This window comes from Paraburkholderia phytofirmans PsJN, from assembly GCF_000020125.1.
GTDB classification, from domain to species: Bacteria; Pseudomonadota; Gammaproteobacteria; order Burkholderiales; family Burkholderiaceae; genus Paraburkholderia; species Paraburkholderia phytofirmans.
Window position 1 is genome coordinate 1,829,507 of the sequence record NC_010681.1, and the last position, 57,671, is coordinate 1,887,177.

Sequence of the window (57,671 nt, forward strand, 5' to 3'; positions counted from 1 at the left end):
CGTCGCCAGCGCCGAGACGCGGGCTACCGCCGCGCTCGAAGCTCGGCCTTAGGTCGGGCGCGCTGGCAGGCGTTGTTCCCGGCCGCTTCAGGCGGCTGGAGGCATCCCTTTCCTGTGTCCTCTTCCTCACTAATACACTTGCGCTGCGCCGTGTCGTGCGCGCACGCCTGCCGCCTAGTGTGCCCAGCGACACCGCAAAAAAAAGCCCGTATCGCGAGGATACGGGCGTACCGGAATTACTACTGCCACGCTGTGCTAATGGCGTTAAATCAGACTGGTACGACGCGCGGTGGTTCCCCCAATTATTTGAAATGCGCTACGGAGTTTCGCGACCACAGCGCGTGGACGGACTACCACCCAACTCCGCCTAGCGCCGGCGCGTCGGATCCTGCCGCGGCGCGTCCGGCCGCGTACGTACGTTGCTGGCGATATCGCCGCGCAAATCTCCGCGCGGCGCCGGCGGGGTGAAGTCCCGGGCGCGCGTATCGCTTTGCTGCCAGGCTTCGATGGTAGCCGGACGATCCGGCCTCCAGTTCCAAGCCTGTTGGCGCTGCTGAGCAAGCGCCGGTGCGGCCATCGATGAAACGACAATGCCGCACAGAAGCAGTGACATTGGTTTCATGCTGCGCTCCCGTCAAGCCGATCGACAAGGCCTGTTTGCATACACATAAGGTATGCCCAGTCACGAAAGCACGCTGTAAGTAATAGTAAATGGATGTTTCACCAGCAACCATCGCGCTGCTTCAGACGTCTGAAGCAGCGCGCAGCCAGGCCGGGTATAGCGGGAGGGACGACTGTGTTGGGCGCGCCGAAGAGCGGTGCCCATGACAGGTGCGGCGTGTATGAAGACGCGGCGACCTGGGTTCGATACATGCCGGGCGCCCGCGGGCGCCCGGAGAAAAGCAGTTTGCGTCAGGCCATCTTGACCGGCGCGCGCCACGATTCCGGATTGGTCCAGAATGCGCCGCGCAGGCGGTCACGGCTCGGCGGTGCCGGCGGTTTCGCGGCGGTCGCGCCAATCCGGCCGCGCAGCGAAATTTCACGGCCGCTCGTGCCGAGTCGCTTAACTATTTCGGCGAGCGTACCATCTGCCTGCCACTCGTCGAAACGGCGGCGGCAAGTCGGCGGCGACGGATAGCGGCCCGGCAGTTTGGACCAGCCTTCGCCCGTCGATAGCACCCACAGTACGGCGTTGACAACCGCGCGCGCTTCCACGCGTGGCCGACCGCGCCGTTCGCTCCGTGCGGGCTCCGCACAGAACAAAGCCTCGACCAGCGCCCACTCGTTGTCTCTCAAATCGTCGAACAGCATCATGTTTCACCTCAGCGAAGCTAACTCCGGTGCGCTGCCCCGCGCCGCGCACTCTCCATGCACTCGATAGGCGAGTGCCAAGGAGGGTCGGGCTTGCCACGGTCTGCTATGCAGTCAGAATCATGGCGCCGACCCTTGTCTGCATCTAAATGCAGGAAGTGTGCCAAGTTGAGTCCAACCGCCTGAAAGCCCTGTGACAGCGGGCCAGCGCGGGCGCTAGCTAGGGGCGTATAAGAATCCAAAAAACCTATCTCGCAAATCGGGACAATCACCAATCTTGTGCAATCAGGCCCGACCGGCGTGCGTTTGCGCCTTATTGCTGCATCGCAGCGAAACTGCAAAAGGCGAACGTGGTGCTGTCCTTAGCCTTACAATGTGCATTAAATGATGCAATTGATGAGGTCGGTAAATGAATGTCACGCTGCGCCAGCTAAGGGTTTTCATCGAGGTCGCCCGTCTGCAGAGCTTCAGCCGCGCCGGCGATGAAATCGGCCTGACGCAGTCGGCGGTCAGCCGTTGCGTGCGGGAACTGGAGAGCGAGATCGGTCTCAAGCTGATCGATCGCACCACCCGGGAGGTGCAACTTACGGACGTCGGCGGAAACCTGGTGTCGAGCGTGTCGCGTCTGCTGACGGACCTTGACGACGCGCTGCGCGAGATTCGTGAAATCGGCGAACAGCGCCGCGGACGCGTGGTGGTCGCCGCCAGCCCGACGGTGGCATGCCGGCTCATGCCGCGCATAGTGGCCGCGTGCGGGCAGCAATTCCCCTATATAGCGCTCGGCTTGCGCGACGACGTGCAGAGCGACGTGGTGCGCAAGGTCAAGTCGGGCGAGGTCGACTTCGGCGTGATCATCGGCCCGTTTTCCGCCGATGACCTGCTGAGCGAATCGCTGATGACGGATTCGTTCTGCGTCGTCTCGCGCGACGATCACCCGTTAGCAGCGCAGGAGCGGGTGGCGTGGACGGACCTGGACGGCCAGCAACTGGTTATGCTCGATTACGCGTCGGGCAGCCGGCCGATCATCGACGCCGCGATGCAGGAATACGGCGTGAGCGCCACGGTGGTGCAGGAGTTGGGGCATTCCGCGACCGTTTTCGGGCTGGTCGAGGCGGGCGTCGGCGTGAGCGTGCTGCCCTGGCTGGCCTTGCCCCTGCCGGCGGGCGCCGCGCTGGTGGCCCGGCCGCTCGTGCCGCGCGCGGAGCGTACGGTCGAATTGGTGCGGCGGCGCGACCGCTCGCTGTCGCCGGCGGCGGAGGCGGTGTGGGGACTGATTCGCCAGTTGCCGGGCAGGGCGGAGGACTTGAACTAGTTTGTGGTTATCGGACGTTCGCGATGTTCCTGCGGGCGGCAAATGCGCGGGCGGCGCGGGGAGGGCGATATTCCCGTGGGTGGCAAATGGGCGGTCGCGCAGGCAGGACGATAGTTCCGTGGGCAGCACTGGTCGGGCCGCGCGATGCGTGCGACGCCCTCAGACTCGGACGGCGCGATGGAATGCTCGGGCGCGGCTCTAGAGCGTACGTTGCTTCCTGGACAAACCCGGCCAACTGCCTGCGGCACGGCGGCCAGGCCGCAACCCGTCCGCGCCTGAACGCCTCGCCACGCATTTTCATCCGCCGACTTCGCGGTCCGGAAAGAGACACCAAGCTAAACTATCGCCTCTGCTGAATTTCAATCCATACCCCTCACCCGTCTGGAAGCCTCGATGAGCGAATCGGATCTGCCTGTGCCATCCATCCCGAACGCGCGCGATGCCGTGCGCGCGCTGCGTCCTTCGCAGATCCGCGAAGTGGCCAACGCCGGTTTCGGCGTCGCCGACGTGCTGCCGTTCTGGTTCGGCGAATCCGACCGCGTCACGCCGGCCTTCATCCGCGACGCCGCTAGCGCATCGCTCGCGGCCGGCGCGACGTTCTACACGCACAATCTTGGCATCGCACCGCTGCGCGCCGCGCTGGCGGGCTATGTCAGCGAACTGCACGGCGCGACGTCGGCGGAGCACATCGCGGTCACGAGCGCGGGCGTCAATGCGCTGATGCTCGCGGCGCAACTCGTGGTGGGCGCGGGCGACCGCGTCGTCGCGGTGACGCCGCTCTGGCCGAATCTGGTCGAGATTCCGAAAATTCTCGGCGCGCATGTCGAAACGGTCGCGCTGGGCTACGGCGAGCGCGGCTGGCAACTCGACCTGGAGCAACTGCTAGCAGCGCTGACGCCCGGCACGAAAATGCTGCTGATCAATTCACCGAACAATCCGACCGGCTGGGTGATGAGCCGCGATGAGCAGCGGGCCGTGCTGGCGCATTGCCGGCGCCACGGCATCTGGATCGTGGCGGACGAAGTCTACGAGCGCCTCTACTATGCGGACGCCAAGCCCGGCGCGGCCGCCGCACCCTCGCGCACGGCGCCGTCGTTCCTCGATCTGGCCAGCCGCGACGAGCGCGTGATCTGCGTCAATTCGTTTTCGAAAGCATGGTTGATGACCGGCTGGCGGCTTGGCTGGATCGTCGCGCCGGCCTCGTTGATGGACGATCTGGGCAAGCTCGTCGAGTACAACACTTCGTGCGCGCCGGCCTTCGTGCAGCAGGCGGGCATCGCGGCCGTCGAGCAGGGCGAGCGCTTTACGCAAGAACTGGTGCGCGACCTGAAGGCGTCGCGCGACCATCTGGTGCGCGCACTCGCCGCGGTGCCCGGCGTCGATGTGAAGGTGCCGCCCGGCGCGATGTACCTGTTTTTCTCGATGCCGGGCGCCTCGCGCAGCCTGGAGCTTTGCAAGGCGATGGTGCGTGACGTCGGGCTCGGCGTGGCGCCGGGCAGCGCGTTCGGTCCGCAAGGCGAGGGCTTCGTGCGCTGGTGCTACGCCTGCGACACCGCGCGGCTGGACGCGGGCGTCGAGCGCCTGAAGCGCTTCCTTTCGCAGCCCGCAACGGCCCAATGAATGCGTGGCGGAAAAGGTGGCTGCGTAAAGCTATTGAACCACCAGGCGAGGAGCAGCTGAAGAAAGCGGGTTTTTATCGGATTAAGCCCGTTTTTTCTGTAAAGCACGTCCGCGAGACCGTGTTTGGAAAATGCGCGGGGGATTTCGTCTTTACGCACTGATTGTTTTTGCGTAATATGGCGCTCAGTCACGCGGTTCCCTTCAGGAATTTCGCTGCTCCGTCCGGCTGGGTTTGGCTCGATTGTCTGTTTCGCCTCCCCCCGGTGCGTGCTCCCATCAATATGACCGATCAGAATCGGGCGAGCGCGTCTTCAGTTCCACATCGTCTGTTTGATCCGGTTCTTTGACCACAGGGTCTGACCTAGCTGCATGAATACCCAAGAGGCGAAGATCGTCCTCGAGACTGCCTTGATCTGCGCGCAGGAGCCGTTAAAGCTCGGCGAGTTGCGCAAGCTCTTTGCCGACGGCGTGTCGGCAGACACCGTTCGGACGTTGCTCGAAGACCTCAAGCAGGACTGGTCTGGGCGCGGTGTGGAGTTGGTCGGGCTGGCGTCGGGCTGGCGGTTTCAAAGCAAGCCCGCGATGCGTTCGTATCTGGATCGTTTGCATCCTGAGAAACCGCCGAAATATTCACGCGCGGTACTCGAAACGCTCGCGATCATTGCATACCGGCAACCGGTGACGCGTGGCGATATTGAAGAGATTCGCGGCGTCACGGTGAATACGCAGGTCGTCAAGCAGCTCGAAGATCGCGGCTGGATCGAAGTAATCGGCCATCGTGACGTGCCGGGTCGCCCGGCGCTGTACGCGACCACGCGGCAGTTCCTCGACGACCTCGGGCTGACGGCGTTGGACGAATTGCCGCCGCTCGCCGATCCGTCGGCTCAGTTGAACGCGGATCTGCTCGGTCAGCACGCAATCGAGTTCGCCGACGCTGAGGTCGCACAGGTTTCGGCTGCGGAAGAAGAGCAGGCGGATTCCGCCGTGGTAGTTGAAGCAGGCGAATTTGTAAGCGCAACCGCGGATGGCGAGTCGGAGAATATTCCGCAAGCTACGAACGAAGCGCCGCAATCGGACTCCGTTGAAGCAGCCGGTCATGCCGTAGACAGCGCGCTTGAAGCAGCGGGCGAGGCGTCAGGAACAGAAATCGCTGACGAACTCGCAGAAGAGCATCAGGCGCAGCATGCTGAGCCGGTGAAATCGGCGCAGCCGGCCGACAGCGTAGTGGAAGTCGCGTCGCAAAACGCATCGGCATCATCCGAAGCGCATGCGGACGCCGCTGCCACGCCGGCCGCGCAGGAACACGCTGAAACGGCAAACCCGGCGAACGTTGTACCGCAGACCGGCGTCGCCGAGTCCGCAGAGAATCACGATCCGGTCTCCCAGGCCGATCCGGCAATACCCGCGCACGACTCGGGCGTACTCCGCAATACGGAGCACGCCGCCGAGCCGAACCCGACCAAGGCGGCGCACGGCGATCCTCTGGATCGCCGCGATGCGGCGCAGGACGCAGGCATTCTGACCGACGACGAACCCGAGTCGCGCAGCGCCTGACGTAACCGAATTTTTTTTGCCACGCCCGCAACGGGCGTGCGCGACCTGACATTTTGAGGTTGTTTTGACACATACCCACGACACCGATTCGTCCGAATCCGAGCGCGCCGTGCCGTCGGCGCGCGCTGATGAAACGCGCACCACGCAAGCGTCGGCAGGCGAGGGCGAGCGCCCGGCGCAGACCACGGAAGCAGACGGCGAAGACCGTCCGCGCCGCGGCCTGCGTCGCGGCCCGCGCAGCCTGATCGCGCGGCGCCGCGCCGGCGCGAAGACGAAGGGCGCCGAAGGCGCGCCCGCGCAAGGGGCGCCGGTCGTCACCGAGGCGCCGCCGGACGGCGAAGTCGTCGCGCAAGTGCGTATGCCGCGCAAGGATGCGGGCGCCAAGGGTCAGGGGCCGCGCCGCAATGCAGCCGGCGCGAAGCGCGAGGGCGCACCGCGTGACGGCGCGCCGCGCGAAGGTCAGCGAGAAGGTCAACGCGAGCGTCAGCCGCGCGAAGGTGGTCAGCGTCAAAACAACCGCCGCGGCGGTGAAGCGCCGGCAGCCGCGGCAGTCGCGGGCCAAGACGATCTGTTCTCGTACGTCACATCCCCCGCGTTCGACGCGGACAACAGCGCCACCGGCGGCGTGCGCGCGCCGATGCTGCGCCGTGGCAAGCCGGCCGCGCCCAAGCGCGTGCTCGCAGCCGACGACGACGCGCCGAAGCTGCACAAGGTGCTGGCCGAAGCCGGCATGGGTTCGCGCCGCGACATGGAAGAACTGATTGTCGCCGGCCGCGTGTCGGTGAACGGCGAGCCGGCTCACATCGGCCAGCGCATCATGCCGACCGACCAGGTCCGCATCAACGGCAAGCCGGTCAAGCGCAAGTTGGCCAATAAGCCGCCGCGCGTGCTGCTGTACCACAAGCCGACCGGCGAGATCGTCAGCCACGCGGATCCGGAAGGCCGTGCGTCGGTGTTCGACAATCTGCCGCCGATGAAAACCGCCAAGTGGCTCGCGGTCGGCCGTCTCGACTTCAACACAGAAGGTCTGCTGATGCTGACCACGTCGGGCGATCTGGCGAACCGTTTCATGCACCCGCGTTATAGCGTCGAGCGTGAATATGCGGTGCGCGTGGTCGGCGAACTGGCTGAAGGGATGCGTCAGAAGCTGCTGAACGGCGTCGAGCTGGAAGACGGCCCGGCGAACTTCCTGCGTATCCGCGATGGCGGCGGCGAAGGCACGAATCACTGGTATCACGTCGCGCTCGCCGAAGGGCGTAACCGCGAAGTGCGTCGTATGTTCGAAGCAGCCGGCCTGATGGTCAGCCGCCTGATCCGCACCCGTCACGGCCCGATCTCGCTGCCGAAGGGTCTCAAGCGCGGCCGCTGGGAAGAACTCGAAGACAATCAGGTGCGCGCGCTGATGGCGTCGGTCGGCCTGAAGGCGCCGACTGAAGAAAAAGGTGGTCGCCGGGAAGCGCCGGAGCGCAAGCAGCCGGACCCGATGCAGACGTCGATGGGTTTCATTGGCCGCGAACCTGTGCTGATGTCGCACAGCCGCTTCGATCAGCAGCAACCGCGTGGTCAGGGCCAAGGTCGGCGGGGTGCGGCGGGCGGTGGCTTCGGTGGCGGCGCGGGCGCCGGTTTCGGTGGCGGTTACGGCAATCGCGGCGCCGGGCGCGGCGCCGGCGGTTTCAGCGGCCCGATGGGCGGCGGCGCGGGCGGCCCGCGTGGCGGCCGTGAAGTCGATGGCAATCGCGCACCGTCGGGCAATGGCAACCGTGCGGCTGGCGGCGGCAAGCGCGCCGGCGGCAGCGGCGGCCCCAATCCGGGTAGCGGCGGTGGCAACCGCGGGCCTGGTGGCAATCGCGGCGGCGCCGGCAACCGTGCGGGCGGCGGCAATGCCAACGCCGGCGGCGCCAATCGTGGCGGCGGCGCACCTCGCGGCCGTTCGCGCGGCCGCTGAGCATCACGGCAGTCAAGCACAGCGGTCAGCCGCGGATCTTTTATTGATCTTTCGCCGGCGACCGTCAGAGTCGATCGACGAACGCCATTGGCTTGGCGCCGCTCACATTTCATGTGATGCATAAAACCGCGGCGTAAATGGAAGTGGGGGCGGATTTCATTCGCTCCGCGTGTCGGCTGCGGGTTCGGGGCGGCGGGAGCCGCCTTGCAAAAGAGCAAAGCGCCGTCATATCGTTGCAAGATTCCCATGAAATCAAGCGGAAAAGCGCGTTGGGCGGCGTTCTGCGGTTTGCGTTTGTCCTGAAAAATGGCTACAATCGCGGAGTCGCTGGGCGTGCGGCTTTTTATGTGCGGCTCAGGTGCGACCACCGGTAATAAGATGATGGGCGTTTAGCCCATTTTTTTTTGCCGCGCAGTTCTCAGTGGTTCGGCATCTCGGGTAGCACGAACGTGCGCCGGCTTAGGCGCGGCCCGCATTGGTTGTTTGCAAAACAAGCGGCAGGCTCGCTGCGCGAACATCTAAGAGGGCACTGTGCAACTGACGGAACTGATTGAAACCACGGTCGTGGGACTCGGCTACGAGCTCGTCGATCTCGAGCGCACCGGGCGCGGCATGTTGTGTATCTATATCGACCAGCCGGCCGGCATCGCGATCGAAGACTGCGAGAAAGTCACGCGTCAGCTCCAGCACGTTTTGACGGTCGAAAATATCGATTACGAGCGGCTTGAAGTATCGTCGCCGGGGCTCGACCGCCCGCTGAAAAAACTGGCGGATTTTGAACGCTTCGCAGGCAGCGAAGTGGTAATCACATTGAAAAAGCCATTGGACGGACGGAAATCGTACCGGGGCATCCTGCATGCTCCGCAAGGCGAGACGATCGGTCTGGAATTTGAAGGGAAGGAAGGCGCCGCGATGCTCGATTTCACGCTCGCGGATATCGATAAGGCACGCCTCGTTCCGAAGTTTGACTTTAGGAGCCGCAAACAATGAGTCGCGAAGTGTTGATGCTGGTGGATGCGCTGGCACGCGAGAAGAACGTCGACAAAGACGTGGTATTTGCCGCGCTCGAGGCGGCCCTCGCTTCGGCCTCCAAGAAACTCTTCGAAGAAGACGCGGATATTCGCGTCCAGATCGATCGTGAAAGCGGCGAACACGAAACGTTTCGACGCTGGAAAGTGGTGCCGGACGAAGCCGGTTTGCAGGAGCCGGATCAGGAAATCCTGCTGTTCGAAGCACGCGAACAGAAGCCCGAGATTCAGCTCGACGAGTTCATCGAGGAACCGGTGCCGTCGATCGAATTCGGCCGTATCGGCGCGCAGGCCGCCAAGCAGGTGATCCTGCAGAAGGTGCGCGACGCTGAACGCGAACAGATTCTGAACGACTTCCTCGAGCGCGGCGAGCACATCATGACCGGCTCGGTTAAGCGTCTCGACAAGGGCAATTTCATTGTCGAAACCGGCCGTGTCGAGGCGCTGCTGCGCCGCGATCAGCTGATTCCGAAGGAAAACCTGCGCGTGGGCGACCGCGTGCGTGCCTACATCGCAAAGGTCGATCGCACCGCGCGCGGTCCGCAGATCGAACTGTCGCGTACGGCTCCCGAATTCCTGATGAAGCTGTTCGAGATGGAAGTGCCGGAAATCGAACAGGGCCTGCTGGAAATCAAGGCGGCCGCGCGCGACCCGGGCGTGCGCGCGAAGATCGGCGTGGTTGCATACGACAAGCGCATCGATCCGATCGGCACGTGCGTCGGTATTCGCGGTTCGCGCGTGCAGGCGGTGCGTAACGAGCTCGGTGGCGAAAACGTCGACATCGTGCTATGGTCGGAGGATCCCGCACAGTTTGTGATCGGCGCGCTCGCGCCGGCAGCCGTCCAGTCGATCGTCGTCGATGAAGAAAAACATTCGATGGACGTCGTCGTAGACGAAAACGAACTGGCGGTCGCGATCGGCCGCAGCGGCCAGAACGTGCGTCTTGCCAGCGAACTCACCGGCTGGCAGATCAACATCATGACGCCGGACGAATCTGCGCAAAAGCAGAATCAGGAGCGCGGCGTATTGCGTGACCTGTTCATGGCGCGTCTCGATGTCGACGAAGAAGTCGCCGACATCCTGATCGACGAAGGCTTTACGAGCCTCGAAGAGATCGCTTATGTGCCGCTCAACGAAATGCTCGAAATCGAAGCATTCGACGAAGACACCGTTCACGAACTGCGTAACCGCTCGCGCGACGCGCTGTTGACGCAGGCAATCGCGAATGAAGAAAAGGTCGAAAATGTAGCACTCGACCTGAAGAGCCTGGACGGCATGGACGCCGACCTGCTCGCCAAGCTGGCCGAACATCAGATCCAGACGCGCGACGAACTCGCCGAGCTGGCTGTGGATGAACTGGTCGAGATGACCGGAATGGAAGAGGATGCCGCTAAGGCGTTGATCATGAAAGCACGTGAACACTGGTTCCAGTGAGAAATGACCATGGCGCACTAAATTGAAGCGGCCGTCAGGCCGCATGACCCGATGCTAACCGCAAGGAATCGGTCCTTGCATTAAGAGGAATGAATGGCGAGTAACAACGTAGCCCAATTTGCCGCGGAACTGAAAATGCCTGCAGGCGTGCTGCTTGAGCAGCTGCAGGCGGCGGGCGTCACAAAAGCGAGCGAAGACGACAGCTTGTCCGAAACGGACAAGGCGCGTCTGCTCGACCACTTGCGCAAGTCTCACGGCTCGACTGATGCTGACAAGCGCAAGATTACGCTGACGAAACGGCATACGTCGGAAATCAAGCAATCCGATGCGACGGGCAAAGCTCGCACCATTCAGGTCGAGGTGCGCAAGAAGCGCACTTTCGTCCGCCGCGACGAAACCTCCGCTGAAAACGGAGATGCATCGAATCATGTGGCCGAGGCCGACGTCGACGATCTGGAACTCCAGCGTCGTGAAGAGGAAGCTCGTCACGAAGCCGAGCTGCTCGAAAAGCAGGCTCAGGAGCTGAAGGCGCGTCAGGAACAACTCGAACGCGAAGAAGCGGAACGTCAGGCGCGCGAAGCGGCTGCTGAAGCCGAGCGTCGCCGCGCCGAAGAAGAAGCCGCGAAGAAGCGTGCTGCGGCCGAGGCGGCAGCTCGCGAGCAGGCACAGGCTGCCAAGCCGGCACAAGCTGCGCAACCCGCGGCTGCGAAGGCTGAACCGGTCGCTGCTAAGGCAGCAGAGCCGGCGGTCGCCAAGCAAAGCGAGCAGGACGACGAGCGCGCAGCAGCAGAGCGCGCCGCGCAACGCGAAGCCGCGAAGAAAGCAGAAGACGCAGCGCGTCAGGCTGCTGAAAAAGCGCGTGCCGAGCAGGAACAGATCGCCAAGCGCCGTGCCGCTGCTGAAGCCGAAGCGCGCGCGATTCGCGAAATGATGAACACGCCGCGCAAGGCGCAGGTCAAGGCGCCGGAACCGGCACCGAAGCCCGCTGAGCCGGCCAAGGCCGCGGAAGCCAAGGGCACGCTGCACAAGCCGGCGCGTCCGGCTGGTGAAGCACCGTCGCGTCCGGCAGCGAAGAAGCCGGCTGCTGCGGCTCCGGCTGCCACGACCACGCCTTCTGCCGGCGACAAGAAGAAGCCGGGCGGCGGCAAGGGCGGCTGGCAGGACGACGCCGCAAAGCGCCGCGGTATCAAGACGCGCGGCGATACGAGCGGCGGTGTCGATCGCGGCTGGCGCGGTGGCCCGAAGGGTCGCGGCAAGCATCAGGATCAGAACACCACGTTCCAGGCACCGACCGAACCGATCGTGCGTGAAGTGCACGTGCCGGAAACCATTACGGTCGCCGATCTGGCGCACAAGATGGCGGTGAAGGCGTCGGAAGTCATCAAGTCGATGATGAAGCTCGGCCAGATGGTCACGATCAACCAGATGCTGGACCAGGAAACGGCGATGATCATCGTCGAGGAACTGGGTCACCATGCGGTGGCGGCCAAGCTGGACGATCCGGAAGCCATGCTGGTGGAAGGCGAAATCTCCGATGCGGAATCGTTGCCGCGTCCGCCGGTCGTCACGGTCATGGGTCACGTCGACCACGGCAAGACGTCGCTGCTCGATTACATCCGCCGCGCCAAGGTTGCAGCGGGCGAAGCGGGCGGGATTACGCAGCACATCGGCGCTTACCACGTCGAAACGCCGCGCGGCGTCATCACGTTCCTCGACACGCCGGGTCACGAAGCCTTTACGGCCATGCGTGCCCGCGGTGCGAAGGCAACTGACATCGTGATTCTGGTGGTCGCAGCCGACGACGGCGTGATGCCGCAAACGAAGGAAGCGATCGCTCACGCGAAGGCCGGCGGCGTGCCGCTCGTCGTCGCGATCAACAAGATCGACAAGCCGGATGCGAATCCGGACCGCGTCAAGCAGGAACTCGTTGCTGAAGGCGTCGTGCCGGAAGAGTACGGTGGCGATTCGCCGTTCGTGTCGGTGTCGGCCAAGACCGGCGCGGGCATCGACGATCTGCTCGAAAACGTATTGCTGCAAGCCGAAGTGCTGGAACTGAAGGCACCGGTCGAAGCACCGGCCAAGGGTCTCGTCATCGAAGCGAAGCTCGACAAGGGTAAGGGTCCGGTTGCAACGATCCTGGTCCAATCGGGTACGCTGAACCGCGGCGACGTGGTGCTGGCAGGTAGCGCCTACGGTCGCGTGCGAGCCATGCTCGACGAAACCGGCAAGCCGACCAAATCGGCGGGTCCGTCGATCCCGGTCGAAATTCAGGGTCTCTCGGAAGTGCCGCAGGCTGGCGAGGAAGTCATCGTCATGCCGGACGACCGCAAGGCGCGTGAAGTCGCACTGTTCCGTCAAGGCAAGTTCCGCGACGTCAAGCTGGCCAAGCAACAGGCCGCGAAGCTCGAGAACATGCTGGAACAGATGGGCGAAGGCGAAGTGGCGTACATGCCGCTCATCGTCAAGGCCGACGTGCAAGGTTCGCAGGAAGCGTTGGTGCAGTCGCTGCTCAAGCTTTCCACCGACGAAGTGCGAGTGCAGATCGTGCACGGCGCCGTGGGCGGCATCAGCGAGTCCGACGTCAACCTGGCAACGGCTTCGAAGGCGGTCATCATCGGCTTCAACACCCGTGCGGACGCGCAGGCTCGCAAGCTGGCGGAAGCCAACGGCGTGGATATTCGCTACTACAACATCATTTACGACGCCGTAGATGAGGTGAAGGCCGCGATGTCGGGCATGCTGGCACCGGAGAAGCGCGAAATCGTCACGGGTACGGTCGAAGTGCGTCAGGTCTTCAAGGTACCGAAGATCGGCGCGGTGGCCGGCTGTATGGTCACGGACGGCTTCGTCAAGCGCTCGTCGTCGGTGCGCGTGCTGCGCAACAACGTCGTCATCTTCACCGGCGAGCTCGATTCGCTCAAGCGCTTCAAGGACGACGTGAAGGAAGTCCGTCAGGGCTTCGAGTGCGGTATGTCGATCAAGAACTTCAACGATATCGTCGAAGGCGATCAGTTCGAAGTCTTCGAGATCACCGAAGTCGCACGTACGCTGTAATTCGCGCGGCACGGCTCTAGGGGCGGAGCGGGCTTTAACGCCCGCTCCGCCCGTTGTTTTTGGGGCCACGCGGTTTGTTCGTGTCCGTCGCGCAGAGCGCCTGCGGCCGAGTTTCGTCTGGTCATCCGCGCAGTCTGAGTGCCGCAGAGATGAAAGCCCAAAAGGCGGCAGCGCGAACCACTTTTTGCATCCGTCAGAACGGATCACATCACACCATGCCTAAAAAACGTTCTTCTCCCAATCGCAATGTGCAGATCGCCGATCAGATCCAGCGCGATCTGTCCGATCTGCTGCGCGAGGTCAAGGATCCGCGCATCGGCATCGTCACGATTCAAAGCGTCGAGCTGACGCCTGACTATGCGCACGCCAAGGTCTATTTCACGACGCTCACCGGCGATCCGCAGCAGACTCTCGAAGCGCTCACGCATGCGGCCGGCCATCTGCATAATCAGCTGTTCAAGCGCCTGCATATCCATACCGTGCCGACGCTGCATTTCCATTACGACAAGACGATCGAGCGCGCTGTCGAAATGTCGCGTTTGATCGACGAAGCCAACGCCAATCGCGCGAAAGAAGACTGAGCGCGCTGTTTGTCGTGGCGCTCGCTGCCATGCCTGAGTCGCCATGCGCTCAGTGCTGTTTTCCGTATTCTTCGTAGACGTTCGTCTTTCTGACATGACCGCACCTCAACGCCCCCGCGTGCCGCGTCGCGCGCTCGACGGCGTGCTGCTGCTCGACAAGCCGCTCGGCCTGTCGAGCAACGACGCGCTGATTCGAGCGAAGCGTCTCTATCTGGCGAAAAAGGCGGGCCACACCGGCACGCTCGATCCCTTGGCCACAGGCTTGCTGCCGCTCTGTTTCGGCGAAGCCACCAAGTTTTCGCAGGACCTGCTCGAAGCCAATAAGACGTATGAGGCCACCATGCGTCTCGGTGTCCGCACGACCACCGGCGACGCCGAAGGCGAAGCGATCGACACGCGCGAAGTAACCTGTGACGAGGCCGCGATTCTGGCGGTTCTGCCGACGTTCCTCGGCGAAATCACGCAGGTTCCGCCGATGTATTCGGCGCTCAAACGTGACGGCAAGCCGCTGTACGAATACGCGCGCGCGGGCCAGACGGTGGAGCGGGAAGGGCGACAGGTGACGATCCTCGCGCTCGAAATGCTCGCCTGCGCGCTGCCGGACGTAACCTTTCGCGTGACGTGCAGCAAGGGCACGTATGTGCGCACGCTGGCCGAGGATATCGGCGAAGCGTTGGGCTGCGGCGCGCATCTGGTGGCGCTGCGGCGCACCGGTGTCGGCGCACTGACGCTGGACAATTCGGTGACGCTCGACGCGTTGTCCGACGCTGCCGAAAGCGAACGCGATGCATGGCTGCAACCGGTGGATGCGTTGCTGTCGACATTCCCGCTCGTGCGCTTGAATGAAGACGCCACGCGCCGCTTCCTGCACGGCCAGCGGTTGAAACTGTCCGAATTGACCATCACGGGCGATGCAGTGAATGCACCGCGCGTCCGGGTGTACGCGGAGCAAGGGCGTCTGCTTGGCGTCGCCAAACAAGGCGAGGGCGTGCTGGCGCCCGAGCGGCTGGTCGTCACGACGGAGAGCTGAACGCCCTGTACGCCCTATAGGTGGCGCAACGCGCGACAAACGCGCTGCAAAGAAAAAGGCGGGACCGCTCAAGAAGCGGTCCCGCCTTTTTTATATCCTATCTGCTAGATAGGGACTTGAGCCGGAAACTCAGTGCGCCGCTGCAGCCGCCGCACCCGCGTCGCCGCCGGCACGTTCTGGCTTCGTGATCCAGATCAACGCGATCAACGCGATAAAGATGCCGGCGGACACGAAGAACAGGTCGTTCACTCCGAGTTGCGCGGCCTGCTGCGTCGCCATCGTGTTGAACAGGCCGTATGCCTGTGGTTGACTGAAGCCCGCCGCGCCCATCTGCCGGATCGACTGGTCGAACACCGGGTTGTACGCGCTAGCCTGTTCGGCCAGTTGCGCGTGATGCATGATCGTGCGGTGGTCCCACGCCGTCTGGAAAATCGATGTGCCGATGCCGCCGCACATGATCCGCACGAAATTCGACAGGCCCGACGCCGCCGGAATCCGGTTGCCCGGCAGTCCCGACAGAGTAATTGACACCAGCGGGATGAAAAACCCCGCCATGCCGATCCCTTGAATCAAGGTAGGCACCAGCAGCGAAAACGTATCGACGCCGGTCGTATAACGCGAGCGCATCCAGAAACATAGCGCGAACACGAGAAACGACAGCGTAGCGATATAGCGCGGATCGGTGCGTGGCAAAACCTTGCCGGTGATCGGCGACAGCAGCACGGCGAACAGGCCGACCGGCGCCATCACCAGACCGGCTTCGGTCGCGGTGTAGCCGATATCGGTTTGCAGCCACAACGGCAGCAACACCAGATTGCCGAAGTAGAGTCCATAACCGATCGACAGCGCGACGGTGCCGCCCGTGAAATTGCGCCGGCTGAATAGCGATAGGTCCACCACCGGGTGCTCGGCCGTCAATTCCCACACGATGAAGAACGCGAGCGCGATCACCGCGACCAGCGCCAGTACGACGACGGTCGTCGACGAAAACCAGTCGAGATCCTTGCCTTTGTCGAGCATGACTTGCAGCGAGCCGACCCAGACGATCAGCAGGCCGAGACCGACACCGTCGATCGGCGCTTTTCTGATGACCGAATCGCGATTGCGGAAGATCATCCACGTCGCCGCGGCGGCAATCGCGCCGACCGGAATGTTGACGTAGAAAATCCACGGCCACGAGATGTTGTCCGAGATCCAGCCGCCGAGAATCGGGCCGGCCACCGGCGCGATCAGCGTGGTCATCGCCCACATGGATAACGCCATGGGCGCCTTGGCGCGTGGATAGCTCGCCAGCAGGAGCGTTTGCGACAGCGGAATCATCGGACCGGCCACTGCGCCTTGCAATACGCGCGAAGCGAGCAGAAAGGGCAGGGTCGGCGCGAGGCCGCACATCCACGACGAGATCACGAACAGGATGATCGACGCCATGAAGAGCCGCACCTGGCCGATGCGTTCGGTCAGCCAGCCGGTGAGCGGCACGGAGATCGCGTTCGCAACCGCGAACGAAGTGATGACCCACGTGCCCTGGTCGGACGACACGCCGAGGTCGCCCGAAATCGAGGGAATCGACACGTTGGCGATCGACGTGTCGAGCACGTTCATGAACACGGCGAGCGACACCGCGATGGTGCCGATCACCAGTTGCGCGCCCTCGAGCGGCGGATGAGGGACTTGCGCCTGAGCCTGAGCCATTAAAGAAGCCTTGTCTGAATCGTCGCGTGCCTTACATCACCTTCGCTGCGACAGGCTTCGCGCCGTCCGCCTGAGACGACTTTTGCGAGCCGCCGTTCGGACCGGCGTTTTGCGAAATGATGCGGGCGATTTCCGCGTCGGCTTCGTCACCGTACTTCTCGAACACGGCGGTCTGGTAGACCGTATTCGGCGCCTGGCCGAGCTGGCCGCCGTTGTCGTCCTTGATGCTGACGTCGGCTTGCATGGACAGGCCGATACGCAGCGGATGCTGTTCCAGTTCCTTCGGATCGAGCGCGATCCGCACCGGCAGACGCTGCACCACCTTGATCCAGTTGCCGGTCGCGTTCTGCGCGGGCAGCAGCGAGAACGCCGAACCCGTGCCCGCCGAGAAGCCGACCACCTTGCCGTGGTACACGACCGACGAACCGTACACGTCGGCCGTCAGTTCGACCGGCTGGCCGATGCGCATGTGCTTGAGTTGTACTTCCTTGAAGTTCGCGTCGACCCACACGCCGCCGAGCGGCACGATCGCCATCAGCGGGGTGCCCGGCGAGACGCGCTGGCCGACCTGCACCGAGCGCTTCGCCACGTAGCCGGTGACCGGCGCCGGCAGGTTGTTACGCGCGTTGTTCAGGTACGCGTCGCGGACCTTCGCGGCGGCGGCCTGCACGTTCGGGTGATTCGCGATCGTGGTGTTGGCGGTCAGCGCGCGGTTCGAGTTCAATTGCTGCTGGGCGGCGTCGACGGCGGCTTGCGCGCTCTTCACGGCGTCGCGGGCGTGCGAGATTTCTTCTTGCGACACCGCGCCGGTTTGCGCGACCGTCAGGCGGCGCTTCAGGTCGTCCTGGGCGCGCGATAGATCGGCTTGGCGCTGGGCCACTTGCGCCTGATATTGATTGTCGTCGGCGAACAGGCCGCGCACCTGACGCACCGTCTGCGCGAGGTTCGCTTCGGCCTGTTCCAGCGCGACGCGGGCGTCGGCAGGATCGAGCACGACGAGCGGGTCGCCCACCTTCACCGTTTGCGTGTCGTCCGCGTTCACGGCGACGACCGTGCCGGTAACCTGCGGCGTGATCTGCACGACATTGCCGTTCACGTACGCGTCGTCGGTGTCTTCATGGAAGCGCGCGACGAGGAAGTAGTACAGGCCATAAGCGATCGCGGCGATCAGGATCACGATGACGAGCAGCGTCATCATGCGCTTGCGTTTGCCGTTGTTCGCCGGTGGCTGCGCCGGCGGTTGCGTCGGCTGCGGGGCCGATTGAGTCGGCTGTGTAGTTGCCGCGGGCTGTTGGGTGGTGCTCATTGATGTGCTCCGGGTTCTTTCAGACGTCGTCGTTTATTCGGATGTTCGTGCGTGTGTTCGATCTGGCCGGGGTTCGCGCGCTCAGTTGGCCGCGGCGGTCGCGGCGGTGGCCGATGCCGGAGCATCGGTCGGCACCACGAGGCCGGTCTGTGTCGCGTCGAAACCGCCGCCGAGCGCCTTGATGAGGCCGATCTGCATGTCGCGGCGGCGCATCTTCAAGCCGGTCACCGTCTGGTCGGCGGCAAGGCGGTTCTGGTCGGCGGTCAGCACCTGCAACTGCGGCGACAAACCGGCTTTGTAGCGAATCACTGCCAACTGATATGCCTTGGTCGATGCGTCGAGCGCGCGTTGTGCGTCGCCTTGCTGCTGGTCGATCGAACGAATTGACGACACTTGCGTCGCGACGTCCGAGAGGGCGCTGATCAGCGTCTGGTTGTAGTTCGCCACATCCAGATCGAAGTCGGCGTAGCGGCCTTTCAGCTGCGAGCGCAGCGCGCCGGCGTCGAAGATCGGCAGGTGAATGGCCGGACCGAATTGCATCTGACGGCTGCCGGCCTTCAGGAAACGGCCCCAGCCGAACGCGTCGAAACCGAAGCCGGCCGCGAGGTTCACGTCGGGGAAAAACTCCGCTTTGGCTTCCTTCACGTCGTGCATCGCGGCTTCGACTTGCCAACGCGCGGCGACGATATCCGCGCGGCGCGCGACGAGGTCGGCCGGCAGGTTGTTCGGCAGCGCCACGACGTTGCCGTTGGTTAGCGCGGGCTGCGCGATTTGCAAGCCGCGATCCGGACCCTTGCCGAGCAGCGCGCCCAATTGATAGCGCACGACGGTGATCTGGCCGTCGAGGTCGGTCAAATTGGACTGGCTGGTCGCGATGTTGCCGTTCGCGGTTTGCCGCTCGACATTGGTGTCGAGGCCGGCGGTCACGCGCCCGTTGGTGATGCGGCCGATATCCTGGCGGTTGGCGATTTCACGCGCGGCGATGTCGCGGAATGCGTACAGCTGGGCGAGCTGGTTATATGTGCTGGCCACCGACGCCGCGAGCGTCACGCGCGCCTGCTGCATGTCGGCCTCGGCCGCTTTTTCCTGCGACACGGCCTGACCCAGGCGCTCGCGATTCTTGCCCCACAGATCCAGATCCCACGACGCGCTGGCGAGCACGTTGTTCTCGCTATACCAGGTGCCGCCGTACGGAGGCGGGTAGAGCGCGTTCCCCGAGAAGAGTTCGCGGGTCCACGAATAGCTGCCGTTGACCTTCGGGTACAGCGCCGAGCGCGAGCTCTCGATATACGACGAAGCCTTGGCGAGACGCGCCTGCGCCTGCGCGATCGACGGGCTGCCTTCCAGCGCTTCGGCGATCAGCTTGGGCAGTTGCGGGTCGCCGAACTGGTTGGCCCAGTCGAGCGACGGCCACTGGCCGCCCTGACCCGCGAGGCTCTGGGTGGACTCATACTCAGCGGGCGACGAGATCTGCTTGTCGCTTTTCATACCGAAGTAGTTCGCGCACCCCGTAAGGGCGAGCGCCGTCACCGCGGCGGCGACAGCGGCCCGGCTCGAAAACGCGGGCGCGGACAGGGAAAGGGATTTCATCGCTCGACTCTTTGAGTGGAATGTAATGATGGACACTGCAAGCAATTTCTTACGATTTGCTGTCAAAATTGCTTGCTGCATCACGGGTTAGTCCCGTTTGTTCGCCGGAATTGATAAGCACCCGACGCAGCATGCTCTTCAGAAAACCCACTTCTTCCTGGGTGAAGCCGCCTAAAAGGCTATCCAGCACGCCGTTGAAAATAGCCGGCATTTTGGCGGCGATGGCATGACCTTCCGGCGTGAGCGCGAGGCGCACGACCCGCCGGTCTTCGCTGCTGCGCACCCGGGTCAGCAGGCCGCGTTTCTCCAACCGGTCGATCAGACGCGTGACGGCGCTTGCGTCGATACCGTATTCGCGGGCCAGTTCGGCCGCCAGCAGGCATTTGCCGCTCGCCACCATGAACAGGATGCTGCCCTGCTGGCTGGTAATGCCGAGTTCGGCCATGCTGCGCTGGGTGACCAGGTTGGACAGCGTCGATTTCACTCGCGAGATCAGATAGCCGACGCTCTCGCCTAGCTGATATTCGCTGAGGTCCGGCGTGGGTGTAGCGGACGGCTCCGTCATGATTCTCGTGCGAATGCAATGGTTGACTAGGCAGGATTATAGGGGCCGGTTGGTTGACGCGGCAAGTGTTATTACAGCTTAGGCAAGGAACTTTCCCCGCTCAAGTCATAATCCGCGTGATATTGCGAAGGATTTCGCCCACCCGCTTACGTTTCATTTCTGCCATGGCGCTGCGCCGCTGACTGCGGCGTATCAGGGAATACCAGATAGCTTCATTTGCACGTGCTACAATATTGGGTTCCCAAAAGTGCGCTTTGGGCTTTGTTGGTTTCGTTCACACAATGCTGCTGCTGGCGCACTCAACTGTCTCCAGGTTCCTATGACTCGCGCCCTACGCAACATCGCCATCATTGCTCACGTCGACCACGGCAAGACCACGCTCGTCGACCAGCTTCTCCGCCAGACCGCCACGTTCCGTGACAACCAGCAGATCGCTGAGCGCGTGATGGACTCGAACGACATCGAAAAAGAGCGTGGCATCACGATTCTTTCGAAGAACTGCGCAGTCGAATACGAAGGCACGCACATCAACATCGTCGACACGCCGGGCCACGCCGACTTCGGCGGCGAAGTGGAGCGCGTGCTGTCGATGGTCGATTCCGTGCTGCTGCTGGTCGACGCCGTCGAAGGTCCGATGCCGCAAACGCGTTTCGTGACCAAGAAGGCGCTGGCGCTCGGTCTGAAGCCGATCGTCGTGATCAACAAGGTGGACCGTCCGGGCGCGCGTATCGACTGGGTGATCAACCAGACGTTCGACCTGTTCGACAAGCTGGGCGCAACCGACGAACAACTCGACTTCCCGATCGTGTACGCATCGGGTTTGAACGGCTACGCAGGCTTGACTCCGGACGTGCGCGAAGGCGATATGCGCCCGCTGTTCGAAGCCGTGCTGCAACACGTGCCGGTTCGCCCGGCCGATCCGTCGGCTCCGCTGCAACTGCAGATCACGTCGCTCGACTACTCGTCGTATGTCGGTCGTATCGGCGTGGGCCGCATCACGCGCGGCACGATCAAGCCGGGCATGTCCGTCGCTGTGCGTTCGGGCCCCGACGGCGCGATCCTGAACCGCAAGATCAACCAGGTGCTGTCGTTCAAGGGCTTGGAGCGCGTGCAGGTCGACTCGGCTGAAGCCGGCGACATCGTGCTGATCAACGGTATTGAAGAAATCGGCATTGGCGTGACTATCTGCGCACCGGAACAACCGGAAGCGCTGCCCATGATCACCGTCGACGAACCGACGCTGACCATGAACTTCCTCGTCAATTCGTCGCCGCTGGCCGGCCGCGAAGGCAAGTTCGTCACGAGCCGTCAGATCCGTGACCGCCTGATGAAGGAACTGAACCACAACGTCGCACTGCGCGTGAAGGAAACCGGCGACGAAACCACGTTCGAAGTGGCGGGCCGCGGCGAACTGCACCTGACCATTCTCGTGGAAAACATGCGCCGTGAAGGCTACGAGCTGGCCGTGTCGCGTCCGCGCGTGGTGATGACGGAAGTCGACGGCGTGAAGCACGAGCCGTACGAAAACCTGACCGTCGACATGGAAGACGGTCACCAGGGCGGCGTGATGGAAGAGCTCGGTCGCCGCAAGGGCGAAATGCTCGACATGGCGTCGGACGGCCGCGGCCGTACGCGTCTTGAGTACCGTATTTCGGCGCGTGGCCTGATCGGCTTCCAGTCAGAATTCCTCACGCTCACGCGCGGCACGGGCCTGATGAGCCACACGTTCGACTCGTATCAGCCGGTCAAGGAAGGCGCGGTCGGCGAGCGTCGCAACGGCGTGCTGATTTCGCAGGACGACGGCGCCGCTGTCGCGTACGCACTGTGGAAGCTGCAGGATCGCGGCCGCATGTTCGTTTCGCCGGGCGAGCCGCTGTACGAAGGCATGATCATCGGCATTCACAGCCGTGACAACGACCTGGTCGTGAACCCGATCAAGGGCAAACAGCTGACCAACGTGCGTTCGTCGGGTACGGACGAAGCGGTGCGCCTCGTGCCGCCGATCCAGATGTCGCTGGAATACGCGGTCGAATTCATCGACGACGACGAACTGGTCGAAGTCACGCCGCAATCCATCCGTCTGCGCAAGCGCTACCTGAAGGAACACGAGCGTCGCAGCGCGAGCCGCAAGGGCGCGGTGGACTAAGTAAGCGAGCGGGCATTATCGGCTGCGGCCGGTACGATGCTTTAGCAGCGCAGTCAGTCGAAAGCCACCTCCGGGTGGCTTTCGCCGTTTCCGGGCTTCGGTAGCTGGATAGCCGCCCCGGGCGCCACGCCGTCCTCTTGTTTCCATTTCATGCAGAAGACCGTTGCGAACCGTGAGAATCGCCCGGAAGCCCGTCGAGACGGGCTTGAGCGGCAATCCATCTGCTATCTGCACTATCCGTTCTGTGATATGCTCCCCGGGTGCAAAGTTTTAGGTCCTTCCAAGCAAGACTTGATTCGCGCAATCCGCTAAACGGTCAGGCCGTGTCGCGGAAGGTTCTGTAACCCGCTATTTCTCGAGAAACTCGAAGAAAGGTGAGCGTAAAAATGATGAAGCAATTCCAGTCGAACTCTTATCTGTTCGGCGGCAATGCTCCGTACGTAGAAGAAATGTACGAAGCGTATCTCGATAATCCGGCGTCAGTGCCCGAGAACTGGCGCAGCTATTTCGACGCGTTGCAGAACGTCCCTGCATCGGATGGCAGCAATGCCAACGACGTGGCCCATGGCCCGATCGTCGAATCGTTTGCACAACGGGCCAAGGCTAATGCCTTTATCCCGCGCACGGCAGCCGGCGGCGAAGATCTCGCTACCGCTCGCAAGCAAGTCTACGTGCAGTCCCTCATCGGCGCATATCGCTTCCTCGGCTCGCAATGGGCCAATCTCGATCCCCTGAAGCGCCGCGAACGTCCCGCTATTCCCGAACTCGAACCCGCGTTCTACGACTTCACCGAAGCCGACATGGACCAGGAGTTCAGCGCCACGAATCTGTATTTCGGATTCGAGAAAGCGTCGCTGCGCGAGATCGTCAAGGCATTGCGCGACACGTACTGCGGCACGATCGGCGCCGAGTACATGTACATCAGCGATCCGGAACAGAAGCGCTGGTGGAAAGAGAAGCTCGAATCGATTCGCTCCACGCCGAACTTCTCGAACGAAAAGAAAAAGCACATCCTGAATCGCCTGACGGCCGCTGAAGGCCTCGAGCGCTTCCTGCACACCAAGTACGTCGGCCAGAAACGCTTCTCGCTCGAAGGCGGCGAAAGCTTCATCGCGTCGATGGACGAAGTCGTGCGTCACGGCGGCGCCAACGGCGTTCAGGAAATCGTCATCGGCATGGCTCACCGTGGCCGTCTGAACGTGCTGGTCAATACGCTCGGCAAGATGCCGGCTGACCTGTTCGCCGAATTCGAAGGCAAGCACCACGACGACCTGCCGGCCGGCGACGTGAAGTACCACAAGGGTTTCTCGTCGGACGTCTCGACCGAAGGCGGCCCGGTTCACCTGTCGCTCGCGTTCAACCCGTCGCACCTCGAAATCGTCAACCCGGTGGTCGAAGGTTCGGCGAAGGCCCGTATGGACCGTCGCGGCGACGACAGCGGCCTGCAAGTGCTGCCGGTGCAGATCCACGGCGACGCGGCTTTCGCGGGCCAGGGCGTGGTGATGGAAACGCTGAACCTCGCGCAAACGCGCGGTTACGGCACGCACGGCACGCTGCACATCGTCATCAACAACCAGATCGGCTTCACGACGTCGGACCCGCGCGACTCGCGCTCCACGTTGTACTGCTCTGACGTGGTCAAGATGATCGAAGCGCCGGTGCTGCACGTGAACGGCGACGATCCCGAAGCGGTCGTGCTGGCTACGCAGCTGGCCATCGACTTCCGCATGCAGTTCCATAAGGACGTCGTTGTCGACATCGTCTGCTTCCGCAAGCTGGGCCACAACGAGCAGGACACGCCGGCGGTCACGCAGCCGCTGATGTACAAGACGATCGCCAAGCACCCGGGCACGCGCGCGCTGTACGCTGAAAAGCTGGTGCAGCAAGGCGTGATCACCGCGGAAGAAGCCGACGAATTCGTCAAGGCTTACCGCAAGGCGATGGACGAAGGCCACCACACGGTCGACCCGGTGCTCTCGAACTACAAGAGCAAGTACGCGGTGGACTGGGTGCCGTTCCTGAACCGCAAGTGGACCGACGCCGCGGACACCGCAGTGCCGCTCGCGGAGCTGAAGCGTCTGGCCGAGCGCGTCACCACGGTGCCGGAAAACTTCAAGGTTCACCCGCTGGTCGAGCGCGTTCTCAACGACCGTCGCGCGATGGGCCGCGGTGAAGCGAAGCTCGACTGGGGCATGGGCGAACACCTGGCGTTCGCGTCGCTGGTCGCGTCGGGTTACGCAGTGCGCCTGACCGGTCAGGACTCGGGCCGTGGCACGTTCACGCACCGTCACGCGGTGCTGCACGATCAGAACCGCGAACGCTGGAACGACGGCACGTATGTGCCGTTGCAGAACATCGCCGATGGTCAGGCGAAGTTCACGGTGATCGACTCGGTGCTGTCGGAAGAAGCGGTGCTGGGCTTCGAATACGGTTACTCGACCGCTGAACCGAATACGTTCGTCGCGTGGGAAGCGCAGTTCGGCGACTTCGTGAACGGCGCGCAAGTCGTGATCGACCAGTTCATCTCGTCGGGCGAAGTGAAGTGGGGCCGTGTTTCGGGTCTCACGATGCTGCTGCCGCACGGCTACGAAGGTCAGGGTCCCGAGCACTCGTCGGCACGTATCGAGCGTTTCCTGCAACTGTGCGCGGATCACAACATGCAGGTCGTTCAACCGACCACGCCGGCGCAGATTTTCCACCTGTTGCGCCGTCAGATGATCCGCCTGTTCCGCAAGCCGCTGATCGTCGCCACGCCGAAGTCGCTGCTGCGTCACAAGGAAGCCGTCTCCGATCTGTCGGAACTGGCCAAGGGCGCGTTCCAACCGATCCTCGGCGAAATCGACGAAGCCATCGACGCGAAGAAGGTCAAGCGCGTGATCGCCTGCTCGGGTCGCGTGTACTACGACCTGCTCGCACATCGCCGCGAATCGAAGTCGAACGACGTCGCGATCATCCGTATCGAACAGCTCTATCCGTTCGCGCACAAGCAGTTCGAAGCGGAAATGAAGAAGTACGACAACGCGACCGAAGTGGTCTGGGTGCAGGACGAGCCGCAGAATCAAGGCCCGTGGTTCTACATCGAGCACCACCTGAAGGACGGCATGAAGGAAGGTCAGAAGCTGGCATACAGCGGACGTCCGGCTTCGGCCTCGCCGGCAGTCGGCTACTACGCGAAGCACTACGAGCAGCAGAAGGCGCTGGTCGAAGGCGCTTTCGGCCGCCTCAAGAGCTCGTCGATCGCTAAATAATCATTAAAACCGAACCGGGAAAGCGCAACGCACTTTCCCGTGCCGCATCCGAACAGATCAGTTGCGGCATTCGAGGTTCGCAGGCGGTCGTCGGATCCATGGATCGCGCGCCGTCACCCGATACGTATTCAGGATATTCACAAAATGGCTATTGTTGAAGTCAAGGTCCCCCAGCTCTCCGAGTCCGTCTCGGAAGCCACGATGCTGCAGTGGAAAAAGAAGCCGGGCGAGGCTGTTGCTCAAGACGAAATTCTCATCGAAATCGAGACCGACAAGGTCGTGCTCGAAGTGCCGGCACCCTCGGCCGGCGTGCTCGCGCAAGTCATCGCGAACGACGGCGACACCGTCACGGCTGATCAGGTGATCGCCAAGATCGACACCGAAGGCAAGGCGGGCGCCGCTGCCGTCGAAGCCGAAGTGAAGCCCGCTCCTGAAGCCGCGCCGGCACCCGCCGCTGCAGCGGCTCCGGCGGCTCATGCCGCATCCGCAACGGGTGCGAATACCGCAGCTTCGCCGGCTGCCGGCAAGCTGATGGCCGAGAAGGGTCTGGGCGCGGGCGACGTGTCCGGCACGGGCCGCGACGGCCGCATCACCAAGGGCGACGTGCTGACCGCCGGTGCTCCGGCTGCCAAGGCCGCACCGGCTCCGGCACCGGCCGCCGCACCGAAGGCTGCCAAGCCGTCGCTGCCGGACGTCAAGGCGCCGGCTTCGGCTGATCAATGGCTGAAGGACCGCCCGGAACAACGCGTGCCGATGTCGCGTCTGCGTGCGCGTATCGCCGAGCGTCTGCTCGAGTCGCAGCAAACCAACGCCATCCTGACCACGTTCAACGAAGTGAACATGGCCCCGGTGATGGACCTGCGCAACAAGTACAAAGACCGCTTCGAGAAGGAACACGGCGTGAAGCTTGGCTTCATGTCGTTCTTCGTGAAGGCCGCGGTTCATGCGCTGAAGAAGTTCCCGCTGGTGAACGCGTCGATCGACGGTAACGACATCGTCTATCACGGCTACTTCGACATCGGTATCGCGGTCGGTTCCCCGCGTGGTCTGGTGGTGCCGATCCTGCGCAATGCAGATCAGTTGAGCCTCGCCGACATCGAGAAGAAGATTGCCGAATTCGGCCAGAAGGCCAAGGACGGCAAGCTGTCGATCGAAGAAATGACCGGCGGTACGTTCTCGATCTCGAACGGCGGTGTGTTCGGTTCGATGCTGTCGACGCCGATCATCAACCCGCCGCAATCCGCGATTCTGGGCGTGCACGCCACCAAGGAACGCGCTGTGGTCGAGAACGGCCAGATCGTGATCCGCCCGATGAACTACCTGGCGCTGTCGTACGACCACCGCATCATCGACGGCCGCGAGGCGGTGCTGTCGCTGGTCGCCATGAAGGATGCGCTGGAAGACCCGGCGCGCCTGCTGCTCGACCTGTAAGCGCGGGTTTGGCTGCCGGCTTGTCATTGCGCAAGCCGGCGCCATATATGCAGCAAGCAGTCAGCACGTCTTTCGCATTCCGCAGTACAGGGACGTCGCGCGCCACGAATTGTGATCAAAAAACGTGGCCGCGCGCCGTTCCGCCATCAAAAGGATTGTCATGTCCAAAGAATTTGACGTCGTCGTGATCGGCGCAGGCCCTGGCGGTTACATCGCCGCCATCCGCGCAGCGCAGCTCGGCAAAACCGTCGCATGTATCGAAAAATGGAAGAACCCGGCCGGCGCGCTGAAGCTCGGCGGCACCTGCCTGAACGTGGGTTGCATCCCGTCGAAGGCGCTGCTCGCGTCGTCGGAAGAATTTGAAAACGCGTCGCATCACCTCGCCGACCACGGCATTTCCGTGGAAAACGTGTCGGTCGATATCGCGAAGATGATGGCCCGTAAAGAAGGCATCGTCGAAAAGATGACCAAGGGCATCGAATTCCTGTTCCGCAAGAACAAGATCACGTGGCTCAAGGGTCACGGCAAGTTCACCGGCAAGACGGACGCCGGCGTGCAGATCGAAGTGAGCGGCGAAGGCGAAACGGAAACGGTCACGGCGAAGAACGTGATCATCGCCACGGGTTCGAAGGCACGCCATCTGCCGAATGTTCCGGTCGACAACAAGATCGTCGCCGACAACGAAGGCGCGCTGAGCTTCGAATCCACGCCGAAGAAACTCGCCGTGATTGGCGCAGGCGTGATCGGCCTGGAACTGGGTTCGGTGTGGCGCCGTCTGGGCGCGGACGTGACTGTGCTCGAAGCGCTGCCGGAATTCCTCGGCGCGGCTGACCAGGCGCTCGCGAAAGAAGCGGCTAAGCAGTTCAAGAAGCAAGGTCTGGATATCCACGTCGGCGTGAAGGTCGGCGAAGTAACCACGACCGATAACAGCGTGACGGTCAACTACACGGACAAGGACGGCAACGCGCAGAAGCTCGAAGCCGACCGTCTGATCGTGTCGATCGGCCGCGTGCCGAACACCGACAACCTCGGTCTCGAAGCGATCGGCCTGAAGGCCAACGAGCGCGGCTTCATCGACGTCGACGATCATTGCGCGACGGCGGTGCCGAACGTGTACGCGATAGGCGACGTGGTGCGCGGCCCGATGCTCGCGCACAAGGCCGAAGACGAAGGCGTGCTGGTTGCCGAAATCATCGACGGTCAGAAGCCGCATATCGACTACAACTGCGTGCCGTGGGTGATCTACACCGAACCGGAAATCGCGTGGGTCGGCAAGACGGAACAGCAACTGAAAGCAGAAGGCCGCGAGATCAAGACAGGCCAGTTCCCGATGATGGCAAACGGCCGCGCGCTCGGCATCAACAAGGCGGAAGGCTTCGTCAAGATGATCGCCGATGCGAAGACGGACGAAATCCTCGGGGTGCACATCATCGCCGCGGACGCATCGGACCTGATCGCTGAAGCCGTGGTGGCGATGGAATTCAAGGCGGCGTCGGAAGACATCGGCCGCATTTGCCATCCGCACCCGTCGCTGTCGGAAGTCATGCGCGAAGCGGCTCTCGCCGTCGACAAGCGCGCGCTGAACATGTAATTCCGCGCACGCCTGACTGACAGTACTCCGGCATTACCACGAAGGCGGGCGGGTTCACTCCCTCCCGCCTTTCTATTTGCAGCAACACGATGAACGTCACCGAATACTACGAAAAAGAACTGCAGACGCGGGGTTACCAATCGGACCCGGCGCAACGCGCGGCGGTCGACCGTCTGCAGCGGTGCTTTGAAGAGTGGACCGCCTACAAATCGCGCCGCTCGAACGCGTTCAAGAAACTGCTGATCCATCCGGATCTGCCGCGTGGCGTGTACATGTGGGGTGGCGTAGGGCGCGGCAAGAGCTTCCTGATGGACAGCTTCTACATGATCGTGCCGTTGCACCGCAAGACGCGCCTGCATTTCCACGAGTTCATGCGCGAAGTGCACCGCGAGCTGGAAGATCTGAAAGGCCAGGCCGATCCGCTCGACGAACTCGCGCGCCGCATTGCCAAACGTTACCGGCTGATCTGTTTCGACGAATTCCACGTGTCGGATATTGCCGACGCGATGATTCTGTACCGCCTGCTCGATAAGCTGTTCGAAAACGGCGTGCAGTTCGTGATGACCTCAAACTACGATCCGGACACTTTGTATCCGGACGGGCTGCATCGCGACCGGATGCTGCCGGCAATCGAACTCATCAAGCAGAAGCTCGACGTGATCAATGTCGATGCGGGCATCGACTACCGGCAACGTACGCTGGCGCAGGTCGAGATGTATCACACGCCGCTCGGCGCCGCCGCCGACAAGGCGTTGCGCGACGCGTTTGCGCGTCTTGCCGCTGTGCCCGACGAAAGCCCGATCCTGCGTATCGAAAAGCGCGAGTTGAAGGCGCTGCGCCGCGCCGACGGCGTGGTGTGGTTCGACTTCGCTACCTTATGCGGCGGTCCGCGCTCGCAGAACGACTATCTTGAACTGGCGAGCCGCTTCCACGCGGTGATCCTCTCCGGCGTCCCGCAGATGTCCGCGCGCATGGCCTCGGAAGCGCGCCGCTTCACCTGGCTGATCGACGTCTTCTACGACCACAAGGTGAAGCTGCTGATGTCCGCGGCGGTGCCGCCCGAAGAACTCTACACGGACGGTCCCATGGCCAACGAGTTCACGCGCACGGTGTCGCGCATCGTCGAAATGCAGTCGAAGGAGTATCTCGATACGCCGCGGCGGATCGTCGATACGTCGCTGACCTGAGGCGTCGTGGCGCGCTTCCGGTGACGCTTTTGCGATAGATCACGTTCGGTTTGCCGATGACGCGCAGGCGTCCGGCGTATTTTCAAGATTCGGATTGGTCTTATATTCCGTCTGCGGACGACTGGATATCTTTTGTCGAGGTTTAGACAAAGGAGAAACCATGAATCCGTACCGCGATATCAACGACGAAGAATGGCAACGTGTTGCACCGTTGCTCCCCGAACTGCGGCCGCGCTCAGAACTGCGTGGCAGGCCGCTTGCCAATACACGCTCAGTGCTCAACGGCGTGCTGTGGGTCATGTATAGCGGCGCCACCTGGTCCGCCATGCCGCGCAAGTACCCGTCCTACCAGACCTGCCATCGCCGCTTCAAGGCGTGGTACGAATCCGGTGTGCTCCACCGGGTCATGGAGCAACTGTTCGGTGCGGCGAGCGAAGAACTTTGCGGCCTGATGGAAGCGCGCATGCGTACGCACGTGAACGAGAAACCGAAGAGCGCGGAAACCGAAAAGGCTCCGGTCGTCGCGCCTGCGGTGTACAGCCCGCCGGCGAGCCAGCCACTGCCGTCCTCGCCGTTCGCGTTCCATTCGCCCTTCAAACACGCTGCATGACCCCCACAACCCAGCGTCCTCCAATAAAAGAAACGGCCGAACGATTGCGATCGTCGGCCGTTTCTCATCGTTTCATGCGGGCTCCGTAACGAGCCCCGATCTACCCGCGCATCATTGCTGGCGAATCCACGTCTGCGAGCGGCCCAGCAGCGACACGCCGATGTAGCCTCGCACGACCAGTTTGTTCCCACCGTCTTCCAGGCGCATCTTGCACTTGTACAGCTTGCCGTTTTCCGGGTCGAGAATCTGCCCGTGATCCCAGGCGTCGCCGTCCTTCTTCAGATCGCTGATGATCGTCATGCCGAGAATCGGCTGGTCCTTGCGCGCGTCGGTACAGGCCGTGCAGCGGCGATCGGGCTGGTCGTTCGCGCCGAGCCCTTTGATGACCTTGCCGCTGAGCGCGCCGTTGCCGTCCTGCGAGATCTGCACGAGCGCCTTGGGCTGGCCGGTGTGATCGTCGATGGTTTGCCACGTGCCGACCGGACTGTCGGCCTGCGCCATGGCCGTCACGGCGCTGACGAGCAAGACGCCGGCAAGCGCGGCATGTTTGGCTGTGCGAAGCGCGACTGCACGCGCGCGGTGGGTGAATTGCATCATTGTCTTCCTCCTTGATTAAAGACGGCACGATCATGGTCGCGCGGCGTTATTGGCATCTCGGGCGGTCTTCAGGCGATGGCCGCCGTGATCCCTTGCATGGCCCCTCAGGTTCGACTTCTGCTGCCCTCGTGTGCCACGCGCGACGGGTGGATTGCTGCTTGCCCGCCGCCAGCGACACATGGTCAGCGCAGAATACGTGAAAGTGCGCGCGTCGTTTGATAGTGGACCCTCTAATCAGGGCGCGGCATTTCTACCAATCAATTCAGCTGATACGAGAACGTCGCGTTGATGCGCGGACTACGCGACGCGCTTTCCACCGGCGCGTCGCCGATGGCTTTGGCCACGGAGAGATCCAGGCTGTAGTACTTCGCATCCGAGATGCGGAAGCCGAACGCGATCGAGGAAAGCTTCGAAGGCGAGGGCGTACCCGCATGCAGATAGACGCGCGCCATATCGAATGAAACGTAAGGTGTGAGCGTGCGCAGATAGGTGAAGCCCGGTGTGAACGCGCGGTTGACTTCCAGTATCGCGCCCCAGCCCGAATCGCCCGAGGCTTCGCCCGGCTGATAGCCCTGCGCGAAACGCTGTGCACCGAACGAGATCTGCTCGGAGGTCGGCAGCGACACGCCGCTGTATTGGCCTGTCAGCGAGACCGCCGTGCCGATCTTCAACGGCCACTCGTTGGTTTGCGAGAAGGTGGCGCCGGTGCGCACGAAGTTGATCGACGCCGGATTGGTGACGGGCGCGCCCGGCACGTTCGAGTCGCCGGATTTGGACGCGCCCAGGATGTCGAACGCCTTCGCCACGTTGACGCTCGCGCGGCGCACTTGGCCCGTCTGCACGCTGGTGTAATCGGCCTGCAACTGCATGACTCGCACTTGCGAGCGGAAGCCGATCTGTGCGCCGGTGTCGTGATTGTTGTAGCGATCCTCGTCGTGCGACGCATAGACCGACGCCGTGCCGATCACGCTTTGCGTGTTGCTTAACAGGATCGGATACGCCAGCGAACCGCCGATCTTGTCGTTGATGACCGTGCGTTCGATGCTGGAGGGCAAGCCGGGATTGTCGGTTGGATTGCCGCGATAGTGCGACGCGTCGATCTTCGCGATCAGTCCGTTGCTGCCGATCGGCACCGCGCCGTGCGCGGCGAGATAGGTGACGTTGTCACGCCCCTTCGGCAGCAGAGCCGAGACGCTCAATTGTTCGCCGAACGAAGTCAGCCCGTTTTCGGTGGCGGTCAGCAGCCCCTGCACGCCGGGGTGATTGAAATCGATCCCGGTACTGGCGTCGAACGGCTTGCGCTCCACGTTCAGTTCGAGCGTGGTGGCGCCGTCGGTGTTCTGCGGCGGCGGCACGTTGGCCGCGACCTTCACGCCCGGCAACAGCCCGAGCACGTTGATGTAGCGCTCGAACGTAGCGCGCCGCAGCGGCCGGTCGGCGGTGATGTGATCGGCGATCGCGCGGATCTTGTCTTCTACGGCGCCGGCCTTGCCCGTCACCTTGACGGCGGACACGTAGCCTTCCACCACCGTCACGCGCACCACGCCGTCTTCGAATGTCTGCGCGGGAATGAAGGCAAACGAGAGCGCGAAGCCGCGGTCCTGATAGAGCTTCGTGACGCCGTTGGCGACCTGGATCAGATCGCCGATCGTCGTGTCCTTGCCGACGAGCGGCGTGAAGCGTTGTGCGACATCGTCGAAGGGAATGGACTTCACGCCCTCCACCTGCACGCGCGAAGGCGTGATGTGGCGAGCAAGCAATTCCTCGAGTTGGGGGGCTTGCGGCGCGACCTGCACGGTCACGTTCGGGCCTTTGTCGGGCGCCTTGATCTGCGGCAGCGAATCCAGCGGATTGCCGCCGACCGCCGAACCGCCTGGGCGGGACTGCGCATGCGCTTGCATGGCCACGGTGCTCGCCGCAAGCGCTGCGAGGACGACGGTACCTATGCTGCTATACCCGAGTTTCATCGGATTTCCCTCGTATATCGTTTTTGTGTCGCGGACGCACCGCCTGGCCGGGCGGGGCGCGAGCGCTTATGTGCGGCTCGACGCGTATTGCGATGCTTGCATGTATTACGTCACGTGCTCCGCGGGGCTTGAGCGCTCGCTGCAAAAGCGCGAAACACGTGACGAGTCGGACCGGTCATGCGCATTACCTGATTCGCTGCGGCTTGCATGACTCGATGAACAGCCGCGCGGCAAGCCTCAACGGATGGCTGATGCAGGCCGCATCGATTCAATAGTTAGGCTAACTACTTATGGTTCGCCGGAGTCAGCCCGCCGAGCAGGGTCGTCAAGCCGTTGGTCGCCGTGCCCGAGCCGCTCGTCGAACCTGCGGCCGAGCCGAGCGCGCCGGTCAACTGGCCGACCAGCGCGGTCACCGGCGCGAGCGCCTGGCCGCTGCCGCCCGCGCCGCCGCCCAAGCTGCCGCTCGTGACGCCGCTCGTGACGCCGGACAGCGCGCCCGTCAGCGTCGACAACGGATTCGATGCGCTACCCGAGCCGCCTAATGCCGACGTCAGCGAACTCAACGGCGAGCCGCTCAAGCCCGAAGAAGTCAGCGATCCCAGCGGCGTGCCGCCAAGCGCTGAGGTCAGGCCGGCCAGCGGTGTGCCGCCGAGCAGCGTCGACAGCGAGCCGACCGGATTGCTGCCGAGCCCGAGACTCGCCAGCGAACTTTGCAGCGGGCCGAACGGGTTGCTGCTGGCGGGCGGCCCATTGGCGACGCCCACGCTCGTCGCGCCGACGAGGCTCGTGATCAGTCCGGGAATCGGCATCGCGCCATTCGGACCGTTCGGATTGACCAGGCCGCCCGCGTTGGTCACGGTGTTGCCGAGCGAGCCGACCAACGTGCCGAGATCGGCGCCGACCGGATTGTGCGTGGCGTTGCCGACTTTCGAGCCCGCGGAACTCAATGCGCCGCCCACTTTCGCGAGCACGCCGCCCAGCGGCGCGCCGAGGCCGCTCTGCGTACCGACCGTTTGCGTGACGAGCCCAGCGGTCGTCACGATCGGCGTGATGGCGGTGCTGACCGGTTGAGTGATCTGCTGCACGGGCACGGAGCCGAGCGCGTTGCCGAGCGTCGCGCCACCCGCGTTGAGTGCGCCGGCAGCAGTGGAGAGCGTGCTGGCCAACGGTGTCGTGAGCGGCGCCAGCGGCGCGAGTCTGCCGCTGCCGAGGCCGCCGACGGCAGTGCTCAGCCCCTGCACGACGCCGCTCGTCGAACCGACCACCGAGCCGAGTCCGGCGACCGTGGTGCCGACCGGATTGGCCGTCGTGCCGGTCTGGCCGACGCCGTTGCTCACGGCATCGGCCAGCGAGTTCAGCGTGCTGCTCGTGCTCGACACCGCGTTGCCGAGCCCTTGCGTGACTTGCGGGCTGAGGCCCGGAATGGTCTGCGAAGCGATCGCCGTGCCCAGATCGTTGGTGGTCTGCGCGGCCGCAGTGGCGACGCCGGTCGTGCCGGTCTTCGTGGTGGTGCCGCTGCCGGTGTTGGTCGAACCCGAGCCGCTGCCGCTACCGGTATTCGAGGCGGTGGGCGGCGCGCTGACGGTGCTGCCGCCGCACGCCGCGAGCAGGCCGGCGACCGCCACGGCAATCAATGGCGCGCGCAACGACGACACGGTCGCGCACGTCGCATGGAGGGAAAACAAACGTTGAGTGGACATGTGTGCTCCTCTGTGTCTTCTTGATGTCGTGTGCGTTGGTTTCAGTGCGCCGTTGCAACGAATGTCTGAGCGGCGCGGCCCAGTTCAGCCCGGAGTCGGGAAGCGCCGGGACGCGGCTGGCGGGCCGCGCTCCGGCAGGGTCTTGCTCGACGTATTTCGCTGTTCCCGGGAGGGCTGCTTACTTCTTGCCCAAGCCGCCGAGCAGGCCGCCGACGAGCGACGTCACCGGTGCGAGCGGATTGTTCGAGGTGCCTTTGCCCGTGCTGGTCGACAGCGACAGGCCGGCGCCCGAGTTGGTGGAAGCGGCGGCGGTCGTGGTGGCCGGCGCGGCGCTCGCCGTGGTGGTGACGCCGCCGAGCGCGCCGGTGACGCCCGACAGCAAACCGGTGACCGGTGCGAGCGGGCCGCTGCTGCCGCCGGCTGCGCCGGAGAGGCTGCCTGTCACGGTAGAGAGCAAGCCGGTAACGGGCGCGAGCGGGCTGCCGCCGCTCGATGCGCCGCCGACGGCGCCGGTCAAGCCGCCGAGTGCACTGGTGAGCGGCGCGAGCGGGCCGCTGCCGGTGCCGCCGGTCAAGCCGCCGAGTGCGCTGGTGAGCGGGGCGAGCGGGCCACTGCTGGTGCCGCCGGTCAAACCACCGAGCGCGCTGGTAAGCGGTGCAAGCGGATTGCCGCCGCTTCCGCCCGTGAGCAAGCCGCCCACTGAAGCGACCGTCGCGCCGGTGTCGGTGACCGTATGGCCGAGTGCGGCCGTGACCGGATTGCCGCCGGTCGCACTCAACAGCGCGCCGGCCTTGCCGAGTCCGCCGCCGACCGTCGAGAGCAGGCCGTTGAGCGGCGCGCCGAGACCCGTGGTGTTGCCGACCGTTTGCGTGGTCGCGGCGACCATCGACGTGATCGGCGTGATCGCCGTGCTGAGGGTTTGCGTGACTTGCTGGACCGGGCCCGTCGAGAGGGCGGTGGTGAGCGTGCCGCCGCCGTTAGTGACCGCGCCGCCGAGCGTGTTGACCACGCCGCCGAGCGGCGTGGTGATCGCCGACAGCGGAGCGAGGGGGCCGCTGCCGAGACTCGTCACGAGGTTGCCCGCGTCCGTCACCGCGCCGCCGACATGGCTCACGACACCGCCCACGCTAGAGACCGTCGTGCCGACCGCGTTGCCGCCGGTACCGAGCTGGCCGAGCCCTTGCGACACGCCGTTGCCGAGCGTCGAAACCGCCGAACCGACTTGCTGCACGATGCCCCCGGCGGACTGCGTGGTTTGCGAGCTGACGCCCGGCAAAGTCTGCGAACCGATCACGGTACCGATGCCGGTGACCGCCGAGCCGGCGTCGCTCACCACGCCGCCCGTGTTGCCGACCACCGTGCCGAGCGCGTTGGCGACGGGTGTCGTGCCCGTACCCGTTCCTGTGCCCGTACCAGTACCAGTACCAGTTCCCGTTCCCGAGCCGTTGCTACCCGTGGTCGTGTTCGCACCGGCGCCCGCACCCGAACCCGAGCCGCCCGAACCCGTCGAGCCGCTGCCGGTCGTGGAAAGTGTGCCGCCGGCGGAGCCGCTGCCGCTGCTGCCGGTGCCGGAGCTCAGGCTGCCGGAGCCTCCGCAAGCACCAAGAGAAAGCATTGCGGCCACGCTGGCTGCAATCAGGGTTGCCCGTAACGTCGTGTTGGTCGTTTGAATGTTCATGTCGCCCTCGCATCGCATGTGTTGTTGGATGTTGCTGCGTGCCTGTCTCTGCACGAGCCGTGCCATTTCGACTGAACAATGCGGATGATTTTTTCGGCGTGAGCGGCAGGGCCAGGCGTGATAAGGCTTTGCGGGCAACTGACGGAGGGTGCGCTAAACCAGATTGCGCCCACGTAACCCGATGCGCGGCGCATTTGCACAGCCGGCGTAACGTAACGAGCCGCGCGCGCCGTTACGACGTACGGCGTAACGCGGTCGCGCGAAACCGGTCCGCGCGCTTGAAACGTTCTGTTGAAACAAATAATTAGTGGAGCGAATCTAACTTATGGTTATTCCTATGTGCTGCAACGCACGAACTGCCGTTAACTAGAGTGAGTGGTAAAAATGCATACCGGGTGAGGATCGGCGCAGCCGACAATTGCTTAAAAATGATTGTTCGGCTATAAAACCCGAAAGCACTGAAGATTGATGACGGAGGTGGGTTATCGAACAGACAACTCATACGCAAGTGTTTTATTGAGGGGCGCTGCAAGGCATGGCGCTGCGGTGCAATAGACGAGACTGGGAATGAGAGCTCAACGGTCCGCGCACTGAAGGCACATCGCCGAAAAATGCAGAACGATACGAACGAAATAAATGAAGTCCGAGGGTTCAAATGAAAAAATTCGCACAACGCTTCCTGGCCGATAACAAGGGCGTGACGGCTATTGAATATGGCCTCATCGCAGGCCTCGTGGTGCTCGTGATCGCTACCGCGGTGACGAATGTCGGCACGAACGTCTCCACTGTCTTGCAGCAAGTCGCGGACAAGATCACCGCTCCGGCCGCATCGTAAGAGGCAAACCGTAAACGTTGCGCGAAGCAGCCGGCGTTTCGACGTCCGCCTGCTTCGCGCAACGTAATAACGCATCGCTGAATCGTTAATGTGGATTGCATTGCAATCCACATGGCGCAGCTTCGCCTGTCGAGTGCGAAATGAATGTTTCCGTGGGCATTTTCTTATTTATCGCTTGGGCAGCGGTAGTCGCAATTGGCGATTGCCGTCGGCGGCGTATATCCAATTCAGTTGTTCTCGCCGGTCTGGCGGCGGCATTTTGCTGCGCGCTTTTTCAATGCGGGCCTTTCGGTATTTCGCTGACTCAGTCAGGAATCGGCGCATTAATCGGTCTTGCTGCATTGCTGCCATTTTTCGCGCTCGGCGTGATGGGCGCCGCGGATGTCAAAGTCTTCGCCGTCCTCGGCGCATGGTGCGGCATGCACGCGCTGCTCGGTCTATGGATGGCCGCGAGTCTCGCGGCCAGCGTGCACGCTTTGTGGCTTCTGATTACCACTCGCACGCGGCTCGCAAGCCTGGCCCGTCAACCCGGCGCCACATTCGAACTCGCCGGCAAAGCATCCACGCCTTACGCAGCGTGTCTCGCCGTGGCCGCGAGCGGCTGGCTCGTCGTGCACGGCATGGCGGGAAGCGTGCGATGAAAAGCGCCATGACGCAACGCGCGCGCTCGCCGCATCCGCGCATCAAGGTGCGCCGCGCGCATGCGCAGCGCGGCGCCACGGCCGTCGAATTCGCGCTGGTGTTCCCGCTTTTCTTCACGATCCTGTACGCGATCGTCACCTTCAGTCTGATTCTCGTCGCACAGCAGAATCTGACGCTGGCCGCGGAAGAGGGCGCGCGCGCCGCGCTGAACTGGCAGAGCAACACGTCGATGCAAACGGCGTTGACTAATCGCGGCAACGCAGCCTGCGCGGCGGCGAAGCTGGTCGCCGCGACGCTCGTGCAGTCGATGCAATGCACGCCGTCTTCCGCGGCATGCGGGCCGAGCGGCGCGATGCAATGCGTGAATGTCCTGGTGAGCTACAACTATCAGGCCAATCCGCTGGTGCCGAGCTTGCCGTTGCTGGGATTCGCGCTGCCGAACACGCTCACGAGCAGCGCCACGGTCCAACTCAATCCGGAGAACATTCAGTGACGCACGCGCCGGCACCCAGCCCCTTCGACCTCCTGGTCCGTCAACGTGTGATCGAACGCGCGCACGGCACGGCATCGTTTAACCGAAGCAGTCAATCTTCATGCCGAATCTGACCAAAATTCTTGCGGGCGTTCTGATCGCGGTCGCGCTCGTGCTCGGCCTGTTCGCGTGGTCGCTGTCGCGCCGCCCGGCGCTGGTCGCGGTCACGCCCGCCACGCAAGCGAGCTTCCGGGTAGTGGTGGCGACTCACACGTTGCCGGCGGGCAAAGCCATCACCGTCGACGATGTGCGCGTGCAGTCGCTGCCGATCAATCCGAACGGCGCCTTCACGGACCCCGCGCAACTGGCCGGGCGCGTGCCGAACGCGGAGATCGGCGCGGAATCGCCGGTGCTGGAAAGCCAGTTGTCCTCGGGACTCGCCGAGCGCGTCGAACCGGGCGAGCGCGCGCTGGCTGTGCGAGTCGACGAAGGCAACGCGGTCGCCAACCGGTTGCGGCCCGGCAATTTCGTCGACGTGTTTTTCACGCTCAAGCGCGACGCCAGCATCGGCAACGGCGGCGAAATCGACCGCACCCAGGCGCGTTTGCTGATGTCGAAAGTGCGTGTGCTCGCGTTCGGCAATGCGACCGCGAGCGGCGACAGCGCGGGCGATCCGAACGGCATGGTCCGCACCGCGGTGCTGGCGGTGCCGGTCGCCGATATCGACCGTCTGACGCTCGCCGAGAGCGCCGGCCGTCTGATTTTCGCGCTGCGCAATCCCAAGGATCCCGAAGTAATCGACCAAAGCGTGTTGCCGGCCTATCCGGGCGTGCTGAAGACGGCGGCGCATGCGGGCGCGGCCGAGCCGCTGCGGGACTCGACGCGCGCCGCGGTCGGCGTGGCGCTCGACTCGTTGTCGGGCACCGCCAACGCGGGTGGCGCGAGCGCCGCCGCGCGGCCGCCGTTGCCGCATATGCCGCTGCCGCCGACGCGCGTGGCGGGCAACACCAACAGTACAAAGAGCGGTATCGAAGTGATACGGGGTGGGCGCGCCGAAACGGTCGCCTGGTAAGGGGTTTCAGGGAGCGGACGGCCAGGCGCGTCCAATAATTACATGACAGAACGGATTTGTGTTTTCAGGAAGGCGGCGTGTCTCGGCCTGGCTTTGCTGGCCGTATCGGCGGCGACGGATGCGGCCGGTCCGGCGCAGCGGGCGCAAGCCGCGCCGGCGGCCCAGCCGCATCAGGCCGCGTTTGCCCCGCCCGCGCAAGGCATCGACCTGACGGTCGGCGCGCAGCGGCAGATTGCTGTCGGCCACACGCTGCAGCGTGTCGCGATCGGCGATCCGTCGGTGGCCGACGTGCTGATCATCAAGGGCGACAAGCGCGGCGGCGTGCTGCTGGTCGGCAAGGCCGCCGGCACCACCAACCTGATGCTGTGGTCACGCGATCGTGACGCGCCGCTGCAATACACCGTCAACGTGACCACGCCGGCGGCCGCCTCGCTGCTCGGGGCCGATACGCCGGCCGTCAAGGTCCTCGGCGGCACGGCGATCGTGTCCGGCACGTCGGCGACCATGGAGGCGCACCAGCGCGCCGTGGTCGCGGCGGAGGGCTCGCTCGGCAAGGACGGTGCGGTATTCGACACGTCGACGGTCGCCAGCCGCGCGGTCGTGCAGGTAGATGTGCGGGTCGTCGAGTTCAGCCGTTCGGTGCTCAAGGAAGTGGGCTTCAACTTCTTCAAGCAGAACAACGGCTTCACGTTCGGTTCGTTCGCGCCGTCGGCGTTGAGCTCGGTATCGGCGACGGCGGGACAGGCGCCGAGCCTGACGGGTGTGACGCCGATCTCGTCGGCGTTCAATCTGATCTTCAACTCCGCGACGCACGGCCTGTTCGCCAACCTGAGCCTGCTGGAAAGCAACAACCTCGCGCGCGTCCTGGCCGAGCCGACGCTCGTGGCCTTGTCCGGCCAGAGCGCCAGTTTCCTTGCCGGCGGCGAGGTGCCGATTCCGGTGCCGCAGGCGCTCGGTTCGACGTCGATCGAATTCAAGCCGTATGGCGTGGGGCTCACGCTCACGCCGACCGTGCTGAGCCCGCAGCGCATCGCACTGAAAGTCGCACCGGAGGCGAGCCAGCTGGACTTTGCCAACGCGGTGACGATCAGCGGCGTGTCGGTGCCCGCGTTCACCACGCGGCGTGCCGACACCACCGTCGAACTCGGCGACGGCGAGAGTTTCGTGATCGGCGGGCTGATCGATCGCGAGACGGCGTCGAATGTCTCGAAGGTGCCGTTGCTCGGCGATCTGCCGGTGATCGGCACGTTCTTCAAGCAGTTGAACTATCAGCAGAACGAGAAGGAGCTGGTGATCATCGTGACGCCGCATCTGGTCTCGCCGCTCGCCAGGGGCGCGACCTTGCCGTCGACGCCGGGCGAGCAGTCCGAGCAGCGCAACGGGCCGGTGTGGCGTTCGCTGATCGGCGGCGTGGCGGCACGCGATGCGTCGCCGGGATTTTCGAAGTGAGGCCGGCAGGCGCCGTCGCGGCGCGGCGGCCGAACATAGGTGTGAGCCGGCGCGCGCGCGAACTGCGTGCGTGCGCCGGCAAGCGGTACGACGTGGGGGCTTTGCCGCCTGTGCGGCACAAGGATGTCCAACATGAACGCGAGAACGCATTCATTGACTGAACGGGCGGTCACCGATTATTTCGTGTTCGCGTCGCTGGCCGACGAGCACGTGCATTGGCTCGCCGATACGCTGGTGGGCGCCGGCGTGGTCGAAGCGGCCACGCTCGATCCGTCGATGCTGATGCAGCGCATCGCGGCGCTCAATCCGTCGCTGGTGTTCGTCGATTTTTCCGGCGGCCGCGCCGCGGCGGCGAGCGCTGCCGCGAACGCAGTACGCACCGCTTATCCGGGCATGCAGATCGTCGCGCTGGGCTCGCTCGCCGAACCCGAAAGCGCGTTGGCGGCGTTGCGCGCCGGCGTGCGCGATTTCATCGATCTGTCGGCGCCGGCCGAAGACGCGCTGCGCATCACACGCCAGGTGCTCGACAATCTCGTCGAGCCGGTCAGCCGCCATGGCCGAGTCACCGCGCTGCTGGGCGCGCGCATCGGCATGGGCGTGAGCACGCTGGCCGCGAATCTCGCGGTGCTGCTGCAACGGCGCGACTCCGCGCAGGGCCGGCAGGCCGCCTTGCTCGATCTCGGCCTGCCGGCCGCCGACGGATCGCTGCTGCTGAACACGCGCAGCGAATTCAATTTTGTCGAAGCCGTGCGCAACCTGCGCCGCTTCGATCAGACCTTCGTGCATACCGCGCTGTCGCATCACACGAGCGGCCTCGCGCTCACCACGCTGCCGCCGAATCTCGCCGATATGCGCGAGGTCTCCTATTCGTCGTCGATCGGCTTGCTGAACCGTCTGCGCGCGTTCTTCGACCAGCAGATCGTCGACCTCGGCGGCTTCACCAACAGCGAGTTCATCGCCCACGTCGTGCAGGCCGCCGACGAAACCTGGCTGCTGTGCGACCAGGGCGTGGCCTCGATCGTGTCGGCCGTCGGCGTGCTCGACGCGTTGCGCGAAGAGGGCGTGGAGACCGCGAACGTGCGCTTGATCGTCAACAAGTTCGACGCGGAGCTCGGCCTCGCCGCCGCGCAGATCGCGCAGCGTCTGGATATTTCGCTGCTCACCGCCTTGCCGGAGCGGCGCGTCGCGCTTGGCCAGGCGGTCAATCAGGGACATCTGCTGGTCGATGCCGCCGCGCGCGATCCGTATGTGCGCGCGCTCGAGCCGTTGATCGAGCGGCTCGGCGGCGGCGAGCGCGCGGCGGCGCAGGCACGCGGCAAATCGGCACTCGGCGCGCTCAAGCGCTTCATTCCAACCACTCACAAGCGGTCATAGACGATGGCAAAAGAGATCGAATTTGCCGACGACGCGCCTTCGTTCGCGCATAGCCAGCAGTTCCAGGACATCAAGAACGCGGCGCACGAACATCTGCTCACGCGCATCGAAGAACTCGGCTCCGAGTTCGGCCGCTGGTCGCGTAACGCGATCAACCAGTTCGTCGATCTGGAGATGGACAGCTTCGTCAGGCTGCGCCGGATACCGATCAACGAGAGCGAGGTGCGCCTGATCGCCGAGGCGCTGACCAAGGAACTCGCGGGCTTCGGTCCGATCGAGGATCTGCTCGCCGATCCGGCCGTCGAAGACATTCTGATCAACGGCTACAACGACGTGTACGTGTCGCGCCACGGCATTCTCACGCGCATCCAGGTGCGCTTTGCCGATAACGCGCATCTGCTGCGGATCGTGCGGCGCATTCTTGCGCCGATCGGCCGGCGCCTGGACGAATCGAATCCGATGGTGGATGCGCGTTTGCCGAACGGCGGCCGCGTGAACGTGGTAATCGAACCGCTCTCGATCGACGGCCCGATCGTCTCGATCCGCAAGTTCCGCAAGGATCCGATGCGGCCCGACGATCTGCTCGGCAACGGCACTTATAGCCCGGAAATCGGCGCGCTGCTCGAGGCCGCGGTGGCGGCGCGCTGCAATGTGCTGGTGTCGGGCGGCACGAGTTCGGGCAAGACCTCGCTGCTCAACGCGCTGGCCTTTCATATTCCCGAGCCGGAACGGGTCGTGACGATCGAGGACACCGCGGAACTGTCGCTGAACCATCCGCACGTGGTGCGGCTCGAAAGCCGCCCGGGCGGTTTCGACGGCTCGGGCATCGTGACGATTCGCGACCTGCTGCGCAATACGTTGCGGATGCGGCCGGACCGCATCATCGTCGGCGAAGTGCGCGGTGGCGAAGTGCTCGAAATGCTGCAGGCGATGAACACCGGCCACGACGGCTCGATGGGCACCGTGCACGCCAGCTCGCCGCGCGAATGCCTGTACCGGCTCGAAATGCTGGCTGGTTTCGCGGGCTTCCAGGGCACCGAGTCGAGTCTGCGCCGCCAGATCGCCAACGCGATCGACTTCATCGTACAGATCGGGCGGCTTTCCAACGGGCGTCGGCGGATTCTGTCGATCACGGAAGTCACGGGGCTGTCGGACAACATCATCGCGACTCAGGAGCTGTATCGCTATGAGCCTATCCTGACGGCCGAAGGCGACGAGCTCGACAACTGGGTTTCGCTGGGCATTCATCCGCACTCGCCGAAGCTGGCGCGTTTCCGTCAGGCGCTGGGAGGCGGTGAAGCAGGCAATGCGTTCGGCAACGCGGGCTTCGGCGGATCGGGCGGCGGCGGTTTCGGTGGCGGCAGTGGTGGCTTCGGCGGTGGCGGCGGCTTCGGCGGAGGCTTCAATGTCTAGCGCGGTTCTGGTCTTCGCGGCGCTCGCGCTACTGTGCGCGGCGCTTGCCTTGCTGCTCTGGCAGCGCGGCGCGCAACGCAAAGGCCAGGCGAGTGCGGAACGTTATATCGACAGCCGCATGGCGATGCCAACCGGCGCAGCCGTGGGCGGCATGGGCGGCGGTGCGGCAAGCACGGCGCGCGCGGCCCCCGCGCGCGTCACGGCCCAGCACGCCGTGATCGCGCCGCAGGCGCCGTCGGCCGATGCGGGCTGGCTCGCGCGCTGGCGGTACGGCCAGGCGCGCGTGCGCTTCATGGTGCAACACGCGATGGCGCGCGCCGGCATTGCCAATGCCAAAGCACCTGCCGCGATCGCCGGCGCGATCGTGATGCTGCTGTGCGGCTGGGCCGCCATGGTGGGCGGCGCGCTCGCGGCCTGCGTCGCGTTGATCGCCTGCGTGATGTTCTTCTATTTTCTGCTGACGATGCGCGTGAACAAACGCCGTCAGCAGATCGTTCGGCAGTTGCCGCTCTTTCTCGACGGCATCGTGCGTCTGATCACGCTCGGCAATAGCGTGCCCGCCGCCTTCCAGGCCGCGCTGCAAACCACCGAGGCGCCGTTGCGCGAATGCCTCGACTACGTGTCGCGGATGTTGCGCACCGGCGTCGAAATCGATCGCGCGCTGTCGCAGGTTGCGCAGATCTACGGCGTGCGCGAACTCGAACTGGTCGGCGCCGTGCTGCGGCTGTCGGTCAAATACGGCGGCCGCGCCGACGTGATGCTCGAACGGATGGCCTCGTTCATGCGCGATCTCGAACACGCCGAGCGCGAGCTGGTGGCGATGTCGTCGGAAACGCGGCTGTCGTCGTGGGTGCTGGCCATGTTGCCGATCGGCATCGGCGGTTTTCTGATTCTCTCCAATCCTAAGTATTTCGCTTCGATGTGGTTCGACCCGACTGGCCGGCAGCTCGTCTATCTGGCGTTCGTGCTGCAGGTGCTCGGGGCATATCTGCTGTACCGCCTCGCGAATCTGAGGAATTGACGATGCAAACCCAACAACTCCTCGCACTCGCACTGGGTCTCGCCGCGCTCGGTTTACTGTTGATCGCCGGCCTGGTGCTGGCGCGCGTGGCGGCCGCCCGACGCAGCGAACGCACGCTGCGGCACGCACTCGACGAGCGCGCGGTGCAAAGCGCGGCGCTCGCGGCTGCGGCGGCGCGTGGCACAGAGGGCGCGCAGGCTGGCGCGAAGGCAGCCGCGCGCAGCGTGCCGCCCACGGGTTTCAAGGGCCTGCTCGAACGCTTCGCGCATACGGGGATTCGCTGGCTCGACACGCCGTTCGGCCGCCAGGTCGTCGCTGAAGAAGATCGCCGGCTGCTGGAGCAATGCGGTTTCGTGGATACGCGCACGCGCGGCCTGTTTCTGCTGGCGCGGCTGGTGGGCGCGCTGGTGCTGCCGGTGCTCGCCGGCACGCTGGCGAGCACCCATCTGGACGGGTCCCGTTATGGGGCGCTGGTGATCGTCGCCGTGATGGCGGGCTTCATGCTGCCGAAGCTCGTGTTGCGGCGGCGTGCCGGCAAGCGCCGTCACGCGGTGGTCGATGAGTTGCCGCTGCTGGTCGATTTGCTGCGTCTTCTGCAAGGCGTGGGTTTGTCGCTCGATCAGAGCTTGCAGGTGGTGGTCAACGATTTTCGCGGCATGCTGCCCGTGCTCGCCGGCGAACTGGAAATCGCGCAGCGTCAGTTTGCCGCCGGCCGCACGCGTGAGCAGTCGCTGAACCGGCTCGCGTCGAGTTACGACAACGAGGATCTGCGCGCGGTGGTGCGTTTGCTGGTGCAGGTCGACCTGCACGGCGGCGCGGTGCAGGAACCGCTCAAGCAGTTCGGCGACCGGCTGCGCGAGGCGCGCCGCGCGATGCTGCGCGAACGCATCGGCCGGCTCGCCGTGAAGATGACGGGCGTGATGATCGTCACGCTGTTGCCCGCGTTGATGATCGTCACAGCCGGCCCAGGCGTGCTGGCCGTCCAGCATTCGTTGGGCAAGGTGAAGCACTAAGGATTTGCCATGACTCACAGTCTCTCATTCGATTCCGTCAAACAGGGCGCCCGCTTCGCGGCGGCGCTGGCCGCGTTGTCGCTGCTCGGCGCGTGTGCGTCCAAAGACGTCACGGGCTATGGCGTCGGGCCGCAGGCAGAACGCGCCGTGATGGCGCAGCAGGCCAACAAGGATCCCGCGCCGGACACGCCCGGCATGTACCTCGGCCTGATCGATCAGATGCAATCGCAAGGGCTGTACTTCGCTTCGCTCGCGCATATCGACGCGTACGACAAACAGTACGGCGCGAGCCCCGACTCGATTCTGCTGCGCGCCGACGCGCTGCGCATGACCGATCAGCCGGGCGCCGCCGCGAACGCATACGGACAACTGCTGAAGACGCCGCTCGCCACGCGCGGTTATCGCGGCCTCGGTCTGATCGCGGGCGCGGCGGGCGACTTCGCGCGCGCCGCGCAGGAATTGCAGCAGGCCGTCCAGCTCGCGCCGACCGATGCGACGACGCTGTCGGACCTCGGCTATGCACGCTTGCGCGACGGCGATGTGGACGGCGCGCGCGTGCCGCTCATGAAGGCGGCGGAACTCGACCAGACCAATCCGAAGATCATCAGCAACGTCGCGCTTTATCTGCTTGCCAATGGCAACCAGGCGCAGGCGCTGGCGATCATGAACCAGCAGAAGCTCGCACCGGACGTGCGCGCCGCGATCTGCAGCGATGCGGCGAAAGTGGCCGCGGCGGGGCGCGCGCAAACCCGCGGTGCGCCCGCGCAACAAGAGTCGGGCGCGCTCGGCACGGGCGCGCGCACGGTCGCGAGCGCGCAGGGCATCGAGCCCGCGCCGCGTCTGTTGCAGCGTTTCGCGCAATGAGCGCGCGGCGACTTCGTGGTGATGCATCAGGCAATCAGGGAGCAACAATGAGAAACACGACAACGAAGCGGGCCTGGCGGGCGCCGATGCCGTGCCGGTGGCTGGCGACGGCCGCGACGGCCGGGGCGCTGCTGGGCGCGTCAGTCTCGGCGATGGCGCAGACGAGCGACATGACCCCGGCGGATCAGAGCGCGCCGCCGGCAGTGCGAGCCAGCGAAGTGGGTCACGCGACGCGCGCATGGCTCGATCTGCAAAGCAGCAACAAGCAAGCCGCGCCCGCGCTGCCGATGCTCGGGGCCGAAGCCGGCCTGGCCTACCGCCGCTACATGGAATCGTTCAAGAGCAAGATCCCCGATCTGTAAGGCTCGGCGCTGAACACGGGCAGTGGCGGCAACGGTGCGATGGCCGTCAACGGCGGGCTCGGCGGAAGCGGCGTCGGATCGAACTGATATGCGTCGATTGTCTTTCGCCATGAGACGTGCCGCGTGCCGCGCGCATCCCCTGAGGATGCGGTGTGCGGGCGCGCGCCGTCAGCATGGCGCGGTCGCGGTGGTCGCGGTGATCTGGCTGAGCGTGGCGATCGCGGCGCTCGGCGCGCTCGATGTCGGCAACGTGTTTTTCGCGCGCCGGCAGTTGCAGCGCACGGCCGATCTGGCGGCGCTGGCGGCGGTCCAGATGATCGGCTCCACGGGCGGCTGCGCGACGGCCACCACGGCCGCGCAGCAGAACGCGGCGGCCAATGGGTTCACGGCCGGCGGCACGACTTCCATCAATACGACATGCGGCCGCTGGGACACCAGCAAGAGCACCTATTTCGGCACGAGCGGCAATCCGCTGAACGCGGTGCAGGTGACGACGACGCAGGTTGTGCCGTACTTCTTCCTCGGACCGAGCCGCAACGTTTCGGCGACGGCTACTGCGTTCGCTTCCAACATCGACGCGTTCTCGCTCGGCACCGGCATCGCGTCGATCAATACGCAGCAGTCGGCGTTGCTGAATGCGATTCTTGGCGGTTTGCTGAAAACCAGCGTGTCGCTGAGCGTGGGCGACACGCAGAGCCTTGCCACGGCGCACATCAAACTGCAGGATCTGATGGTGGCGCTCGGCGCCTCGACCATGCAAGGTTTGCTCGGCACCACGGTGAGCTTTCAGCAGTTGATGGTCGCGATGGTCACCGCATTGCAGGCAGGCGGCGACACCATCAATGCGTCGATTCTGCAGAAGGTGGCGGTGGCTATTCCCGGTGGGCAGAACATCACGATCGGCGACGGCGGTGCGTCTTCGCCCGGGCTGCTCGCGCTCGGCCTTGCCAATCCGAACGCCGCGGCAACCGCGACGGTCAACGCGTTCGATGCGTTGCTGGTCGCCGCGCAGATCGCGGAGCGCAGTCCGGACGGAACCCAGGGCAACGCGCCGGTGATCAATGTGGCGGCGGGTCTCGCGGGCGTGGCGGGCATTTCGCTGCAGGTCATCAAGCCACCGGTGCTGGCGGTCGGCGAGGGCGGCATGTTGCCCAATGGGACGTATCGCACGATGGCGCGCACGGCGGTGGTGAACGCGAGCGTGAATCTGCTGCCACTGACGTTCGCGCCTATCAGCCTGAATCTTGGCATCGGCTCGATCAGCATTTCCGCCCTGAGTACACCGATCATGCTTTCGCTAACGAGCGCGCAGGGCACTGCGGCGCTCAGTTCGGTCGACTGCGAGTCGACCAAGGCCGCGACCAATGCCACGATTCTGGTGCAACCGAGCATCGCGACGGTCTGCGTGGGGGCGAATTCGACTTGCGGCGGAACGATCAATGTCGCCGAAGTTACGGTGTGGACCCTGCTAACCGGCACGAACGAACTCACGAAAATCGCGATCAACGGAACGGGGCAATTGCCCTTGGCGCCGCCTTCGCCCCAGCCCGTTACGTTCAACGGCGCGTCCGGCAGTTTCGATTCGTCGGTCACCGTCAATTCCAATGCCGTTGGCAGCGATGCGTCGACGCTGACCGCGCAGCTACTCAAGGTGTTGCCGAACACGCTACAGGTGACCGCCTTGGGACTCAATCTAACTGGTGTGATCCAGCCTTTGCTCTCGGCCCTTGCACCGGTGCTGTCGGCTGCACTACAACCTGTCTTCGCGCTGCTCGACGCGGTGCTCGTGCCCACGCTAGCGTTGCTCGGCGTGCAGGTCGGCACCGCCACGGTCCACAACATGTCGCTGACGTGCGGCGTTTCGCAACTGGTCAACTAGCCAATCCAAGATGAGAACCACCACCAAAATCGAGGAACTCGATATCTACGTCTGGGAAGGCAAGGCCGACATCGTCGACCGGGTCGCGCGCTGCATGGCGAGCTTCGATGTCGAAGTGATCCGTGCGGACGATATCGCGATTTCGCCCGAACGGACCGCGCTGCGGCCGTCGCTCGCGATCATCAGCGTGTCGGTGATCGACAGCGGCGCGCTGATCCTGCGCGACTGGCAGGCCGCGCACGGCATTCCGGTGGTCTGGGTCGGCGCCGCGCCGCGCGAGCACGATCCGGCCACCTATCCGTCCGAGTACTCGCATATTCTGCCGCTCGACTTCACCTGCGCCGAACTGCGCGGCATGGTCATGAAGCTCGTGCTGCAAATGCGCGCGCACAGCGCGAAGACGCACGAGTCCGACGCGATGATCGCCAACTCGGAGTGCATGCAGGCGCTGCTGCACGAAGTCGACACCTTCGCCGATTGCGACACGAGCGTGCTGGTGCACGGCGAAACCGGCGTCGGCAAGGAGCGCATCGCGCAACTGCTGCACGAAAAACATAGCCGCTATGGGCAAGGCCCGTTCGTCGCGGTGAACTGCGGCGCGATTCCGGACGGCCTGTTCGAGTCGCTGTTCTTCGGTCACTCCAAAGGCTCGTTCACCGGCGCGGTGGTCGCTCACAAAGGCTACTTTGAGCAGGCCGACGGCGGCACGCTGTTTCTCGACGAAATCGGCGATCTGCCGCTCTATCAGCAGGTCAAGCTGCTGCGCGTGCTCGAAGACAGCGCGGTCACGCGCATCGGTTCGGCGACGCCGGTCAAGCTCGACTTCCGGCTGGTGGCGGCGACCAACAAACTGCTGCCGCAACTGGTAAAGGACGGCACGTTTCGCGCCGATCTTTACTACCGGCTCGCCGTGATCGAGTTGAAGATTCCGTCGCTGGAAGAACGGGGCGCCGTCGACAAGATTGCGATCTTTAAGGCGTTCATCGCGCAGATCGTCGGCGCGGAACGTCTCGCCGCGTTGTCCGATCTGCCGTATTGGCTCGCCGACGCCGTCGCCGACACGTATTTCCCCGGCAATGTGCGCGAGCTGCGCAATCTGGCGGAGCGCATCGGCGTGACCGTGCGGCAGATCGGCGCGTGGGATGCGGCGCGCCTGCAACGGCTTCTCGCGCTCGCGCGCACCACTCAGCCGGTGCCGGCGGAGAGCGTCGCCGAGGTGCTGGTGGACCGCAGCAAATGGGACATGGCCGAGCGTAATCGCGTGCTGGCCGCGCTCGACGCAAACGGTTGGCGCCGCCAGGATACGGCGCTCTATCTGGGCATTAGCCGCAAGGTCTTATGGGAGAAAATGCGCAAGTACCAAATTTTCGACGAGGAGCCCGAAACGCGGGAAAGTGAGTAATAATGGGCCGGTTGTAATAAAACAAAAACTGTTCGAGCATAAATTACATGGACCGAAAGTTGAAACTGCGACAGATTGCGCTCGCCGCATTGATCGCGATGGGGGCGGCGCAAGGCGTCAATGCGCAGGCTCTGCAGAACAGCAGTGCGAGCGCTGGCGCCATCGGCGGCGTTGTTTCCCAGCCAGGCACGACGGCCGCATTGCCGGCTACCTCACAGGCAGGACAGGCGCAGACCTCAGCCCTCACGTCGGATGAAGCGAAGCAGTCCGCGGCAGGCAACGTGGCGGAATTGCAGCAGATGATCCGCGGTTCGGATCTGAGCGAATTGCGCACCACCTATAACGGCAGTTACGGCGCGAGCTTGCTGTTTTACGGCAAGGAAATGACGTACTACGTGGCGCTGTTCCAGCAGAAAAATTTCTGGCGCGTCATCAAGACGCAGGACGCGACGCGTGCCGACATGATCTACAAGGATTTTGTGCGTCAGACGATGCAACTGTCAGACGTCGAGATTCGCCGCACGCAACTCGAAGCGCAAAAAGCGTTCACCGAACGGATGATCGCGTTGCAGCAGGACAATGCGAACCGTCTGCAGGCGGACCTGGATGTGGCGCGTCAGCAGCAGAGCATCGTGGCGACCCAGCAGCAGCAAACTCGCGCCGAAGCGACCTCGCTGGCTCAACAGAAGGCTTCCGCGCAGGATCAGTTGCGCGCCGCGCAGCGCCAGGTGCGCGATCTGCAGCGTCAATTGGAAAGCGGTTTACCGGTGCGTTAAACGTGATGGTTTGAAGAGCATTCGGTGGGCAGGACGGCGCGGTATTGAATGTGTTGCCCGGCTCACCGGAACGATGGCTCGGTGTTCAGCTGTCTTCGTGCAATGCGCGTGGTTCGTCGGGTCCACGCGAACGGCGTTGCCGTTTCACGCACGCGCTCGATTTTCCTTTCCTACAGCAGTACAAGCCATCCACGTTTATTTCAAGCGTGTTCGCGTAATGTCTCAGGCGCGGCCGGCGAGCGGCTCGCTGCAAATCTTCCTGATGGTCCGGCACGCGCACGAGCGACCGCACTTAACGCGTCGCCCGCGAGATAGCGATGGCGATGCGGATGCCGTTATTTGAGGCGGTCAGGCTTTGGCCGCAGCTTCGTTATCCCCGTGCTCCTCAAGCCGAGCACGCGGCCAGCGCTAATGCCGCTTCTTTCCCTCCGAAGACTCCTTTTTTCCCGGCGCGTGATGCGGGTCCGCCGTATCGACGGCGATCGGATCGCTGGCGGGGAAGCTTTCCTCGAGTGCCTCGTCGAGACGGTCGTCGACGGATTCGGCGGGCGTCTGCGTTGCCGCGGGAGGGGATTCGTGTTGCTTCTTGCTGGTCATGACGTGCTCCGTGAGAAGAGAGTCTGCAAATCAGCATAGCGCAAAGCGGGCTTCGGCGAACATCGGCCGAACGGCCTAATACCGCGCGCCGTAAGTGCCCGCTGCAAAACCGCCAGCCGAACGATGCATGAACCGATGCACGAACCGATGCACAACCCGATGCGGGTTCATCAGCCGAAACTTAAAACCATTGCGCATCAACTCGTTTTCCGTGTGTCGACAGAGCGCGGCGCGGAAAAGAAAAGCAGGCGCCGGCCGCGTGGGCCGGCAGACCGCAACGCATGCCGCGAACCGGCCGTGTCGCGCTCGGGAGGGGCGCAACCAGAACCCGTGAACAACAAGGCAGCGAATAACATGAACCGGAAAAAAAGCGCGTGCGCGTCGCAGCGCCTCAACGCGTCGCACGTCGTGGAAGCTGAGCTGGAACACCTGGATTGGGCAACGAAGCAACCGGCGCAGCGCTTGCTGGACGCCGTATATTGGCGGCGCCGCGTGCTGGCGGTTAAATGCGGATTCGAACTGACGGAACTGCAGGTGATGCGTCTGGAAAAGATCTTGCAGCGGCTCGACCATTCACCGGAGTAGCCGAGCGCTGCCGCGGCCGCTTATTCGCTGCCGCCATTACCGCCGTGATTACCGCCGCCATGGTTGTCGCCGCCGCGGTTGCCACCACCGTGATTGCCGCCGTCGCCGCCCGTGCCAAATAGACGCCGGCGGCGCGTAACGACCACCGGGCCGTCCGACGTGCCGCCGCTACGATCCGACGCAGGCCGGTCCGAAGACGGCGCGCCATACGACTCGCGCGGTTCACGCGGTTCGCGCGGCTCACGGTGATCGCGTGGTTCACGCGAACCGTGCGGGCCACGCGTGGTGTGCTCACCGTGCGAGGGACGCCCAGCGCGCGGAGCCGGACGCGTGCCGGTGTCGAGCTGGATCGTCGAGATCGCGCGCTTGTAGATGCCTTGCAGGCCGACAGGTGTGCGCAGCATCACCAGATACTGATCGAACGATTCGATGCACCCCGTCAGGCGAATGCCGTTGACAAGGTAAATCTCAACGCGCTTTCGTTCTTTGCGCGCAGCGTTCATGAAGTCGTTTTGCGGATGCGATTCTGCGGAAGCCATGGACAATTCAGGTTAGAAAGACGGTTGTTCGCCGCGATTCTACCCTGTGTGGGGGCGGAACGCGTCGGCGGGCGAACTGCGTCCACTATAACGGCTTGTGGGCACATAAGCATCTGATAACTATTGGCTGTAACGTTGAGTTACGAATCTGCGAACGAATGCCGCGTTCTTCCGCCACACGCGGCCCTGCGCCGCGCGGGTGGCGGAAAAAGATGGCGCACGGGTGTGCATCGGGTGGAATAAATCGCCGCCTGAGCGCGTTATATCAGGCATGGCGACGCTGCATCGTGCGCGTGGCCGATCGGCTTGTGCCGGCCGCACCGGGTGTCCGGGCGCTCATCCGCAAGCTTCTTGCATAGGAACAGAGCAGGGCGTTCAAGCGCCGGCTCTGGCCGACAGGAGACTCACCATGAAAGTATCGCGCATCCTTTCCGCCGTTCTGGTTTTGCTGGCACTCGCGGGCGGTACGCTCGCGACGAGCGCGTGCACGTCCGCGACCGATAGCGGCGCCTCGAGCTCGAGCGGCGGCAGCAGCGGCGGCTACTGAGCGCCGCTCGCCGGGTGAATTTCGAAGCCGAAGTGATTTCGTGGCTCCCGCAGCTGCGCCGCTACGCGCGCGCACTGACGGGCGACCACGCGTGGGCCGACGACCTCGTGCAGGATACGGCGGAGCGCGCGCTCGCCCGTTGGGCGGCGTTCCGGCCGGACAGCAATCTGCGCGCATGGCTCCTCACGATCCTGCGGCATCTCTACATCGACCAGTTGCGCGGCCGCCGCGAGATCGCCGTCGACGACGAGAGCGCGCCGTGGCGCAATCTCGAAGCGCCGCAAGGGGAGGTCGACGGTCTCGTGCTGCGCGATCTGCAGCGCGCGCTGTATTGTCTGCCTGTCGAACAGCGCGAAGTGCTGTTGCTGGTCTGCGTGGAGGAGCTGTCTTACCAGGAAGCGTCGCGCGCGCTCGGCGTGCCGATCGGCACGGTGATGTCGCGGCTCTCCCGCGCGCGCGAACACATGCGCGCGTTGCTGACGGAGGGACCGGCGCATGGGCCGGCGCGTAAAAATCCACCGTTGAAAGTAGTGAGAAACCCGTGATGAACAGCGACGACTTCGATTCCAGCTTGCCCGAAGGGCTCGATCTGCGAGCGCTGTCGGCGTATGTCGACGGTGAGTTGCCGGGCGCGGAGCGCGCCGCGATCGAGGCTCAGTTGGCGCAGCATCCGCAGGCCGCCGCGCGCGTGGCCGCGTGGCGCGCGCAGAAAGCCGCCTTGCGCGTGCTATGCGGCGCGCCGCAGCGCAGCGAGCGCGATGAGCGCGACGAGCGCTATGAACGCGAGGCGGCCGATGAACCGGCCTTCATCGTGCTGCGGCGGCGCACGCCGTGGTGGCAGCGCGCGGGCGTCGCGGCCTGCTGGCTGGCGGCCGGCGCCGGGCTCGCGCTTGCTCTCGGGCCGCTCGCGCCGCGTCTGACCGGCGGCGCGTGGGGCGGTCTGGGCGGCAGCCCGCCGAGCTTCGCCGAGCGCGCGGACATCGCTTATGCGGTGTACACGCCGGAGCGGCGTCATCCGGTGGAAGTTGCCGCGAACGAAGAAGAGCATCTGATCAACTGGCTCTCCAAACGGCTGAACCGGCCGCTCTCGGTGCCGTCCTTGCAGGAATACGGTTACTCGCTGGTGGGCGGGCGGCTCTTGCCCGGCGAAGCGGGACCGGCGGCGCAGTTCATGTACGAGAACACCAGCGGCTCGCGGCTCACGCTCTATGTCACCGGCATCTCACGCGACGAAACCGCGTTCCGCCTGTTCCGCGACGGCAACCGGCGCACCTTCTACTGGGTCAGCGACGGGATGGGCTACGCGCTGTCCGGGCCGATCGCGGAAGGCAAGCTGCGCACGATCGCCATCGACGTGTGCAGCGCGCTCGGCGGCAAGCCTGAGTCGTGGCAGTAGCGGCATGTGCGACTCCGCTGCGCGCGACGGCCGCTCGGCAGACGCTGTGCAACACCCGGTAACAGAAACGGCGTGTGCTTGCGCCGCGTGGGCGGAATAGCGCCGCGCGGCGCTGCGTTTACTCGTTGCTGGATCGCGCCGTTACCGCGTGCTTACGCGGGTACGCGGCAAGGTCTTCAACAAGGTAAGCCGACGGGGTTTTCACGGTGCCGATCCGTTTCTCGCGGGGTCGCGACGCCGGCGCGCGTCGGACGGCATAGGGGCAGCAAAATCATGCTCACATTTCATCAATTCGGCAGCGGGCTGTCTGGCGGCATAGCCTGTGTGTGCCTGTGCGCCGCGTGCGCGGCGCCGGTCGAGGCGCAATCGGATGCGTCTGTGTGCCGGTTCGTGGCAGGGCAGGCGGAAATCGACGGCGTCATGCAGCAGATCACCGGCCGCGCGTGCCTGCAACCGGACGGCACGTGGCAGATCGTCGAGGACGATGCCGTCGCTCAGACCCTGGCGGATGGCCCCGTCTACTACTACGATCCATGGTATTGGGGGCCGCCGGTGGTGTTTGGTGTCGGCGTGTCGTTCGTGTTCGTCGACCGCTTTCATCATTTTCATCACATGGATCATGTGCGCTATGTGCATGGCGTGCATGGATCGTTCGGCATGGGCGGGCGCGGCGGTTGGCACGGCGCGGCGCCCATGCACACATGGGGCGGCATGTCGCACGGCGGTGGAATGCGGCGGTGACTTGCTGACAAAGACTCGGGCGGGTGGCATGTGCCGCTGACTCGCTGCGTGATTCGTGTCGCTGACTCGCGGCCAAAGACGCAGGCCGCTGACTCGCTGCCGATGACTTGTGCGGGCGGCTTGTGCCGGTGACTCGCTGTCAAAGACTCGGGCCGCTGACTCGTTGCGAATGACCTGTGCGGGTGGCTTGCGCTGCCGACTCGCCGCCGCCGACTTCGTGCCACTGACTCACTGCCGCGGCTCCGCGCGGCGGCCAAGGAGACGCTTTGACTCGCAGCTTGCCGCCAAAAGTATCCGCCGCGCAGTTCGACCGCGCGCTCGCCGGTTGGCGCTCGATTGTCGGCGAGCCGCAGGTGGTGACCTCGGCGGACGGCCTCGCCGCGTATCTCGATCCGTTCGCGCCCGGCGAGCGCGAAGCGTTTTCGGCGAGTGCCGCGGTCTTGCCCGGCTCCGTCGATGAAATTCGCGCCGTGCTGCGCATCGCCAATCAGTTTCGCATTCCGCTGTGGACCGTTTCGACCGGCCGCAACTTCGCGTACGGCGGCGCAGCGCCGCGTCTCACCGGTTCGGTTGTGCTCGATCTGCACAGGATGAACCGCATTATCGAAGTGAACGAAGCCATGGCGTACGCGCTGGTCGAGCCGGGCGTCAGCTACTTCGATCTGTATGCGCACCTGCGCGACAAGGGCTACAAGCTGTGGGTCGATCCGCCCGCGGCCGGTTGGGGCAGCGTGGTCGGCAATACGCTCGAACGCGGCTTCGGCTATACCGCGTACGGCGATCACGCGGCGTCGCAGTGCGGCATGGAAGTGGTGCTCGCCAACGGCGATGTGTTGCGCACCGGAATGGGCGGCATTGAAATCGGCACCGCGTGGCAGTTGTACCAGCCGGGCTATGGACCCTCGTTCGACGCGATGTTCATGCAGTCGAACTACGGCATCGTCACCAAGCTGGGCGTCTGGCTGATGCCCGCGCCGCCCGCGTATCTGCTCGGTGAAATCCAGTTTCAACACGAAGCGGATCTCGAAGCGATCGTGGAGATTTTGCGGCCGCTGCGGCTCGATGAAACGATCCGCAATCACGCGGTGATCGAGGGCGGTTTGCGCCGTGCGGCCGGCTTGTCGGCGCGCGCGCAGTGGTACGACGGGCCGGGCGCGATGCCCGGCAGCGCGGTGGACGCGATGCTCGACAAGCTGAATGTGGGCCGCTGGAATCTGCATTACGCGCTGTACGGCACGCCTGAATCGATCGACGCGCGCCATGCGATCGTGCAGCGCGCGTTTGCGCGCGCACCGCAGGCGCGCTTTCTGGCGGCGCGCTATGCGGGCGATGCGCAGCCCACGGCGGGTGGCGACCGCAACCTCGCCGGCATTCCGGCGATGAGCGCGTTTCGCATGCTTGACTGGCGCGGCGGCGCGGGCGCGCACGTGGATTTCGCGCCGGTGTGTCCCGCGACCGGACGCGACGCGTTGCGTCAATACACGATGGTCAAGGCGCGCGCCGCGGAATACGGTTTCGATTACTACGGCGGCTTTACGGCGGGCGTACGACATCTGCACCACATTTTCGCGGCGATCTTCGACCGCGGCGACGCGAACCAGGTCGAGCAGGCCGGCTCGCTATTGCGTTCGCTGATGAGCGACGCGCGCGCCGCAGGCTACGGCGAATACCGCGCGCATCTCGCATATATGGATTTTGCCGCGGCCCAATACAGCTTCAACGACGGGGCGTTGCTGCGGTTGTCGGAAACGATCAAGGACGCACTCGACCCGAACGGCATTCTCGCGCCGGGCAAGCAGGGCATCTGGCCGGCGGCGTGGCGCGACCGGCGCGGCTATACCTGAGGGCGGCGTCGATAACGCGAGACGGGGACACTGCGGGACAGCGGGACAGCGAGTCATTGGGACATCACGACAGCACGACAGCACGACAGCACGACAGCGACATGACGGCGGGAGCGATGAATGGACCGGCGCACCTTCATGATGACCAGCGCTTACCTCTCGACCGCGGCAGGCAGCGCGTGGCCGTGGCTCGCGCATGCTGCTGCGTGCAGCAATACGGTGGCGGTGGTCGACTCCACGTTGGCCTACGGCGCCGCGTTCGCCGGCTACGCCTCGCATCGGCAGTTGCCCGTCTTCGAAACCGGCGACGATATCGGCGCGCTCTGGTACACGAAACTCGCACCGCTGCTTTGCGCAACGCGGACACGCACGCCAGCACGCATACCGACACCCACGCTTCAATCGGCCTCCCTGATCGGCCTCACACGCGCCTCCGACTACTTCGTGCTGAGCCAACTCGCCAAAAGCGCGGGCCAGGTAATCGAACACAGTCACGAGCCGAGCGCGGGCTCGGACACGCAACGTGCTCACGTCGCCTTTGCATTCACGTTCGCGCCGCGCGCGCGACGCAAGGTCTAGAACTTGTACGCCTTGTTCTTCGGATCGAAGGTCGAGTCGTCGAATGTTTTCGGCGTGATGGTTTCGAATACGATCTTCTCGAAGATCTTGCC

48 protein-coding genes and 2 pseudogenes (2 of these 50 running past the window's edge) are annotated in these 57,671 nt (G+C 64.3%); 37 read left to right on the plus strand and 13 right to left on the minus strand.

The features are described from left to right. Positions 1-52, plus strand: partial view of a hypothetical protein gene (locus BPHYT_RS08020; protein WP_012432645.1) — the 3' end only. Its footprint begins 272 nt before the window's first position; only the last 52 of its 324 coding nucleotides appear in the window; its start codon lies off the left edge, out of view; it ends in the stop codon at positions 50-52. 315 nt (positions 53-367) lie between these two features. Here the strand turns inward: BPHYT_RS08020 and BPHYT_RS08025 are convergent, their stop codons facing one another. After that, positions 368-622 (minus strand): hypothetical protein, encoded by a 255-nt coding sequence (locus BPHYT_RS08025; RefSeq protein WP_012432646.1) that lies wholly within the window; start codon positions 620-622, stop codon positions 368-370. Between the two features lie 293 nt (positions 623-915). Then, a pseudogene (locus tag BPHYT_RS08030) lies at positions 916-1,311 on the minus strand (transposase); the annotation flags it as partial. A 409-nt stretch (positions 1,312-1,720) separates the two neighbouring features. On the opposite strand from BPHYT_RS08030, the gene BPHYT_RS08035 reads away from it, so the two are divergent. From BPHYT_RS08035 to truB, 9 genes are all read left to right on the plus strand, one after another. Further along, positions 1,721-2,623, plus strand: coding sequence for a LysR family transcriptional regulator (locus tag BPHYT_RS08035; RefSeq protein WP_012432647.1), 903 nt, complete (start codon positions 1,721-1,723; stop codon positions 2,621-2,623). Positions 2,624-3,016: 393 nt separating this feature from the next. Continuing rightward, the gene (locus BPHYT_RS08040; RefSeq protein ID WP_012432648.1) at positions 3,017-4,243 is read left to right on the plus strand and encodes a pyridoxal phosphate-dependent aminotransferase; all 1,227 of its coding nucleotides are present in this window, start codon (positions 3,017-3,019) and stop codon (positions 4,241-4,243) included. A 369-nt stretch (positions 4,244-4,612) separates the two neighbouring features. Next, a complete protein-coding gene (scpB, locus tag BPHYT_RS08045) occupies positions 4,613-5,797 on the plus strand; it encodes an SMC-Scp complex subunit ScpB (protein WP_012432649.1) in 1,185 nt (394 codons plus the stop codon). A 64-nt stretch (positions 5,798-5,861) separates the two neighbouring features. Continuing rightward, positions 5,862-7,742, plus strand: coding sequence for a 23S rRNA pseudouridine(2605) synthase RluB (rluB, locus tag BPHYT_RS08050; RefSeq protein ID WP_012432650.1), 1,881 nt, complete (start codon positions 5,862-5,864; stop codon positions 7,740-7,742). 531 nt (positions 7,743-8,273) lie between these two features. Continuing rightward, positions 8,274-8,732: a ribosome maturation factor RimP gene (rimP, locus tag BPHYT_RS08060; protein ID WP_012432651.1), complete on the plus strand. Its 459-nt coding sequence runs from the start codon at positions 8,274-8,276 to the stop codon at positions 8,730-8,732. Next, positions 8,729-10,204, plus strand: a complete 1,476-nt coding sequence (gene nusA, locus BPHYT_RS08065; RefSeq protein WP_012432652.1) for a transcription termination factor NusA — start codon at positions 8,729-8,731, stop codon at positions 10,202-10,204. The genes rimP and nusA overlap by 4 nt, the downstream gene beginning before the upstream one ends. 93 nt (positions 10,205-10,297) lie before the next feature. Then, complete coding sequence (infB, locus tag BPHYT_RS08070) at positions 10,298-13,258, plus strand: translation initiation factor IF-2 (RefSeq protein WP_012432653.1); 2,961 nt, start codon at positions 10,298-10,300, stop codon at positions 13,256-13,258. 215 nt (positions 13,259-13,473) lie between these two features. Beyond that, positions 13,474-13,839: a 30S ribosome-binding factor RbfA gene (gene rbfA, locus BPHYT_RS08075; RefSeq protein WP_012432654.1), complete on the plus strand. Its 366-nt coding sequence runs from the start codon at positions 13,474-13,476 to the stop codon at positions 13,837-13,839. Positions 13,840-13,933: 94 nt separating this feature from the next. Next, positions 13,934-14,869 (plus strand): tRNA pseudouridine(55) synthase TruB, encoded by a 936-nt coding sequence (gene truB / locus BPHYT_RS08080; RefSeq protein ID WP_012432655.1) that lies wholly within the window; start codon positions 13,934-13,936, stop codon positions 14,867-14,869. Between the two features lie 129 nt (positions 14,870-14,998). Here truB and BPHYT_RS08085 read toward each other — a convergent pair. The 4 genes and pseudogenes from BPHYT_RS08085 to BPHYT_RS08100 form a co-directional block, all read right to left on the minus strand. Then, a pseudogene (locus BPHYT_RS08085) lies at positions 14,999-16,573 on the minus strand (DHA2 family efflux MFS transporter permease subunit); the annotation flags it as partial. A 19-nt stretch (positions 16,574-16,592) separates the two neighbouring features. Beyond that, positions 16,593-17,867, minus strand: coding sequence for an EmrA/EmrK family multidrug efflux transporter periplasmic adaptor subunit (locus tag BPHYT_RS08090; protein ID WP_012432657.1), 1,275 nt, complete (start codon positions 17,865-17,867; stop codon positions 16,593-16,595). A gap of 81 nt (positions 17,868-17,948) precedes the next feature. Further along, positions 17,949-19,457 carry an efflux transporter outer membrane subunit gene (locus BPHYT_RS08095; RefSeq protein ID WP_012432658.1) on the minus strand — a complete coding sequence of 503 codons (1,509 nt, stop codon included), beginning with the start codon at positions 19,455-19,457 and terminating at the stop codon, positions 17,949-17,951. A gap of 49 nt (positions 19,458-19,506) precedes the next feature. After that, complete coding sequence (locus tag BPHYT_RS08100; protein ID WP_012432659.1) at positions 19,507-20,022, minus strand: MarR family winged helix-turn-helix transcriptional regulator; 516 nt, start codon at positions 20,020-20,022, stop codon at positions 19,507-19,509. 319 nt (positions 20,023-20,341) lie between these two features. Between BPHYT_RS08100 and typA the strand changes: the two genes are divergently transcribed. The 6 genes from typA to BPHYT_RS08130 all read left to right on the plus strand — a co-directional run bounded on the left by typA (position 20,342) and on the right by BPHYT_RS08130 (position 30,235). Then, positions 20,342-22,168 carry a translational GTPase TypA gene (gene typA / locus BPHYT_RS08105; RefSeq protein WP_007182288.1) on the plus strand — a complete coding sequence of 609 codons (1,827 nt, stop codon included), beginning with the start codon at positions 20,342-20,344 and terminating at the stop codon, positions 22,166-22,168. 386 nt (positions 22,169-22,554) lie between these two features. Then, the gene (locus BPHYT_RS08110; RefSeq protein WP_012432660.1) at positions 22,555-25,416 is read left to right on the plus strand and encodes a 2-oxoglutarate dehydrogenase E1 component; all 2,862 of its coding nucleotides are present in this window, start codon (positions 22,555-22,557) and stop codon (positions 25,414-25,416) included. Between the two features lie 144 nt (positions 25,417-25,560). Further along, positions 25,561-26,847, plus strand: a complete 1,287-nt coding sequence (odhB, locus tag BPHYT_RS08115) for a 2-oxoglutarate dehydrogenase complex dihydrolipoyllysine-residue succinyltransferase (protein WP_012432661.1) — start codon at positions 25,561-25,563, stop codon at positions 26,845-26,847. Between the two features lie 160 nt (positions 26,848-27,007). Next, positions 27,008-28,438: a dihydrolipoyl dehydrogenase gene (gene lpdA / locus BPHYT_RS08120; protein ID WP_012432662.1), complete on the plus strand. Its 1,431-nt coding sequence runs from the start codon at positions 27,008-27,010 to the stop codon at positions 28,436-28,438. An 89-nt stretch (positions 28,439-28,527) separates the two neighbouring features. Then, entirely contained in the window at positions 28,528-29,625 is a 1,098-nt protein-coding gene (gene zapE, locus BPHYT_RS08125) for a cell division protein ZapE (protein ID WP_012432663.1), read from the plus strand. A gap of 160 nt (positions 29,626-29,785) precedes the next feature. Continuing rightward, complete coding sequence (locus tag BPHYT_RS08130; RefSeq protein ID WP_012432664.1) at positions 29,786-30,235, plus strand: transposase; 450 nt, start codon at positions 29,786-29,788, stop codon at positions 30,233-30,235. A gap of 111 nt (positions 30,236-30,346) precedes the next feature. Here BPHYT_RS08130 and BPHYT_RS08135 read toward each other — a convergent pair whose 3' ends face one another. From BPHYT_RS08135 to BPHYT_RS08150, 4 genes are all read right to left on the minus strand, one after another. After that, positions 30,347-30,832: a DUF2147 domain-containing protein gene (locus BPHYT_RS08135; protein WP_012432665.1), complete on the minus strand. Its 486-nt coding sequence runs from the start codon at positions 30,830-30,832 to the stop codon at positions 30,347-30,349. Between the two features lie 257 nt (positions 30,833-31,089). Further along, positions 31,090-32,799 (minus strand): ShlB/FhaC/HecB family hemolysin secretion/activation protein, encoded by a 1,710-nt coding sequence (locus BPHYT_RS08140; RefSeq protein ID WP_012432666.1) that lies wholly within the window; start codon positions 32,797-32,799, stop codon positions 31,090-31,092. A 284-nt stretch (positions 32,800-33,083) separates the two neighbouring features. Next, a complete protein-coding gene (locus tag BPHYT_RS08145; protein WP_012432667.1) occupies positions 33,084-34,499 on the minus strand; it encodes a collagen-like triple helix repeat-containing protein in 1,416 nt (471 codons plus the stop codon). 178 nt (positions 34,500-34,677) lie between these two features. After that, positions 34,678-36,177 carry a collagen-like triple helix repeat-containing protein gene (locus tag BPHYT_RS08150; protein WP_012432668.1) on the minus strand — a complete coding sequence of 500 codons (1,500 nt, stop codon included), beginning with the start codon at positions 36,175-36,177 and terminating at the stop codon, positions 34,678-34,680. 655 nt (positions 36,178-36,832) lie between these two features. On the opposite strand from BPHYT_RS08150, the gene BPHYT_RS08155 reads away from it, so the two are divergent. From BPHYT_RS08155 to BPHYT_RS08220, 14 genes are all read left to right on the plus strand, one after another. Continuing rightward, positions 36,833-37,012, plus strand: coding sequence for a Flp family type IVb pilin (locus BPHYT_RS08155; RefSeq protein WP_012432669.1), 180 nt, complete (start codon positions 36,833-36,835; stop codon positions 37,010-37,012). 140 nt (positions 37,013-37,152) lie between these two features. After that, positions 37,153-37,653, plus strand: coding sequence for an A24 family peptidase (locus BPHYT_RS08160; RefSeq protein ID WP_012432670.1), 501 nt, complete (start codon positions 37,153-37,155; stop codon positions 37,651-37,653). Continuing rightward, on the plus strand, positions 37,650-38,147 hold the full coding sequence (locus tag BPHYT_RS08165) for a TadE/TadG family type IV pilus assembly protein (RefSeq protein WP_012432671.1): 498 nt from the start codon (positions 37,650-37,652) through the stop codon (positions 38,145-38,147). Before BPHYT_RS08160 ends, BPHYT_RS08165 begins: the two co-directional genes overlap by 4 nt. Before the next feature lie 100 nt (positions 38,148-38,247). After that, on the plus strand, positions 38,248-39,198 hold the full coding sequence (gene cpaB / locus BPHYT_RS08170; protein WP_012432672.1) for a Flp pilus assembly protein CpaB: 951 nt from the start codon (positions 38,248-38,250) through the stop codon (positions 39,196-39,198). Positions 39,199-39,240: 42 nt separating this feature from the next. After that, on the plus strand, positions 39,241-40,647 hold the full coding sequence (locus BPHYT_RS08175; protein WP_012432673.1) for a type II and III secretion system protein family protein: 1,407 nt from the start codon (positions 39,241-39,243) through the stop codon (positions 40,645-40,647). 132 nt (positions 40,648-40,779) lie between these two features. Continuing rightward, positions 40,780-42,021, plus strand: coding sequence for a fimbrial protein (locus tag BPHYT_RS08180; protein ID WP_012432674.1), 1,242 nt, complete (start codon positions 40,780-40,782; stop codon positions 42,019-42,021). A 3-nt stretch (positions 42,022-42,024) separates the two neighbouring features. Next, positions 42,025-43,434, plus strand: a complete 1,410-nt coding sequence (locus tag BPHYT_RS08185) for a CpaF family protein (RefSeq protein WP_012432675.1) — start codon at positions 42,025-42,027, stop codon at positions 43,432-43,434. Further along, positions 43,427-44,455, plus strand: a complete 1,029-nt coding sequence (locus BPHYT_RS08190; protein ID WP_012432676.1) for a type II secretion system F family protein — start codon at positions 43,427-43,429, stop codon at positions 44,453-44,455. Before BPHYT_RS08185 ends, BPHYT_RS08190 begins: the two co-directional genes overlap by 8 nt. 2 nt (positions 44,456-44,457) lie before the next feature. Further along, on the plus strand, positions 44,458-45,468 hold the full coding sequence (locus tag BPHYT_RS08195; protein ID WP_012432677.1) for a type II secretion system F family protein: 1,011 nt from the start codon (positions 44,458-44,460) through the stop codon (positions 45,466-45,468). 9 nt (positions 45,469-45,477) lie between these two features. After that, a complete protein-coding gene (locus BPHYT_RS08200) occupies positions 45,478-46,332 on the plus strand; it encodes a tetratricopeptide repeat protein (RefSeq protein ID WP_012432678.1) in 855 nt (284 codons plus the stop codon). A gap of 47 nt (positions 46,333-46,379) precedes the next feature. Continuing rightward, positions 46,380-46,694 (plus strand): DUF3613 domain-containing protein, encoded by a 315-nt coding sequence (locus tag BPHYT_RS08205; protein ID WP_012432679.1) that lies wholly within the window; start codon positions 46,380-46,382, stop codon positions 46,692-46,694. A gap of 109 nt (positions 46,695-46,803) precedes the next feature. Further along, a complete protein-coding gene (locus tag BPHYT_RS08210) occupies positions 46,804-48,573 on the plus strand; it encodes a TadG family pilus assembly protein (RefSeq protein ID WP_238535640.1) in 1,770 nt (589 codons plus the stop codon). Positions 48,574-48,583: 10 nt separating this feature from the next. Next, entirely contained in the window at positions 48,584-49,975 is a 1,392-nt protein-coding gene (locus tag BPHYT_RS08215; protein WP_012432681.1) for a sigma 54-interacting transcriptional regulator, read from the plus strand. 47 nt (positions 49,976-50,022) lie between these two features. Continuing rightward, positions 50,023-50,751 (plus strand): DUF2968 domain-containing protein, encoded by a 729-nt coding sequence (locus tag BPHYT_RS08220; RefSeq protein WP_012432682.1) that lies wholly within the window; start codon positions 50,023-50,025, stop codon positions 50,749-50,751. A 408-nt stretch (positions 50,752-51,159) separates the two neighbouring features. On the opposite strand, the gene BPHYT_RS08225 is transcribed toward BPHYT_RS08220, so the two are convergent. Then, positions 51,160-51,348, minus strand: a complete 189-nt coding sequence (locus BPHYT_RS08225) for a hypothetical protein (protein ID WP_012432683.1) — start codon at positions 51,346-51,348, stop codon at positions 51,160-51,162. Positions 51,349-51,702: 354 nt separating this feature from the next. Between BPHYT_RS08225 and BPHYT_RS08230 the strand changes: the two genes are divergently transcribed. Further along, positions 51,703-51,933 carry a hypothetical protein gene (locus BPHYT_RS08230; RefSeq protein ID WP_041758872.1) on the plus strand — a complete coding sequence of 77 codons (231 nt, stop codon included), beginning with the start codon at positions 51,703-51,705 and terminating at the stop codon, positions 51,931-51,933. A gap of 20 nt (positions 51,934-51,953) precedes the next feature. Here the strand turns inward: BPHYT_RS08230 and hfq are convergent, their stop codons facing one another. Continuing rightward, positions 51,954-52,472: an RNA chaperone Hfq gene (gene hfq / locus BPHYT_RS08235; protein ID WP_012432685.1), complete on the minus strand. Its 519-nt coding sequence runs from the start codon at positions 52,470-52,472 to the stop codon at positions 51,954-51,956. A 409-nt stretch (positions 52,473-52,881) separates the two neighbouring features. Here hfq and BPHYT_RS38605 point away from each other — a divergent pair, with 409 nt between their 5' ends. From BPHYT_RS38605 to BPHYT_RS08260, 6 genes are all read left to right on the plus strand, one after another. Further along, positions 52,882-53,019: a hypothetical protein gene (locus BPHYT_RS38605; RefSeq protein WP_166799229.1), complete on the plus strand. Its 138-nt coding sequence runs from the start codon at positions 52,882-52,884 to the stop codon at positions 53,017-53,019. Between the two features lie 14 nt (positions 53,020-53,033). Further along, positions 53,034-53,564, plus strand: a complete 531-nt coding sequence (locus BPHYT_RS08240) for a sigma-70 family RNA polymerase sigma factor (protein WP_012432686.1) — start codon at positions 53,034-53,036, stop codon at positions 53,562-53,564. Beyond that, positions 53,564-54,415: an anti-sigma factor family protein gene (locus BPHYT_RS08245; RefSeq protein ID WP_012432687.1), complete on the plus strand. Its 852-nt coding sequence runs from the start codon at positions 53,564-53,566 to the stop codon at positions 54,413-54,415. The genes BPHYT_RS08240 and BPHYT_RS08245 overlap by 1 nt, the downstream gene beginning before the upstream one ends. 273 nt (positions 54,416-54,688) lie before the next feature. Further along, positions 54,689-55,156 carry a hypothetical protein gene (locus tag BPHYT_RS08250; RefSeq protein WP_012432688.1) on the plus strand — a complete coding sequence of 156 codons (468 nt, stop codon included), beginning with the start codon at positions 54,689-54,691 and terminating at the stop codon, positions 55,154-55,156. A 266-nt stretch (positions 55,157-55,422) separates the two neighbouring features. Beyond that, a complete protein-coding gene (locus tag BPHYT_RS08255) occupies positions 55,423-57,000 on the plus strand; it encodes an FAD-binding oxidoreductase (RefSeq protein WP_012432689.1) in 1,578 nt (525 codons plus the stop codon). Between the two features lie 120 nt (positions 57,001-57,120). Continuing rightward, positions 57,121-57,579, plus strand: coding sequence for a hypothetical protein (locus BPHYT_RS08260; protein ID WP_012432690.1), 459 nt, complete (start codon positions 57,121-57,123; stop codon positions 57,577-57,579). On the opposite strand, the gene BPHYT_RS08265 is transcribed toward BPHYT_RS08260, so the two are convergent. Next, positions 57,576-57,671, minus strand: the final stretch of a protein-coding gene (locus BPHYT_RS08265; RefSeq protein ID WP_012432691.1) for a DUF1571 domain-containing protein. Its footprint extends 1,008 nt past the window's final position; 96 of the gene's 1,104 nt are visible here — the last part of the coding sequence; its start codon lies beyond the right edge, outside the window; it ends in the stop codon at positions 57,576-57,578. The genes BPHYT_RS08260 and BPHYT_RS08265 overlap by 4 nt on opposite strands.

Excerpts from the sequence above, each read along its gene's own strand:
- BPHYT_RS08025 (WP_012432646.1), bottom strand. The coding sequence starts at position 622 with ATGAAACCAATGTCACTGCTTCTGTGCGGCATTGTCGTTTCATCGATG.
- BPHYT_RS08035 (WP_012432647.1), top strand. The coding sequence starts at position 1,721 with ATGAATGTCACGCTGCGCCAGCTAAGGGTTTTCATCGAGGTCGCCCGT.
- BPHYT_RS08040 (WP_012432648.1), top strand. The coding sequence starts at position 3,017 with ATGAGCGAATCGGATCTGCCTGTGCCATCCATCCCGAACGCGCGCGAT.
- scpB (WP_012432649.1), top strand. The coding sequence starts at position 4,613 with ATGAATACCCAAGAGGCGAAGATCGTCCTCGAGACTGCCTTGATCTGC.
- nusA (WP_012432652.1), top strand. The coding sequence starts at position 8,729 with ATGAGTCGCGAAGTGTTGATGCTGGTGGATGCGCTGGCACGCGAGAAG.
- infB (WP_012432653.1), top strand. The coding sequence starts at position 10,298 with ATGGCGAGTAACAACGTAGCCCAATTTGCCGCGGAACTGAAAATGCCT.
- rbfA (WP_012432654.1), top strand. The coding sequence starts at position 13,474 with ATGCCTAAAAAACGTTCTTCTCCCAATCGCAATGTGCAGATCGCCGAT.
- truB (WP_012432655.1), top strand. The coding sequence starts at position 13,934 with ATGACCGCACCTCAACGCCCCCGCGTGCCGCGTCGCGCGCTCGACGGC.
- BPHYT_RS08090 (WP_012432657.1), bottom strand. The coding sequence starts at position 17,867 with ATGAGCACCACCCAACAGCCCGCGGCAACTACACAGCCGACTCAATCG.
- BPHYT_RS08095 (WP_012432658.1), bottom strand. The coding sequence starts at position 19,457 with ATGAAATCCCTTTCCCTGTCCGCGCCCGCGTTTTCGAGCCGGGCCGCT.
- BPHYT_RS08100 (WP_012432659.1), bottom strand. The coding sequence starts at position 20,022 with ATGACGGAGCCGTCCGCTACACCCACGCCGGACCTCAGCGAATATCAG.
- typA (WP_007182288.1), top strand. The coding sequence starts at position 20,342 with ATGACTCGCGCCCTACGCAACATCGCCATCATTGCTCACGTCGACCAC.
- BPHYT_RS08110 (WP_012432660.1), top strand. The coding sequence starts at position 22,555 with ATGATGAAGCAATTCCAGTCGAACTCTTATCTGTTCGGCGGCAATGCT.
- odhB (WP_012432661.1), top strand. The coding sequence starts at position 25,561 with ATGGCTATTGTTGAAGTCAAGGTCCCCCAGCTCTCCGAGTCCGTCTCG.
- lpdA (WP_012432662.1), top strand. The coding sequence starts at position 27,008 with ATGTCCAAAGAATTTGACGTCGTCGTGATCGGCGCAGGCCCTGGCGGT.
- zapE (WP_012432663.1), top strand. The coding sequence starts at position 28,528 with ATGAACGTCACCGAATACTACGAAAAAGAACTGCAGACGCGGGGTTAC.
- BPHYT_RS08130 (WP_012432664.1), top strand. The coding sequence starts at position 29,786 with ATGAATCCGTACCGCGATATCAACGACGAAGAATGGCAACGTGTTGCA.
- BPHYT_RS08135 (WP_012432665.1), bottom strand. The coding sequence starts at position 30,832 with ATGATGCAATTCACCCACCGCGCGCGTGCAGTCGCGCTTCGCACAGCC.
- BPHYT_RS08140 (WP_012432666.1), bottom strand. The coding sequence starts at position 32,799 with ATGAAACTCGGGTATAGCAGCATAGGTACCGTCGTCCTCGCAGCGCTT.
- BPHYT_RS08145 (WP_012432667.1), bottom strand. The coding sequence starts at position 34,499 with ATGTCCACTCAACGTTTGTTTTCCCTCCATGCGACGTGCGCGACCGTG.
- BPHYT_RS08150 (WP_012432668.1), bottom strand. The coding sequence starts at position 36,177 with ATGAACATTCAAACGACCAACACGACGTTACGGGCAACCCTGATTGCA.
- BPHYT_RS08155 (WP_012432669.1), top strand. The coding sequence starts at position 36,833 with ATGAAAAAATTCGCACAACGCTTCCTGGCCGATAACAAGGGCGTGACG.
- BPHYT_RS08160 (WP_012432670.1), top strand. The coding sequence starts at position 37,153 with ATGAATGTTTCCGTGGGCATTTTCTTATTTATCGCTTGGGCAGCGGTA.
- BPHYT_RS08165 (WP_012432671.1), top strand. The coding sequence starts at position 37,650 with ATGAAAAGCGCCATGACGCAACGCGCGCGCTCGCCGCATCCGCGCATC.
- cpaB (WP_012432672.1), top strand. The coding sequence starts at position 38,248 with ATGCCGAATCTGACCAAAATTCTTGCGGGCGTTCTGATCGCGGTCGCG.
- BPHYT_RS08175 (WP_012432673.1), top strand. The coding sequence starts at position 39,241 with ATGACAGAACGGATTTGTGTTTTCAGGAAGGCGGCGTGTCTCGGCCTG.
- BPHYT_RS08180 (WP_012432674.1), top strand. The coding sequence starts at position 40,780 with ATGAACGCGAGAACGCATTCATTGACTGAACGGGCGGTCACCGATTAT.
- BPHYT_RS08185 (WP_012432675.1), top strand. The coding sequence starts at position 42,025 with ATGGCAAAAGAGATCGAATTTGCCGACGACGCGCCTTCGTTCGCGCAT.
- BPHYT_RS08190 (WP_012432676.1), top strand. The coding sequence starts at position 43,427 with ATGTCTAGCGCGGTTCTGGTCTTCGCGGCGCTCGCGCTACTGTGCGCG.
- BPHYT_RS08195 (WP_012432677.1), top strand. The coding sequence starts at position 44,458 with ATGCAAACCCAACAACTCCTCGCACTCGCACTGGGTCTCGCCGCGCTC.
- BPHYT_RS08200 (WP_012432678.1), top strand. The coding sequence starts at position 45,478 with ATGACTCACAGTCTCTCATTCGATTCCGTCAAACAGGGCGCCCGCTTC.
- BPHYT_RS08205 (WP_012432679.1), top strand. The coding sequence starts at position 46,380 with ATGAGAAACACGACAACGAAGCGGGCCTGGCGGGCGCCGATGCCGTGC.
- BPHYT_RS08210 (WP_238535640.1), top strand. The coding sequence starts at position 46,804 with ATGAGACGTGCCGCGTGCCGCGCGCATCCCCTGAGGATGCGGTGTGCG.
- BPHYT_RS08215 (WP_012432681.1), top strand. The coding sequence starts at position 48,584 with ATGAGAACCACCACCAAAATCGAGGAACTCGATATCTACGTCTGGGAA.
- BPHYT_RS08220 (WP_012432682.1), top strand. The coding sequence starts at position 50,023 with ATGGACCGAAAGTTGAAACTGCGACAGATTGCGCTCGCCGCATTGATC.
- BPHYT_RS08225 (WP_012432683.1), bottom strand. The coding sequence starts at position 51,348 with ATGACCAGCAAGAAGCAACACGAATCCCCTCCCGCGGCAACGCAGACG.
- BPHYT_RS08230 (WP_041758872.1), top strand. The coding sequence starts at position 51,703 with ATGAACCGGAAAAAAAGCGCGTGCGCGTCGCAGCGCCTCAACGCGTCG.
- hfq (WP_012432685.1), bottom strand. The coding sequence starts at position 52,472 with ATGGCTTCCGCAGAATCGCATCCGCAAAACGACTTCATGAACGCTGCG.
- BPHYT_RS38605 (WP_166799229.1), top strand. The coding sequence starts at position 52,882 with ATGAAAGTATCGCGCATCCTTTCCGCCGTTCTGGTTTTGCTGGCACTC.
- BPHYT_RS08245 (WP_012432687.1), top strand. The coding sequence starts at position 53,564 with ATGAACAGCGACGACTTCGATTCCAGCTTGCCCGAAGGGCTCGATCTG.
- BPHYT_RS08250 (WP_012432688.1), top strand. The coding sequence starts at position 54,689 with ATGCTCACATTTCATCAATTCGGCAGCGGGCTGTCTGGCGGCATAGCC.
- BPHYT_RS08260 (WP_012432690.1), top strand. The coding sequence starts at position 57,121 with ATGGACCGGCGCACCTTCATGATGACCAGCGCTTACCTCTCGACCGCG.